The organism is Corynebacterium sp. HMSC074H12 (genome assembly GCF_001813755.1).
Lineage (GTDB): Bacteria > Actinomycetota > Actinomycetes > Mycobacteriales > Mycobacteriaceae > Corynebacterium > Corynebacterium hiratae.
In genome coordinates, this window is the sequence record NZ_KV813882.1 from 56,291 (window position 1) to 112,167 (window position 55,877).

Sequence of the window (55,877 nt, forward strand, 5' to 3'; positions counted from 1 at the left end):
TTCGGTGACCATCCAATTCGCGGAGGTCAACTACTTTGCCCAACTCAACCAGGTGGCCACCGAGGACAGAGTGGGCCGCGTATCCGGCCTGGGCTGGTCGGCAGGCTATTTCGGCGGCATCGTACTGCTGCTCATCTGCTACTTCGGCTTCGTCTCCGGCGAGGGCGGCGGACTGGGGCTGTCCACGGAGGGTGGCTGGAATATTCGGCTCGTGGCACTGCTTTCGGCGGCGTGGTTTGGGCTGTCTGCCATCCCCGTGTTGCTGCGCGTGCCGGAGATTGCGCCGTCGGGTGAATCGACGGGCGGTGTGGCGGAGTCTTACCGCGAGCTGTGGCGCACGGTGCGAACGCTGTGGCGGGAGGACCGCAATGCCTTTGCGTTCCTCTTTGCTTCTGCCATCTTCCGCGATGGCCTGTCCGCGGTGTTTAGCTTCGGGGCCGTGCTGGGCGTATCCGTCTATGGGCTTTCGCCTGGCGACGTCCTCATCTTCGGTGTTGCCGCCAACGTTGCGGCCGCGCTGGGCGCGGTGGTCGGCGGGCTGATCGACGACCACGTGGGCCCCAAAGCCATCATCCTCACCTGCCTGGCCATCTTGACGCTCATGGCCGGGATCATGTTTGTGGCGCAGGGGCCGACGGCCTTCTGGATCTGCGGGCTCATCCTGTGTCTCTGCGTCGGACCGGCCCAGGCCTCCGCCCGCGGCTTCTTGGCGCGTGTGGCCCCGCCGGGGCGCGAAGGCGAGATGTTTGGCCTCTACGCCACGACCGGCCGAGCCGTGGCGTGGTTGACGCCCTTCCTCTTTGGCGTCTTCGTTTCCCTGCTCGGGCAGGGAGATCGGGGAGGCGTGCTCGCCATTGGGCTGGTCCTGCTCGTCGGCGCGCTGGTCCTCATCCCAGTCAAAGACCCCGCGAAGGCATAACGCTTTCGCGGGGTGGAACCGCAGGGTGTGGGTCCCTTTTAATGTGCGGCGCTTAACGCCGACACATTAAAAGTCCTGCGGGCGCGGAATATTGCGCAGGTTGGACTTCGCCATGGAGAGCATCTGGCCCACGCCACCACCGAAGACGGTGCGGGTTGCCGCCTTGGAGAATCCGAGCAGCTGCTCAAAGGTCAGTGTGGGCGGCAGGGAGAGGGCGTTGGGGTCGGTGACGACGTCGATAAGCGCAGGCCCATCGTAGGCCAAGGCCTCCTTGATGAGGCGCGGCGCATCCTTCGGATCCTCGATGCGGAAGTGCTTGATGCCCGCACCCTCCGCAATCTTGGCGTAGTTGACGTGCTCGTGGTCGGTCTCATGCTCCGGCAGGCCCTGGACCAGCATCTCCAACTTGACCATGCCGAGGGAAGAGTTGTTGAACACGAACATCTTCACCGGCAGGTTGTGCAGCTTCACCGTGAGCAGCTCGCCCATGAGCATGGACAGCCCACCGTCGCCGGAGAAGGTGATGACCTGGCGGTCCGGGTGCGCTGCCTGCGCACCGATGGCCATCGGCAGGGCGTTGGCCATGGTGCCGTGGCGGAAGGAACCGATCTGCTCGCGCTTGCCGTTCGCAGTAATGTAGCGCGCGCCCCACACGTTGCACATACCGGTATCGACGGTGAAGATGGCGTCTTCATCGGCCTGCTGGTCAATGAGGTCGGCGATGTACTCCGGGTGGATCGGCGTGTGCTTCTCGACGCCGGAGGTGTAGGCCTCAACGACGTGATGCAGCTTGTCGTAGTGCTTCTTGAGCATCTTGTCGAGGAAGGAGCGGTCCTTCTTTTCATCGACGTGCGGCAGGATGTTCTCGATGGTGGCGGCGACATCGCCCGTCACCGGGTACTTGATGCGGGTGCGGCGGCCAATGTGGGAGCCATCGATGTCGACCTGGGCCACGTTGGCATCCGGCAGGAAGTCGTTATAGGGGAAGTCCGTGCCCAGCAGGATGAGCAGGTCTGCCTCGTGGGTAGCCTCGTGGGCCGCGCCGTAGCCGAGCAGGCCGGACATGCCGACGTCGAAGGGGTTGTCGTACTGGATGTACATCTTGCCGCCCAAGGCGTGGCCGATGGGTGCCTTGATCTTTTCGGCGAGTGCGAGGACCTGCTCGCGGGCATTCTTTACACCGGCGCCAACGAAGAGGGTGACGGTCTTGGCCTCATTGATGGCCTGGGTGAGCGCGGCGGCCTCTGCCGGGTCTGGGAAGACAACCGGGCGGCCGGAGGAAATAACGGAGGAGGTGAAGGTATCTTCTTCTGCTTCCTGCGTGGATACATCGCCCGGGATGACGAGGACGGACACACCCTTGCCCGCCATGGTGCTCTGGATGGCGTGGTGCAGAACCACGGCGCCTTGGTCAGCGGAGTTGACCATCTCGCAGTAGCCGGAGCACTCCTGGAAGATGGCCTCTGGGTGGGTTTCCTGGAAGAACGTCGAGCCGATCTGGCGGGAAGGAATGTGGCTGGCCAGGGCGAGGACCTTGGCGCCGTTGCGGTGGGCGTCGTAAAGCCCCTGAATAAGGTGCGTGTTTCCCGGACCGCAGGAAGCGGCGCACACTGCGAGGTTTCCGGTGGTGAGGGAATCAGCCTCCGCGGCGAAAGCCGCGGCCTCTTCGTTGCGGACGTGCACCCACTCGATGGAGGACTTCCGCACTGCATCCACGATGGGGTTGAGGGAATCACCGACGAGGCCATAAATGCGTTTGACACCCTGGGCCTCCAGAGTTTCCACGAGCTGTGTGGCGTAATTGCGTGCCATGTTTTACCTCTCTAACGTTTGTCGCTAACGATCCCCAGTGTTCCCCTGACCGGGCGCGTTTCGCCACCATAAAGCTACCTTCTCACGTCACGCGGGTTTTGTGACTTTAACAACAAGTCAACATTCAAGCCTTTGAAACTGTAACGACCGTTCGCTATAGTTTCGCAGCATGACAGACGTTCACACGAAAGCCTCCGCAGAGGCCTTAAGCACCTCAGCGACCCGCCGGTGGACCTTCTTCAGTGTCGTCTCCCTGGGTCTGCTCATGATCGGCCTGGACAACTCGATCCTTTACACTGCCCTGCCGGAGCTCTCCGAGCAGTTGCACGCCACCTCGCTGCAGCAGCTGTGGATCATCAACGCCTACGCGCTCATGCTCGCTGGCCTCCTCCTAGGCACCGGCACGTTAGGTGACAAGATCGGTCACCGCCGCATGTTCGTCATCGGCCTGTGGGTCTTCGGCATCGCTTCGCTGGCCGCCGCACTCGCCCCCGGCGCGTGGGAGCTCGTCGCCGCTCGCGCCTTTTTAGGCCTCGGTGCGTCCATCATGATGCCCGCTACCCTGGCGCTGATTCGTCTGACCTTTGAGGATGAGATTGAGCGCAACACCGCCATCGGCATTTGGGGCTCCATCGCCGTCGTCGGCGCGGCGGCGGGCCCCACGGTAGGCGGCTTCTTGCTCGAGCATTTCTGGTGGGGATCGGTCTTTTTGGTCAACGTGCCCATCGTCATCATCGCGCTCATCCTCACCGCCTTCCTCGCCCCGCCTAATGTGGCGAACCCGGCGAAGCAGTGGGATTTCTTGTCTTCCCTTTACGCGCTGATCACGCTGGCTTCGCTGGTGCTCGTCATCAAGTCTGTCGCCAGCTCCCATCTCAACGCCATGCTTATTGGCGGCGCGCTGGCTGCCTGTCTCATCGGTGCCATCCTCTTCACTCGCCGCCAGCACAAACTGAAGGAGCCGCTTCTCACCTTCGATATCTTCCGCTCGCCCATCTTCAGCGGCGGCGTGTTGGCCGCAGCCGGCGCCATGTTTGGCATGGCAGGGCTGGAAATGACCACCACGCAGAAGCTGCAGTTGGTGGACCTCTACTCCCCGCTGCACGCTGGGCTCATCATTTCCCTCATCGCGATTGCGGCGCTGCCGATGTCCGCGCTGGGCGGGGCTAACCTGCACCGCTGGGGTTTCTTGCCCATCATCGCTGGCGGCTTCCTCGCCATGGCAGCGGGCATTGGCGGCGTGGTGTGGGGCGGCACGCACGAGGTCTTCCCCGCATACCTGGCTGGTCTGTTCATCACTGGCCTCGGCGCGGGGTTCGTGATGTCGGTGTCCTCCACTGCCATCATCGGTGCCGCTCCTGCGTCACGCTCCGGCATGGCCGCGGGTGTGGAGGAAGTGTCCTATGAGTTTGGCACACTGCTGTCGATTGCGGTCACTGGATCAGTGCTGCCAATGCTCTACAAGAGCGGACTGCCCGAGGACATCCAGGACTTAGGCATGGAAGCACTCCACAACCCCGCACTCGCGGAGGCCGCCGGCGCCGCGTATAACGACGCCTACCTAGCCACCGCCGCTGGGCTCGGCGTAGTCATGCTCATTTTTGCCGCGGTCACCGGCTGGTGCTTCCGCAGCAATCCAACCTCAGGAGGTGCCGATGCCCCGCGTTAGTAAAAAGGTCGAGGCGCTCGAAAAAGCGCTCGCCATCATCGAAGAGGATGGCGTTCACGCGCTGACCTACGATTCCCTGGCCACCGCCACAGGCATGAGTAAGTCTGGGCTCATCTACCACTTCCCCACCCGCCACGAGCTGCTCATTGACTGCCACAAGCTCTGCGCGGAGCGCTGGGAGGAAGAGCTCGTCGGTCTCTCCGACGGCAAGACGGCAGACCAGCTGAGCCCGCGCCAGCGCTACCGTGCCGCGCTGGAGTCCATGGGAAAGAATGACCCGCTCATTGAATTGCTCATGTCCATCCACTCACAGTCCCATCCGGACTTCCAGAAGGTGTGGAGGGACGTCGACAGGCGCTGGCTCCCCGATCCTGCCTCGGAGGATGAATCCGTCGTGCTGGCTTCAATCATCGCCGACGGCCTGTGGGTCCACGATCACCTCACCGACCGCCCCCTACCGCCGCAAAGGCGCCGCGCGCTTATCGACGTCGCCTTGGGCCACCTCGCCGAATAGGCCCGAAAAGAGAGAAAGGGCCTTGAAAAAGGCCCTTTTGAGCTGGAGACGAGACTTGAACTCGCAACCTACGCATTACAAGTGCGTTGCGCTACCAATTGCGCCACTCCAGCACCGCGGCTCATCCGCTATGGGGAATCGTACCTGAGCCCACCCCATGGACGGAAAGCCAGGGTGGTTGCACTGCGAAAAAGCGGCCGTCAGGGGCCCGAAAAGCACTGGCAGGTGCATAAATCCGCGGCAGTTACTAAAGTGCTGACTTACCGAACCCAGAAGTGTTGTTGAGGTCTTTCTTTTCCGTGTCTGTTCTTTCTTCCTTGCGCCAGCGCCTGCTATACCGGTCGGCTCCGGTCGCCACCATCGACGCCGCTAAGGCCGCACCGCCGCCCTCCCCGCTCGCCCCTGTTGATCTCACCGATCCGGCCCAGGTCACCGGCGTCATGGAGATCGCCGCGCGCGTCGGCGAAATCCTGATTGCAGCGGGCTCAGCCAATACCGACGTGCAGGCACAGATTCACCTCGTCGCATCCTCCTATGGCCTGCACTACTGCCACGTGTCGATCCTGATGAACACCATCACTATCCACACCGCCATCGGCACAGGGCCGGATCGGCACAACCTCCACGTCTTCCGCGTGGCGCCGAGCATCGCCGTGGATTTCACCAAACTATCCGCCGTTGACAGGCTCATCCGCTCCATCCATTCCGGTGCTACGCCACCGGCAATGGCGGAGAAGATCTTGGATGACATCGATGCGATGAAGAACCCCTATTCCAAGACCACCATCGTCAGCGCGTGGGGTGCCATGGGTGGATTCATCGCCGTGATGCTGGGCGGTGACCTTCTCGTCGGTGTTGTCACCTTCCTCATTTCGGCACTCATCATGGGCACGAATATGTTCCTCGCCGGCTACCGGCTGCCGCCGTTCTATCAGAACCTTGTCGGCGGCCTGCTTGCCGTCATTCCCGCGGCCATCCTCTACAACGTTTTCGCGCGATTTGGCATCCAGATGCTACCCTCCCAAATCATCGGTTCCGGCATCGTCGTGCTGGTGGCGGGACTAACGCTCGTACAGTGCCTCGTGGACGGCATCACCCGCGCACCCGTGACCTCGTCCGCGAAGTTCTTTGAGGCTCTCATGTCCACCGGCGCCATCATCGCCGGCGTGGGCCTGGGTATCCAGGTGGCGTCGTGGTTGGGCTTTAGCCTTCCCCCACTAGCCACGCTCGCCCCGCCCGTCTATCACCAAATCCCACTGCTCGTACTGTGCGGCGGCATCGGCTCCGCCGCCTTTGCGCTGGCGCTGGGAGCCTCCTGGTCCGAGGTCACCATCTCCGGTCTCACGGCCGCCGCCGGTATGGTGTTCTACTACTTCCTCGTCGTCTTCTTGGGCGTCGGGGCCGTCATTGCCTCGGGCATTTCTGCCGCAGCGGTGGGCTTGGCCGGCGGCCTACTCTCCCGTCGCTACATGATGCCGCCACTCATCACTATGATCGTGGGCTATACGCCCATGCTTCCAGGCCTGACGTTGTACCGCGGCATGTACGCCATGCTCAACGAGCAGCTCATCACCGGCCTGACCAACCTGGCCAGCGCCCTCGCCATCGCCGGTGCACTTGCCGCCGGCGTCGTCTTCGGCGAGCGAGTCGCCCGCCGCCTGCGCCGCCCGCAGTACTTCCGCCCCTACACCGCCTTCAAGCGCCTGGGCACGTTCTCCTTCGCGCGCGCCACCCGCCTGGCGCAGCGCGCCCGCATTCCCCGCGTACCCCTGTCTCCCTTCGCCCCGCGCCACAATCTGCCGGCCCCGCCGCCGCAATATGGGCCCAAACCACCGACGCCCGCACAGCAGGCGCGCTTCCAGCAGGGCGATGCCATCACGGACATGTGGCCCGTTACCACGCAATTTCCGGCGCAGCGCCCCACCTACACGGTGCCCGGCAAAGATGACCCGAGCGCCCCAACGAAGTCGCAATAGCGTAGAATAGCCGGTCTGAAAGCTTTCATACTTCATCCCAGGAGGACTCCGTGCCACCAAAGGTCACAGATACCCAGCCCGCGGCTGACCAGACTCACGCAGTAGAGGAGGAGACCGCCCGCTCCGCGCGCCGCGTTGTCGCCACCTATGCGGAGGATTTCCTCGACGGCGTGACCCTCATGTCGATGCTGGGCGTCGAGCCAGAAGGCTTGGTCCACCGCAAGGTGCTGGCCGAGCAAGCCGATGCTGCCCCCAAGAAGAGCAGCAAGAAGGCCACGAAGAAGGCTTCTAAGAAATCCACGAAGAAGACGACTAAGAAGGCCACGAAGAAAGCCACCAAGAAGACAACTAAGAAGGCCACGAAGAAGGCAACTAAAAAGGCCGCAAAGAAGGCCTAGCTATGTCCGGGCGCACCAATAGCTTCGTCGTCGTAGCCAATCGCCTGCCAGTGGACCTCGAGACCGCCGCCGATGGCACCCGCGAGTGGAAGGCCTCCCCCGGCGGCCTCGTCACCGCGCTCTCCCCGGTCTTGGAAGAACACCAGGGCTGCTGGGTGGGGTGGCCGGGCGTAGCCGACGAAGCTCCCGAGCCCTTCACCACGGATAACGGTGTCCTCCTTCACCCGGTGCGCCTGACACAGGAGGATTTTGAGGCCTTCTATGAGGGCTTTTCCAACGCCACCCTGTGGCCGCTCTACCACGACCTCATCGTCACCCCCGTCTACAACCGCGACTGGTGGGATGCCTACCGCGAGGTCAACCTGCGTTTTGCCAACGAGGTAGCAGCCGTCGCCGCAGAGAATGCCACGGTGTGGGTGCAGGACTATCAGCTCCAGCTCGTCCCCGGCATCCTGCGCCAGCTACGCCCCGACCTCACCATTGGATTCTTCCTGCACATTCCCTTCCCGTCCCCGGATCTCTTCCGCCAGTTGCCGTGGCGTGAGGAGTTGGTGCGGGGGCTTCTCGACGCCAACCTGATCGGCTTCCACCTCGAATCCAACGCCCGCAATTTCTTGGAGCTGGCCCGCACCCAAGGGCTGGACGTAGAAGGGGAGGTCAGCACCCGCGCGGTCACCGCTCGCATCGTGACCGGTAGCGGGCATTCTGTCGGGGTAGGCGCTTTCCCCATTTCCATTGCGGCGGGTGAATTCGCTGACGGAGGCGATGCGGGGGACGTCGCCCAGCTGCGTGCTGAGTTGGGTAACCCCAAGCACGTCATTTTGGGTGTGGACCGTCTGGATTACACAAAGGGGATCCTGCAGCGCCTCACCGGTCTCGAGGAGCTCCTCGAGACCGGTGCGCTGGACCCACACGAGGTAACCTTCGTCCAGCTGGCTACTCCTTCGCGCGAACGCATCGACCATTACCGCGCCACGCGTTCAAAGGTGGAGGAGGCCGTGGGCCGCATCAATGGCCGCTTTGGGCGCCTCGGCGCGCCGGTGGTGCATTACCAGCACAGTTCCGTACCGAAGGACGTCCTGCGGCGTTATTACCGGCTCGCGGACATCATGCTGGTCACGCCGTTTAAGGACGGTATGAACCTAGTGGCCAAGGAATACGTGGCCTCCCACGGCGATGGGACAGGAGCGCTCGTGCTCTCCGAGTTTGCGGGCGCGGCAGCAGAGCTTACCCAAGCCAACCTGTGCAATCCCTTCGACATCGAATCCATCAAACGTGCGCTGCTCTCCGCGGTCAAGGCACTGGAGGAATCCCCCGAGACCATGCGCGAGCGCATGATTGCTATGAACGAGCAGGTGCGCCGGCACGATATCGCGCTGTGGTCGCAGTCCTTCCTCGGCGCACTGAACCAGGAGGAAGCATGATGCGGCGCCGGCTCACCGCTGTGCTCAGTACTGTGCTGCTTGCGCTTGGCCTAGCTGGATGCAGCTCCGCTGAGGAGGAACCTGCCCCGCGCGGCGATGACCGCATCGTGGGCAAGGATTGGCAGGTCATCAACCTCTACACCTCACCGGACGCTCCTTCCTCCCTCCCTGCCGATACCGCGCAGGTGCCGCACATGAGTTTCGGTGAGCACACTGCGGTGGGCTCAACTGGCTGCGTACCGTTTACCGCTGAGGTGTCCTTCCACAAGGATGACAAAACCTCCACGATCTGGGAGGGCGACGTCATGCGGGTGGAGAAAGCCACCTATGAAAGCCCACCGCGAAGCGGCGACTGCGAGGGCTCGATGCAATGGGCTGATTCGCTGATGCGCAACCTCATCGCCGAAGGCCATGAGTTCGACTTCGCGCTCAACCCCAACAACCAACTCGTGTTGACGCTGCGCACCGACAAGGTGGATTCACCGATTATCCGCATGGCCGCGCTATAGCTCCGAAGTTTCAGCGCTAGGGTGGGGAGCATGATTGATGCTCTCGCCGCCGCCGAACATTTAGCGGTTGTTTCCGACTTCGATGGCACCTTGGCCGGCTTCGCGCGCAACGCCTACGCAGTGCGCCCCGAGCAGCGCTCGCTGGATGCTCTCGCTGCCTTGGCGCAACTACCTAACACCACCGCGGCAGTGCTCTCTGGGCGCCACCTCGATGGCCTGATGCGAGTATGCCCGCTGCGCGAGCCGGTGCTTTTTGGTGGCTCGCATGGGGCCGAATCCTCGTGGGAAGAATCCGCGCTCACCCCGGAGATGGAAGCCTACTTGGCCAAGAAGGAAGCGGAAATCAAGGAGATTATCGCCCGCCACCCCGGCGCGGAGCTGGAGATCAAACCTTTCCAGCGGGTGCTGCACCTGCGGGCGCTGGAGTTGCAAGACCCGGACGCCGCCGCTGCTGCTTATGCGGAAGGCGAGGCCTTAAGCGCCGATGGTTTCCCCAAGACTGCGGGCAAGTGCGTCGTCGAGTTCTCCGCAACGCAGGCCACGAAGGGCACGTGGATTGACAAGCTTCGTCACCGCGTCGGGGCCACAGCGGTGGTCTTTTTAGGGGATGACACCACCGACGAAGACGGCTTCGCCGCGCTCAATCAGCCGCCGGACCTCGGTGTCAAGGTTGGTGAGGGCGCAACGCAGGCGGCGCTGCGCGTGCCCGATATCGCGGCGGTGACAGAGTTCCTCGAAGAACTCGCCGCCGCTCGCGCGCAGCACAGCTCTTAAGCCCCGACCGGCGCCACGGTGCGCCCCGGGCGGAAGGTGGTCTCCAACAACACGCGCGGCACCTCGCCGCGCCCCTCGATGAGGCTGGCCAGCATGCGCCCCGCCGCCGCCCCCTTTTCCTTGTTCGGCTGCACGACGGTGCTCAGGCCCAGCGCCAGGGCCGGCGCGATGCCATCGAAGCCGGTGACGGAGAGCTGCTCGGGAACCGCGATTCCATGATCGCGCGCATAAGCCATAACCCCGAGCGCCATCGAATCCGTCGTGCACAACACCGCGGTGAGATCCGGGTACTTAGTCAGCAGCTCCTCCGCGGCCGCGTAAGCCGTACGCGAATCGTTGATGTGTCGCGTCACCACGGGGATGTCTGCAGGATCGAGTCCCGCGTCTGCAAAAACATCGAGCGCACCCAATACACGTGAGCGCTGCACGTGCATGTCCGCCGCGGCCAGTTGTGCGGCCGTCACTTCGCCGTCGAGGCGTTCGCGGTGTAGTCGGATGGCAAGGATACCGATGCGGGTATGGGAGGCGTCGACAAGTGCCTGCGCCGCCGGGGCAATCGCGGCGCGGTCATCGATGCCCACGAAGGGCAGGCCCGAATCCGTGGGTTGGTCACACACCACCACCGGCAGGCCACGGCGCTGCACGGCGTCGAGGTAAGCATCACCCGCCGCCACGGAATAGACCACGAAACCGTCGACGGCAGCCGAACCTACGAGCTGCGCTGCCTGGGCGTCGTTGGGCGCGCCGGCGGTATCCGGCCCGGCAGGGATGAGAGTCAACGTCGTGCTCGCCCCCGCCGAGGCCTCCGCCATGCCGGCGAGGAAGTCCACAGAAGCCATGTCCTCGAAGGCATAGGAAAGGTGCTCGGTGAGCAGAACACCCAGTGAACCTTGGCGGCGCGTGCGCAAGCTGCGTGCGGTGGGATCCGGGCCTGTGTATCCACGCTCAGCCGCGGCGGCGAGGATGCGCTCGCGGGTGGCAGGCGCCAGCTGGTCCGGCCGGTTGTACGCGTTGGACACCGTGGTGGGCGAAACCCCAAGTTCGGCCGCTAGGGAGGCCAGCGTCGTGCTGCGTTTGGACATGACGGCAACATTACCCTTTTTCAACTCATTATCATTTGACAACAATTTTCACTAAACGTAGAAATAGGGGCATGACCACTTCCCTCTCACGCCGTGCTTTCCGACGTCCCACCGCTCTCCTCTTCGCAGCCACCCTGGGCGCCGCTTCGCTCACCGCCTGTTCTTCCAGCGGCGATAACGCCGATGGCGGCTCGGATGCCGGTTCCGACAAGGAGACCATTCAGGTCGTCGCCTCGACCTCCATCTGGGCTGATGTGGCCCAGGCGGTCGTCAACACCGCGCAGACCGACGTGAACATCGACGTTCACCCCATCGTGAGCGGCAACAGCGTGGATCCACACCACTTCGAGCCCACCGCCGCGGACATCGCCCGCGCCAACGAGGCTGACGTCATCATCGCCGGTGGCGGCGGTTACGACGCCTGGCTTTACCAGGCCGTCAAGAACCAGGACCAGATCATTCACGCGCTCCCGCTTACCGCTCACGATCATGGTGGCCATGACCATGACGAGCATGATCATGAAGAAGGGCACGACCATGCGCACGACCATGACGAGCGTGCGCATGACCATGCGCACGAACACGGGCATGACCATGACCACGCTCACGAAGGCGACACCGTGACCATGGACGAGGCCAAGAAGATCGCCGCCGAGCACCCCGAGCAGGTCACCAACATCGATGGCAACGAGCACGTGTGGTACGACGCCGCAGCCATCGAGAAGGTGGCGACCGAAGTGGCCGAGCTCGTTAACGAGACCAACCCGGAGGCCAAGGCCACCGCCGATCCCCTGGTCGAGCGCGTGGAGGGCCTGAAGTCACGCATCGAGAAGCTCCCGCAGCGCAACTACGCGCAGACCGAGCCCATCGCGGACTACATCTTCAAGTACACCGACAGCACCGACGCCACCCCGGAGGGCTACCGCAAGGCCACCGTCGCTGAGGGCGAGCCCACCGCCGCCGATTTGGCCCGCTTCCTTGAGGACATCAAGCAGGACAAGATCGACCTGCTCATCTTTAACCCACAGACCGAAACCGACATGACCAAGCGCATCCGCGCCGCCGCCGAGGATAAGAACATCCCGGTGGTAGAGATTGGTGAAACCCCGCCGGAGGAGACCAACTTCCTCGACTACTACGAAGAAGTCGTCAACGCACTCGAGGCTGTGTAAGTGCTCATCTCTTTTAAGAACGCCGCAGTAGAACCGCTGTGGTCGGACATGAACCTCGCCGTAGACCGCGGCGAGTTCATCGCCGTTTTAGGCCCCAACGGCGTGGGCAAGTCCACGCTGCTGGGAACAATCTTGGGTACCCGCCAGCTCACCGCTGGCAGCGTGAACGTCAACTGCCGCGTGGGTTTTATCCCACAGCAAAGAATGTTTCCCCAAGACCTGCCCCTGCGCGCCCGGGACCTCGTATCGCTCTCCCTGGCACACGGCACCCTGCGCAATCGACGCCCTGCTCGGGGCCGCGTCGACGATCTCCTCGCCGAAGTTGGCGCCACCGGCATTGCCAACCGCCGCGTGGGCCAGCTCTCCGGCGGGCAGCAACAGCTCATCCGCCAAGCCCAGGCCCTAGCCAACGACCCAGAGCTCATCCTCGCGGACGAGCCACTGTTGTCTTTGGATCCAGCGCGGCAGCAGGCGACCGTCGAGAAGCTCAATGCGTGGCGCCACGAGCGCAGCACCTCTGTGTTTTTTGTTACCCACGGCATCAACCCGGTGCTGGGCGTGGTGGATAAGGTGCTCTACCTCGCGCCCAATGGTCACATGTTCGGCACGGTCGATGAGGTCATGCGCTCCGAAGTGCTCTCGGAGCTCTATGGCTCCTCCGTGACCGTCCTCAACCTCGATGGGAGGCTCATCGTTGTCTAAGTTCATCGAGGACACCCAGTACCTGCTGGGTGTTGATTTCGTCCAGTCCTCGCTCATCGCCTGCGCGCTGCTGGGAATCCTTTCCGGAGTGATGACCTCACTCATTGTCCTACGCCAAATGTCCTTCTCCGTGCACGCTACCTCGGAGCTCGCGCTTATGGGCGCGGCCGCCGCTTTGCTGTTCGGCCTCAACATCGGCTTCGGCGCGATTGCCGGCGCCATCGTCGCGGCCATCATCCTGGCGGTGCTGGGGCTCAAGGGACAACAGGACAGCGCTATTGGCGTGGTCATGAGTTTCGGCCTGGGACTCTCGGTTTTGTTCCTGCACCTCTACCCCGGCAACGCCAAAACCGCGATGACGCTACTGACAGGACAAATTGTCGGTGTCTCCTCCGCGTCGGTGTGGCTGCTCGCCGCGACGACCGCCATCATCGTTGCCGTGGTGGCTCTGTTCTGGCGCCCGCTGCTCTTCGCTTCCGCGGATCCCGTCATGGCTCAAGCCGCCGGCGTGCCGGTGAAGTCTCTGGCGGTGTGTTTCGCCATCCTCGTGGGCCTGACGGCCGCACAGTCCGTACAAATCGTCGGTTCCCTGCTCGTCATGGCGCTGCTCATCACCCCGGGCGCAGCGGCGGTACAGATTACCTCCTCCCCGCTGCGCGCGGTGGTGTGGTCCACCATCTTCGCGGAGGTCTCCGCCGTGGGCGGCCTGGTCCTCTCCCTGGCGCCGGGCCTGCCCGTCTCGGTCTTCGTCACGAGCATCTCTTTTGTTATTTACCTGGTCTGCCGCGGCATCGGCTGGGCTCGCAGCCGCAAGGCCGTCCGCGACGACGTCGCCGCCCGCCGCGCCTCCCAGGAACACTTCCGCGCCGCCACCGATCGCGCCGACGCCGAGACACACCACACCTCGACGCACGATGAGCACTGCGCGCATCAGGATTAGGCTAGATGCGTGACTTTGGAACGCCGTAGCCTCGAATTACAAGACCGCACCCGCACGTACCTCGTATACCGCCCGAATGATGACGTCGATCGCCAGAGAGACCTCCTCCTGTTCTTCCACGGCTCCCTGCAATCCGCGAACGTCATCCGCCGCTTCACTAACGGCACGTTCGATGACCTCGCCACCCGCCACGGCATGCTTGCGGTCTACCCCACCGGCGTGGAACAGCACTTTAACGATGCCCGCGCCACCCTGCCCGTCGCCGCGCGCGAGCTGGGCATCGATGACGTCGCCTTCACGCGCGCCATCCTCGACGAGCTGCGCGCGGAGCAGGAGATTAGCCGCGTGTTCCTCTGCGGCTTCTCCAACGGCGGGCAGATGGTTATCCGCTTGCTCTTCGACGCCCCCGGGCTTGCCGATGCCGCCTGCATCTTCGCCTCCACTCTCGGCGCCGGCGCCAACCATGCGCCCACCAATCCGGACTCGGCGTACCAACCCACCCCGGTCATGTTCGTCCACGGCACGGGCGACCGGCTCGCGCCCTATACGGGCGGAACGGCGGGCATTGACCCGAAGCGCACCCGCGGTGCCGTCACCGGCGCGCAGGAGAACGCCGCACGCTTCGCGGAGCTCAACCATGCCGCCGGCCCAGAGCGCACCCACCTTTTCCCCGACACCGTTGTCGACCGCTGGGAGCCGGCAGACGCCACCGGCGCGCCGGTCGAGCTCGTGAGCGTCGAGGGCATGGGCCACGTCATCCCGTCGGGCAACGAGCTGGACCCACGCCTGGGTAAAAACACGGATTCCTTCATCGCTGCCGAGCTCGTGGAGGAATTCTTCGGGCTCTAGACTGCACGTGCGCCCCATCGTGTCTCACTCCACTCAGCCCCAACCTCGGGTCGAGGCCGTTCGTAGGTGAGCGTCGAGAAGCAATAATTGTGGATTACCGACCAGTGCTTTGGCGATTCCTAGACGCTGTTTCATACCGAGCGAAGCATGCTCGCAGGAAACACTGTGGTGCAATGAAAGGCCTACAAGGGATAAAAGATCCTTCAGTTCATCATTCAGTGAACCTTGTTGTAGTGGTCGGCAATGTCGTTGACGATCGCGTAGAGGTCGCGTTCCATCGCGTAGGTTTTCTTTTCTCGAGTACTGACTAATCACACTTGCGACCCGTTGTTATCTAGAGAATTATTACGTCCCAGCGTGATGTTGCACACGTCTGTGCATGTATCTACTCTCGATGTCACGGTTTGCTGGCGAAGATTCTTCAAGTTACCCGCAGCTGAATCTGTACAAGGTGAAAACGGCAGGCAAAGGACCGAGTTGTCCTCGTCTCTAAACCGTGGAACCCCAATCCTCCAGAACCTTGTATTCGGCACACGCACGCAATCTGAATGTTCAAGATGTGAAGTACTGGCCAGCAACCAAGAAGTAAAGATCGCCATCCAGCTTTCTCGGCCCTGAATCTAGCATCCGGAGGCGTAGAGAAACTCACGCAACGACTGAAACGCCAGCGTCTGTGTCACGTCGCGCAGCTCAAGGAAGAACCCATCTTCTGTAATTTCAACAATCCGCGCACCGGGGATGGCTGCCACAATCGGCGAGTGCGTCACCACGATGAACTGCGCACCCGCCTCCGCGGCGCGATGGATTTCCGCCATGAGCGTCATCTGCCGCACGAGCGAAAGCCCAGATTCCGGCTCGTCGAGGATGTAGAGCCCGCGCCCATCAAAGGAACGCTGCACGACGTCCATGACGGACTCGCCATGCGACATCGCGGTCGAACCAACGTTGTAGTGCGCCTCCGCTCGCAGGAAGTAGCCGTCCTTGGGCGCGGTACCTAGCCGCAGGCTCGCCCACCTCCGGAGGGGATTGATGGGACCGGCGGAGCGCTGCACACCCCATATCCCACCGCGCTCAGGAAAGCCGTACTCGAAGGCAATGCCCTCGGCGAGCGTCGACTTTCCTACCCCGTTGTCCCCGGTCAGCACGGTCACCGGCGCACGCAGGTCCAGTCCTTGGCGTCGCAGCGCCACGAAACCAGGAACGGAGGACACCCACTCAGGTCCGTGGCCGCCGTCCAGCGCGGCATAGGCGTCGACATAGAAGTCTCTCATTCGCCCTCCCCAATAAGAAACGCGGCGGTCCCCAATGGATCGGCAAGGAACTCGCGCGCGGCGTGGACAGCTTCCGTCGCTTCGGGAGCGACGGGCGCAATCCCCTTGTCGCCGAACGCGTAGACGGTCGCGCCTTGCATGCTGAGGAAGACTGGCGAGTGCGTCGCGAGGATGACCTGCGCGCCCTGGGCGGCGAGGCGCTCGAGCTGCGTGACAACCTCGACCTGCCGGGGATAGGACAAGCCGTCTTCCGGCTCGTCGAGAATGATCATTCCGTCAGAATGGAAGCGTCTCTCGACGAGGGCGAGCAGACCCTGGCCGTGGCTGAGAAACGGCAGGTCACTGAGCGGATCGGGATTCTCCGGGCTGTGGATCTGGTGGTGATACTCGCTCAAGTTGAGGAAGGTCTCGCCGCGCAAGAAGTACACGTCGCGCGGGTTGTGCGCCCGCGAGCAGATGAGCCACTCGGGATAGTCCTCGTCGCCGGTGGCAAACCGGGCGTGGCGCGAGCCGCCCTCGGGATTGACGCCAAGCCCCACGGCGATGGCCTCGAGCAGCGTGGATTTTCCGGCGCCGTTATCCCCCACGACGACAGTCACGGGCGTAGGCAAACGCAGGGCGCCGCCCGGCAGCGCTGCGATGAGCACGCCCAGGCGGCGCATGTGTTCCGGCACGCCGGGCAGTCCCTCCCCAATAAGCTCCGGGGCGGGACGCACACTCGTGAGGAACATGGCGACGAAAGCGTGAGCCTACTTCTGGGCCGCGCGACGCTGGCGGGCGAACTCGGAAAGCACCGCACCTGCCGCCACGGAGGCGTTGAGGGATTCAACCCAGTCGGTCATGGGGATGGACATGATAGCATCGCAGTTCTCGCGGACGAGGCGCGAAATGCCTTTGCCCTCAGAGCCGATGACGATGACAACGGGGTCGGTGCCACCGTTGTAAGTATCGAGGGTGTGCTCGCCTCCGGCATCCAGGCCAACAACCTGATAGCCGGCCTTCTGGAAGTCCTGAACCGTGCGGGTCACGTTGGTCACGCGAGCCACCGGCAGGCGCGCAGCAGTGCCGGCAGAGGTACGCCAAGCCACCGCGGTGACGGAGGCGGAGCGGCGCTCTGGGATGATAACGCCGTGGCCGCCGAAGGCCGCGACGGAGCGGATGACTGCGCCGAGATTGCGCGGGTCGGTGATGTTATCGAGGATGACGAACATACCCGGTTCCTGAGCATCGCGGGCCCGATCCATCAGGTCATGAACGTCGGCATACTTGTACGGCGGGATCTGCAGGCCAATGCCCTGGTGCATGCCGTTGCCGGTCATGCGATCCATCTCGTGACGCTGGACCTCAAGAATCGGGATGTTGCGGGTATTGCACATGGCCACTGCCTCCGACAGGCGGGCATCATTACGCGTGCCCTGCACGATGTAGAGGGAGGTAGCAGGCACCTTGGCGTGCAGGCACTCGATGACCGGGTTGCGGCCAACGACCATCTCCGCGGTCTCCTTCTGGTGGCGGCCCGAATTGCGGCGCTCGCGTTCCAGCTTCGCCTTGTGCTTGGCGTGGTAGACGCGGTCCTCCGCCTTGGGCGTAGGGCCCTTGCCGGCCAGGCCCTTGCGACGCTGACCACCAGAGCCCTTCGTAGCCCCCTTCTTATTGGACTTGCGGGCGCCCGCGCCGCCGCGGCCATGGGTACGTGCCATAATTCTTCTCCTTTGTTGTCCTCGACTTCTGTGCTGTCCTTGGCCTTTGCCAAGGACGGTTAATCCGCCAAGGACCAGGTGGGGCCGTCGGCGGTGTCGGTGATGGTAATACCCGCGGCTGCAAGGCGGTCGCGCACGGCGTCCGCAGTAGCCCAATCCTTTTCTGCGCGGGCGGTGGTGCGACGCTCCAACTCAGCTCGGACGAGGACGTCCAGTGCCGCATCAGCGCCGCTTTCTTCGCCACTATCTTTCCACTGTTCATCGAGTGGATCAAAGCCAAGAACCGCGGCCATGGCGCGCACGGCCCCCGCGAGGCGCTCGGCTTCCTCACGGTTGCCTTCACTGAGCGCCTTATTGCCCGCGCGCACCGTGGTGTGGATTTCCGCCAGCGCCTTCGGGACAGCAATGTCATCGTTCATTGCGTCCTCGAAGGCCGCGGTCCACTGGCCCTTCTCGACGCCCTCGAACTTGCCCACAAAGTCCTCAATACGACGGTAGCCCGCCGCGGCCTCGGTCAGCGCTGCCTCAGAGTATTCGAGGACCGAACGGTAGTGCGCGGAACCCAGGTAGTAGCGCAGCTCCACCGGGCGGACGATCTCCAGCATGTTGGCAATGGAGAGTACGTTGCCCAAGGACTTCGACATCTTCTCACCGGCCATGGTGACCCAGTGGTTGTGCATCCAGTAGTTGGCGAACTTATCCCCCGCCGCATGGGACTGTGCGATCTCATTTTCGTGGTGCGGGAACTGCAGGTCCAAGCCACCGCAGTGGATATCGAACTCGCCGCCTAGGTAGTAAGTCGACATGGCCGAGCACTCCAGGTGCCAGCCCGGACGGCCACGACCCCAAGGGGTGGGCCAGGACGGCTCCCCCGGCTTTGCAGCCTTCCACAGCGCGAAGTCCTGCGGGCTGCGCTTGCCAGCGTTGTCTGTTTCGCCCTGTTCCATCTCCTCGACACGGTTGCCGGACAGCGAGCCGTAGTCCGAGCCTTCCGTGGCATTCCACGCCGCGACGTCGAAGTAAACGGAACCGGATTCGTCCTCTCCCCCCGCCGTGCCGCTAGGCACGGCGTAGGCGAAGCCGGCGTCGATAAGCCGCTGCATGTATTCCACCATCTGCGTCACAAAGCCCGTCGCGCGCGGCTCCACCGAAGGGGGCAGAACGCCCAGGGTGTTGTAGGCCTTGGTGAACTCGCGCTCGTAGGTGGAGACCCACTCCCACCAGGGGCGGTTATTCTCAGCAGCCTTGGTGAGGATCTTGTCATCGATATCGGTGACGTTGCGCACGAGTGCCACGTCATAGCCTTGCGCGCTAAGCCAGCGGCGCAGGATGTCGAAGGCAACGCCGGAGCGCAGGTGGCCAATGTGCGGCTGGGACTGCGGGGTGGCGCCACACAAATAAATCGACGCGTGGCCGGGGCGAACCGGATCGAAGTCACGTTGGCTGCGGGTAGCGGTATCAAAAATGCGCAAAGTACTCACCTGGCCTAGTCTAATTGACTCGCGTACGGCGGCTAGCGCGGGACGGCTTAGGCGCGCCAGACTACGGCAGTCGCCACGGCAGCGCGGCCCTCCTTGCGGCCGGTGAAGCCAAGGTGATCCGTCGTCGTCGCAGAGACGGACACAGGGGCGCCGAGGATGTCGCTCAGCACGGATTCCGCTTCCTTACGCCGCGGGCCCATCTTGGGGCTCTGACCAACCAGTTGCGCAGCGGCGTTGCCGATAATGAAGCCTTCCTTTTCCAGCAGCTCGCGGCACTCGCGCAGCAACTGAGCACCGGAGACCCCGTCGTACTCCGGCCGGCCCACGCCAACGAAGGAGCCGAGGTCGCCGAGGTTGGAGGCGGAAAGCAGAGCGTCGACAAGCGCGTGGCTCACCACGTCCCCATCGGAGTGGCCCTCGCAGCCATCCACGTCCTCAAAGAGAAGGCCTGCAATCCAGCAGGGTTTTCCGGGCTCGATCTGATGGGCATCGGTGGCGATTCCCACGCGCGGGATGATGGGGTTAGTCACTAGGCACCTCGAAGATGGTCGGTTCGGCCTCATCCGTCACGGCCTTCGCCAGGACGAGGTCGATGGGAGTGGTGATTTTAAACGCGAAAGTATCTCCCTGCACAGTCTCCACGCGCTCACCGTGCCATTCCATCAGGCTGGCGTCGTCCGTGGCGACAAAGGCAGGGTCCTGCGCCCAATAGTCTAGGTTGGCGCGGCGCAGCGCGGCCAGGCTAAAACCCTGCGGGGTCTGCACGGCGCGCAGGCGGGAGCGATCCGGAGTAGACAGCACCGTGGTCCCCTCGACTTCTTTGATGGTATCCGCCACGGGAAGGACCGGGATAACTGCGGTGGCCCCGTCGAGCACGCGCTTGGCGACGCGCGCGATCATCCCCGGCGGCGTCAACGCCCGGGCGGCGTCGTGGACCAGCACCACGGCATCCTCTTCTGGGATGGCTTGCAGGCCCGCCCAGACGGAATCGGCGCGCTCACCCCCGCCGTGGACGATGCGTACGGGCACATCAGAATCGATGCGGTCGAGGATGCTGGCGGCATAATCCTCCATGGCGGGGCTGACGAGAACGATGACTTCATCGACAAATTCCGAGGTAATCATGGCCTTCACGGAGCGCTCAAGCAGGGTACTTCCGCGCAGCTCCACGTAGGCCTTAGGAATATCAGCGCCAAGGCGCGTTCCCTGACCGGCCGCCGCGACGAGGGCGATCACGCGGCGGGTATTAGTCTTCGTCGTCGAAGGAGAGGTCATCGAGATCGACGTCATTGTCAATGTCGGTGGTGATGGACTTGTCCTCGACCAAGCCGGCGGCGCGGTGGCGCTCGATGGTGGCGTTGATTTCCTCCATCATGGTGTCCGCCTTCTTGTCATCGACCGGCTTAGCCAGGGAAAGCTCACCGACCAGAATCTGGCGGGCCTTGGCAAGCATGCGCTTCTCGCCGGCGGACAGGCCGCGGTCCTGATCGCGGCGCCACAAGTCACGCACGACTTCTGCCACCTTGTTGATATCGCCTGATGCAAGGCGCTCCTGGTTGGCCTTATAACGGCGGGACCAGTTGCCGGCCTCCTCCACGTCTTCTTCGCGCAAGACGGAGAAGACCTTCTCGAGGCCTTCCTTGCCCACAACATCACGCACGCCCACCATCTCAACGTTCTTGGAGGGCACACGAACCACGAGGTCGGATTGGTTGATTTGGAGGACGAGATACTCGAGCTCCTCGCCGCCCATCTCGCGCGTTTCAATCGCCGTAATCTTGGCGGCGCCGTGGTGGGGGTAGACGACGACCTCTCCGACCTTAAATTCCATTGCCACTCCTTATGAAGCCTTTGAGACGGTGCCCATCGTGCGCTCTCGGCGTACTCTCAGTGGGCCGCATATACAGGGTATCTACTCTAGCACGCAGTTTTCCGGCACTGCTCCCCCACCCAAGCCCGTAGAGCAGCTCGCTTTACACCACGATGACGGCCAACATAAAGCGCGGCTACCCCCGGTTTACCCAAGAGGTTTGTCGGAAACTGTGTGCTTTTACTGCGGAGGTACTAGGCTAAAGCGTTGATAAGCTTTGTGATCGCAATTCAATGGAGGACACTCACAGTGCAGTCCCTGAAGTCCGCCGCTCGCTGCGGTGCCATCATGTCAGTTACCGCCCTCTCCGCGCTGGCCTTGGCGTCCTGCTCGGCCGGTCATGTTGCTCAGACCGCGGAAAAGGTCATTGCTGTCGACGGCGCATCCGCAAGCACCGAAGATGGCAAGGTGGCCGTACGTGACGTCACCATTCAGGTTGAGCCGGACACCGGTGAGACCTCCCTGAAGTTCGTGGCCGTCAACCAGGGCTACAAGGTCGACGACGTCGTCCTCGAGTCCGTGAGCGTCGACGGCCAGGACGTACCACTGGAAGGCGCAGAGCCGCTTCCTCGCGATCACGCCCTCTACGCTGATTCCCAGACGAACCTGGACCGTCTCCCGAAGGACGGCAAGGACAAGAACATCACCTACGTGGCCACCACCCTAGAGAACGACGGCTTCGCCTTCGGCGGCGCCCGCCCGGTGACCTTCACTTTTAACACCGGCACCATCGAGGTTGACGCCACCGTGTCCGCCTCCCCGCTGCAGTCCGGTGACTTTGACCGCGACCCGCAGTCCACCGAGGGCTACGCCGAGAACAAGTAAGCCTTTTCTTCATAGAGAACCGCCCCAGCCGCCAAAGTTTTCCCGGATCTTCGAATCACGGGCTTCAACTTTGGCAGTTGGGGCGGTGTGCGTTTAACGCTCCTCAGCGAACGCAGGAAACTCTTAAGCTCGCGAGGATGCCGTAGTCATCACAAGCAGAGAGTTAAGAATGCCCAGAGAGGACAGGGCAGCCGGGATGAGAAGAAGGTTCGGCGCCTGCGGGCCGCCGTACTTCACCATCTCATCCATAACCTGGTTGAGCGGTTCCGGGTAGGTAGCGGCGGAAGCGGCCGGGGCGCCAGCTACAGCCAGGGAGGTAGCAGCGGTCAGAGCAACGAGGGTACGACGAATCTTCATGGGGTCTCCTTGAATAGTGAGGTGTGGGGGTAAGTGAACTGGACTAGGACAGCAGGTTCGACAGGAAGCCCAAGGAGGACAGCGCCGCCGGGACGAGGATGAGGTTCTGAGCCTCATAGCCAGCGACGTTGGTGATCTCGGTCAGAACAGTGGCCAGCGGCTCGGGAGCTTGTGCGGCAGAAGCAGCCGGGGTGCCAGCGAGGGCGACGGCGGCAGCAGCGCCAGCGGCGACGAGGGTACGACGAATCTTCATGGAAATACCTACTTGTTGTGAGAAATCGGACGGGGATAAAGAGGGGGCAGGCACACACAAGATGTAACCTGGCTAACACTGTAGCGCCTCTGTGCATACCGCGCGCGATGAAAAGGGTGCGATCCTGCCCGCGACGTGAATGTCCACACCACTTACTAGAGTGATGGGCATGGCAAAAAAGGTTCGTCCCGTCCACACGTGCTCTGAATGCGGCTTCGTCTCCCCCAAGTGGCTTGGCCGCTGCCCCGAGTGCGGTTCATGGGGAACGTTGCAGGAAACCGCGGCGTCAGAAAGCAGCACCGCGGCCCAGGCCGCTGTGTCTGGACGCCGGCCAACCGGCCTGACACCGACGAGCCCAGCGGTTCCGATTACGAAGGTGGGCGCTGCCGCCACGAAGGCCCTCAACACTGGCATCGGGGAGCTCGATCGCGTTCTTGGCCGCGGCATCGTTCCCGGTTCGGTGGTGCTTATGGCGGGTGAGCCAGGAGTCGGAAAATCCACTTTGTTATTGGAGGTCGCCTCCCGCTGGGCGCAACTGGGCCGCACCGCCCTCTATGCCACGGCCGAGGAATCCGCCGGGCAGGTCCGCGCCCGAGCCGAGCGGACCGGGGCCTTGCACGAGACGCTCTACCTCGCGGCCGAATCGAATTTGGATGTCGTCTTTGGTCACGTCGAACAGCTCAAGCCCAGCCTCCTCATCGTGGACTCCGTCCAAACCATGCACGCGGCCGGGGTGGAGGGCGTAGCCGGTGGCGTGGCACAGTCGCGTGCGGTGACCGCAGCCCTGACCACGCTGGCCAAAACCACCGGCATCCCCATCCTCCTCGTCGGACACGTGACCAAGGACGGCAACGTCGCTGGCCCGCGCGTGCTCGAGCACCTCGTGGACGTCGTGTTGAACTTTGAAGGTGACCGTCAATCCTCCCTGCGCCTGCTCCGGGGACTCAAGAACCGCTTCGGCGCCACCGATGAGATGGGCTGTTTTGAGCAAACCGCCGCTGGCATCCGGGAGGTGGCGGACCCTTCCGGCCTCTTCCTCTCCCACCGCGGCAGCACCCCAGACGGCTCGGCGGTGACCGTCGCCATGGATGGTGTGCGCCCCATCCTGGCCGAGGTGCAAGCGCTGACCGTCGATCCCGTGGCGAAGAACCCGCGGCGCGTGGTCACGGGGCTCGATGCCAACCGTGTCCCAATGGTGCTCGCCGTACTGCAGGCCCGGGCCGGTGAACGCACCAACGACAAAGACGCTTACGTGGCCACGGTGGGCGGCATGAAAATCCAAGAGCCGGCGACGGATCTCGCCGTAGCGCTCGCCACGTGGTCTTCCTTGCACGAGCAGCCGCTACCACCGAAGACGGTGGTCATCGGTGAGGTGGGCCTGGCCGGCGAAGTTCGCCGCGTACCGAACCTGGACCGCCGCTTGGCAGAAGCGTCCCGCTTGGGTTATCGCTACGCCATCGTCCCTCCCGGAAAGGTGGAGGTCGGCGGTGGCATGCAGGTGTGCCAAGCCGCGACGCTGAGCGAGGCGATTGCAGCGCTTAAAGCAAGTTGAACGGCAACGCTGGGGAGTAGTTTTCCCCGATGACGGTATGCAGGAAGTAAGCGCCTGGCTCGGCTTCCTCGCGCTCGGTGCACTTGCCCGGCTCGGAACGCTTGCGGGACCAATCCGCCTGGAAGTAGCGCGTCTCACCGGACTTGAAAGTCTGCTTGCCGGTTTCCACTGAGGCATAGCAATCGGTATCGGACCACACGCGTTCGTTGGAGCCCATCTTGTAAACCTCGAAACGCAGCTGCTCTTCATCGAGATCGATAGAGCAGTCCTCCGTCGTCGGGTTGAATACCTCCAAGTAGAAGGTTGGCATCTTGCCAGCGGGGACGCTGTCCTCGTTGGTCTTGGCCATCACTTTAAGGTCTTGGAGGGAACACGTTGTCTTGGATGGATCAACGGTGAGCTCAGCTGGCTTTTCCTCGGAGGTCGGTTCTTCTTTGTCCGCCTCCCCCGCCTCGGGCTCGGTGGATTCCTCAGACGCGGTGGACTCGGTCGTCTCCACCGCCGAGGTTGCATCCTCCGACGGAGTCAGAGTGCCCGACGCCGCCGCCTGCTGCGACTCGGCTCCCGGGTCCTCCTTCGAACCGCTAAAGAGCGCGGTGGCAGCCCAAATAAGGATAACCACGAGTACCAGAATCGCCACGAGCGCGGCGATTCGGCGACGCAGGTAAATCTCTCGCGGCAGCTGCTTCGGGGTACGGGATGGCTCAGTCACAGCTCTTAGTTTAAGGGGACTCGAGCCCAACCCGGGCCAGCCCGGGGCCGCGTGTCTTGAGCAGCGACTTCTATGCGCTTAGTCCCCGCTCAGTGCCCGGACCAGCCGGCGAGCCTAGTGAACGCCGTGCAGGACGACGGTCTCCACGCTGGAATCCTCTAGGAGGTAGCGCAGGCCGACGATGCCGAGCGTGCCGGCGTCGAGAAGCTGGCGCGCAGCCGGAACGTCAGAAATGATCTGGGAGACTGTCTGCGCGGTATTCTCGCGCTCAAAATCGGCGAGTTCCTCGCGGCCATCACGCTTGGCCACCATCGAGGCAGCGGCCACACGCTCAATGATCGGACGCTGCAGGCCCGTCGGCAGATCGCCGCCCGCCAGGAAGTCCGCGGCTGCGCCCACCGCACCGCAGGACTGATGCCCCATCACCACGAGCAGGTTGGCCTTGAGATTCTCCAGGGCATAGTCCAGCGACGCCATCACCGCGCTGTCCAGGATGTGACCGGCGGTGCGGATGACGAAGGCATCGCCGAAACCAATGTTGAACACGTGCTCAATGGGCGCGCGGGAATCGGAGCAGGCCAGCACGATCACGCGCGGGTCCTGGCCTTGGGTCAGGCCAGCGCGCAGCTTCGCGTCTTGATTTACGTCGATGAGGTTACCCGTCACCAGGCGGTGGTTACCTTCCTGGAGGGCTTCCCACACCTTCTGCGGGTTTTGAGGGACATCTACTAAAGGCATGAGCCTTACTCTAGTCCCCACCGCCTACACTGAGGTGCCTATGGATACCCAAGCTGTCGTGGAATGGTTCGATGCCCATGAGCGCCCCCTACCGTGGCGCGAGCCAGGGACCTCCGCGTGGGGCGTGCTCTTAAGCGAGGTCATGAGCCAGCAAACACCCGTCGCGCGCGTCGCCCCGCAGTGGGAGGAGTGGATGCGCCGCTGGCCCACCCCACAGGACCTCGCGGCAGCATCCAAAGCAGATGTGCTGCGCGCCTGGGGAAAGCTGGGCTACCCGCGCCGCGCGTTGCGCTTGTGGGAATGCGCGAAGGAGATTGGTGAGGGGCCGGTCCCGGGGGACGTCGACAAACTCTTGGCGTTGCCCGGAATCGGTGAGTACACCGCGCGTGCGGTGGCTTGCTTCCATTTTGGGCACAACGTTCCGGTGGTAGATACCAACGTCCGCCGCGTCCATGCCCGCGCCGAGGAGGGCCGCTTCCTGGCGCCACCTCCCGCAAAACGCGAGTTGGCGCAGGTAGAAGCCCTGCTTCCAAAAGAGAACGGTCCGCGCTTTTCAGCCGCGCTCATGGAGCTCGGCGCGCTGGTGTGCACGGCGAAGAATCCCGATTGTGCCGCCTGCCCCATCAAGTCCACGTGCGCTTGGCAGCTCGCGGGCTGTCCGGAGCCCAGCGAAGAAGAGACCGCGCGGGCCAAGAAGCGAGTGCAAAAGTTCACCGGTACGGACCGGCAGGTGCGAGGGCTGCTTCTCGACGTCCTCCGCGCCACCCCTCATCCCGTCGAGCAATCCGCGCTCGACGCGGTATGGCCGGACGCGGCACAGCGCTCGCGCGCACAAGCCTCACTGCTCGAGGATGGGTTGATGGATGTCAACGACGAGGGTTTGTTCCACCTTCCGCACTAGGCACGTGTGAGAAGTCGATGAGGTGGCCGAAGGTCCAGTCACGGTCGGTCAACAGGCGCGCGAGGATAAGCCCACAGCCGATGGCTGCCACGGCCATCGAGGCGGTAGCGAAGTTGCTCAACGCCTGGTCCATGTTACCCACGTTGAGGTGATAGACAGTGCGGAACATGGAGGTGCCCGGGATCATGATGACGGACGCGGGCACCGTCGTGGTGATGCGCGGTAGGTGTGCGCGTGTGGAGGCCACCGCACCCAAGAGCCCGACGATGAGACCACCTACGAAGGCGCCGACGTAGGCCGTGGCCCCGACGCCGATGAGGAGCAGGCGCACAAGGTTGGCCACCGTTCCCACCGCGGCCGCCACGAGCACCATCCGGCGCGAGGAGTTAAAGAGGAACGCGAATCCGGAAATGCCTAGGAAGCTGGCCGCCGCGGCGGCGAGGTACCACACGGGCGCATAGTCCGGAATTCCCGGTTCCGGGGTGAGTTCCGTGGTCCAGCTGACTAAGGCCACGGTAAAGGTCGCAGCTGTGATCACCGTCAGCGCGTAGGTCAGGCGGGATAGTCCGGCCTCGAAGTCGAAGCGCGCGAGATCAATGAGCGCGGAGAATAGCGGGAAGCCGGGAATGAGGAAAAGTACGGCGGCCACATAGCCCGAGGAAAACTCCGACGGGTCCGCCACCCCGGCGGCGGCCACAGCCTCGGTGGTGAAGAAGTACACGAGGCTAGCCACAGTTCCGGCCGCCACGATGCAGCCCAGCTGGTGAACGTGCTTGCCGTGCAAGACCGCGCGGGTGAGCTGGCCGCAGAAAGCGGCGAGAGCCACTAGGAGAATCGCCAGCGGCGTGAAGAAGTTCAGGACCGCGAAAGAGGCGCACGCAATAGCTGCCGCTGCAGCCAAGAGCCAGCGGTTCCATCGCTTGACCACCGTGGACTCGATGGAATCAAGCATCTCCGTGAGCTCTTCGGCCGTAATGCCCGCGTACAGCCTGTGGTGGGTGAGATCCTCCAGCGCCTCGATGCGGGAGGCGTCGACGGCGGGTGAATGCTGCTGGGCCACCACGGTGCGAAACTCGCGGCCGCGGTGAAACGTGCATGTTATCTGGGTGACGCCAACGTTGGCGTCGAGCCGATCAAAGCCGAGCGCACGGGCGGCACGTTTCATGCCGCGCAGGACGCGGTAGCCGGACGTTCCCGCCCCCATGAGCATCATGCCTAGGCGCAAGACGACGTCGGCCTCGTACCCCATACGGACATAGTCGCTGTTGGGGTGAGATGTCATTAGCGCCAGCGTCCCCGGAAATTCAGGCCACCGGGCAGGTTGACCCACATGCCGCCGCGGGAGTTAAACGTCACGGGGCCGACCTTCGTCGACATCGAGGCACCGGAGCCGGAGAGGTTGATCCAGCTGTTCTTTCCGGTCTTCTTGCGCTTGCGATAATAAATTCCCATGCGTGCCAGCTTAGCGCGGATGCGCACCACGACGCCGCAGGCTACTCTGAGCTTTGTGCGAATAAAATCCCTGTTAACAGTGCTGACGACCACCGCTGCTCTTATTCTGGCGTCACCCGCCGCCCACGCGGTGGAGCCGGGCAGCGTCCAGTCGGCGTCACCGATAGAACAACCCGGTGTTAAGGCCACTGTTATCTCTTATTCCTCCACCCTCATGAATGGCACGCCCACCACGGTGACCGGCATGGTCTACGAGCCCTCAGCACCATGGAACGGGCCGGGCGAGCGCCCAACTATCGTCTACGCGCCGGGAACGCGTGGGGCGGGTGACCAGTGTGCGCCGTCCCGAGCCCGTTTCGCCGCCGACGGCAACCGCGTTGACCAGCGCTATGAAGCTGCGGCCACGCGCGTGTATAACTACGCGGCCTCCCAAGGTGTGCGCGTCGTAGTCACGGACTACATCGGGCTCGGAACCCCGGGGCACCATTCTTATGTCAACAACGTCGAGGAGGCCCACGCGGTTCTTGACGCCGCCCGCGCCGCGCTCCGGCTCGCCGGTGCTCCCGCCGATTCCCCCGTGGGATTTGTCGGCTACTCCCAAGGCGGTGGCGCAGCTGCCGCTGCAGGCGAATACGCCGCTAGCTACGCCCCCGAGCTCAACGTCAAGGGAACCTTCGCCGGTGCACCTCCAGCGGACCTCTTCGAGGTGATGCAGGCGGTCGACGGCTCAGCGCTCGTTCACGTGTTGGGCTACGCCATCAATGGTTTTGCGGAGCGCAGCCCAGAGTTCTCCCGGGAAATCATCGGTGAGATGAATCCACGCGGCCACACATTCCTCGCCGACGCTGCCACCTTTTGCTTGCGCGAATCGATGTCTACCTGGGGAAATGTTCGAACCAGTGAGCTGACCACGAGCGGTGAATCCTTCGCCGAGCTCCTGCGCCGCAAGCCGGTGGCCTCCCGCATGCTGCACGAGCAGCGCCTCGGCCAGCGGGCTCTCAACGCCCCGATGATGGTGGTCAACTCCCCGACCGATGACATCATCCCCTACCAGCAAGCACGCCGCATGGCTCACGACTTCTGTGCTGCCGGTGGGACCGTCTACTTTGAGGACGCCTGGGCGGTGAACGTGAGCCCGGGCTCGGGCACCAACCATGCCGCGCCCACGGTCCGCGCGGTTCTGCAGGGCACGAACTACCTCATCGACCGCTTCCGCGACGTCCCCGCACCGTCAAACTGCCAACCTGCCGAATCCTAGAATCGCCCCCTGGCGCCGCCATCTATTTTCATTTACTTGTCAATAAGCGCCGGCGGGGATAGGCTGAGTGCATGGCACACGAGCACCACGACCACGATCACTCCAGCACGCCCCTGCGCGCGCTCTTGATTGCGCTCAGCATTACCGGCACCGTTTTCTTCGCGGAGCTGATCGGCGGCTGGTTGGCGGGTTCAATGGCGCTGATGGCGGATGCGATGCACATGCTTTCCGACGCCGCTGGGCTCATCATCGCGGTACTCGCGGTGTTGGTTGGGCGTCGACAAGCATCGGCCCAGGCCACGTACGGCTACCGGCGAGTAGAGGTGCTTGCTGCGCTAGCGAACGCGGTGATGGTGCTGGCAATCTCGGTGTGGATTGTCGTCGAGGCGGTGCGCCGCCTGCAGAGCCCGGCTGAGGTACAAGGAACAACGATGCTGATCATCGCGGTGATTGGCCTTGTGGCGAATGCGCTATCGGCGTGGGTGTTGCACCGGCACCGCGAATCCTCAATCAACGTGGAGGGCGCGTTCTTGCACGTGCTGGTGGATATGCTCGGCTCGATCGCAGTGATCGTGGCGGGCGTCGTGGTACTGACCACGGGGTTTGTGGCGGCGGACGTGATCGCCTCCCTGGTGATCGCGGCGATGGTGCTCCCGCGCGCCTGGCAGCTCATGCGGCTCTCGGCGAGCGTGCTGCTCGAGCAGGTCCCGGCGGACTTCGACGCCAGCGTCATCGAGCCCGCGCTGCGACAGATCGAGGGTGTTGCCGACATCCACGACCTACACCTGTGGAGCCTGGACGGCGTGAACGTGCTGACGACCGTGCACATCGTGCGCGACGGTACCGTCGAGACCGGCCCTCTGTTGGATGCCGCCCAGCAAGCCCTGCGCGAGCACGGCATCGAGCACTCCACCATCCAGATCGAGCACCCGGAGCACGAATCCCACGAGACGGTGTGCTGATTCCCTTCTAGCCCGGCTTAGGTCATGAGCGGGCGAGCAACGTCACTCCTAACACTGCTACCTGGTACTTTTCGGCGGTGGGGTGGGATTGTTCCGCACGAAACTGAACCAAGTCAAAAGGGCGTCCCGCAAAAGGCATCTGGCAAACGGCATCTTTGGGTCTAAAAACGCCATCTACAAGGCGTAAAAGGCGTTTTCAGCCGTGAAAACGCCTTATGACAGATGCCTTTTGTCAGACGCCTTTTACCAAACGCCTCCATCATCCAGGTCGAGCACCCGGAGCACGAATCTCACGAGACGGTGTGCTGATTCCCTTCTAGTGGTGGGCGGGCCTTCCCGCCCACTGGGCCTTCCCGCCCACTGGGGCGTGCCTCCCATCGCGGCTGGAGGACACACAAAGAAAGCCCCGAACCGCACGCGGTGTCACACGCATGCGGTTCGGGGCTTATTCCTTATGGGTCCAGCACGGGGCCCAAGTCAGCGCTTAGAGCGGCTGGCCAGCACCGGCACCTGCCGGCGGCGGGTTGCCGTCATCGCCATCGTCGTTGTGGGATTCCTCAGCGGAATCGCTACCAGACTCGTCGAGGACGTCCGGGGTCACCGTGTCCGGACCATTGGAGTCGGGGCCGTGAGTTTCGGCGTCGATCTCGGTGGCCAGTTCCTCATCGGCCTCACGCACGGCGGTCTCCTCGAGCTCCTTGTCGAAGGTGTCCTCCGGCAGCGGGCGTGGACGCGGCGTGAAGGTGAAGGTGGCAGAAGAGTTGTCCTTGGACTCGCCGTCCCAGCCTTCAACGTCCACGGTGATGATCTCACCCGCGCCGATTTCGCCGAAGAGGATCTTCTCGGAGAGCTGGTCCTCAATCTCGCGCTGGATGGTGCGGCGCAGCGGACGTGCACCCAAGACCGGGTCGAAGCCGCGCTGAGCCAGCAGGTCCTTGGCCTTCTGAGTGAGCTCGATGCCCATGTCACGCTCGGAGAGCTGCTTCTCTACGCGGGCGATGAGCAGCTCCACCATCTCGACGATCTGCTCCTGGGTGAGCTGGTGGAAGACCACAATCTCATCAATACGGTTGAGGAACTCGGGGCGGAAGTGCTTCTTCAGCTCGTCATTGACCTTGTTCTTCATGCGCTCGTACTGCGCATCGGCGTCATTCTCCGAAGAGCCGGTGAAGCCCAGTCCCACAGCCTTGGAGATATCCTGAGTACCCAAGTTCGAGGTGAAGATAAGCACGGTGTTCTTGAAGTCCACCACGCGGCCCTGACCATCGGTCAGACGGCCATCCTCCAACACCTGCAGAAGGGTGTTGTAAATCTCCTTGTGGGCCTTTTCGATCTCATCGAAGAGCACCACGGAGAAAGGCTTGCGGCGAACCTTCTCGGTCAGCTGGCCGCCCTCTTCGTAGCCAACGTATCCCGGAGGAGCACCAAAGAGGCGGGACGCGGTGAAGCGATCGTGGAACTCACCCATATCGATCTGGATGAGGTCATCATCCGAACCGAAGAGGAAGTTGGCCAGGGACTTCGACAGCTCCGTCTTACCCACACCGGAGGGGCCTGCGAAGATGAAGGAACCGGAAGGACGGCGCGGGTCCTTCAGGCCGGCACGGGTGCGGCGAATGGCGCGGGACACGGCCTTGACGGCATCGTCCTGGCCGATGATGCGCTTGTGCAGCTCCTCTTCCATGTTGAGGAGGCGGTTGGATTCCTTCTCCGTGAGCTTGAGCACCGGAATGCCGGTCCAGTGCGCGAGGACCTCAGCGATCTGCTCCTCGCCGACCTCGGCGATTTCCTCCAAGTCACCGGAGCGCCACTGCTTTTCCTTTTCCGCGCGCTCTTCACCCAGCTTGCGCTCCTTATCGCGCAGTCCAGCGGCCTTCTCGAAGTCCTGGGCGTCAATCGCAGCTTCCTTTTCCTTGCGGACCTCTGCGATGCGATCATCCACTTCGCGCAGGCCCTCCGGGGCGGTCATGCGCTTGATGCGCATACGGGCACCGGCCTCATCGAGGAGGTCAACAGCCTTATCCGGCAAGAAGCGGTCATTGATGTAGCGGTCCGACAGGGAGGCCGCAGCCTTCAACGCTTCATCGGTGTAGGAGACGCGGTGGTGTGCCTCGTACTTATCGCGCAGCCCCTTGAGGATCAGGATGGTGTCATCGAGGGAGGGCTCCTCCACCTTGACAGGCTGGAAGCGGCGCTCCAAGGCGGCATCCTTCTCAATGTGCTTGCGGTACTCATCCAGGGTGGTGGCACCGATGGTCTGCAGCTCGCCGCGGGCCAGTTTCGGCTTCAGCAAGGAAGCAGCATCGATAGCGCCCTCGGCGGCACCGGCGCCGACCAGGGTGTGGATCTCATCGATAAAGAGGATGATGTCACCGCGCTGGTTAATCTCCTTGAGCACCTTCTTCAGGCGCTCCTCGAAGTCACCGCGGTAGCGCGAGCCAGCCACCAGGGAGCCGAGGTCCAGCGAATAGAGCTGCTTATCCTTGAGGGTCTCCGGGACCTTGCCGTTAACGATATCGAGGGCCAGGCCCTCGACCACGGCGGTCTTACCCACGCCGGGCTCACCGATGAGCACCGGGTTGTTCTTGGTCCGGCGAGACAGAACCTGCATGATGCGTTCAATCTCGGAATCGCGACCCACGACTGGGTCCAGCTTGCCGTCGCGCGCAGCCTGGGTGAGGTTGCGGCCAAACTGGTCCAGCACCAGGGAGTTGGAGCGCTCGCCGGAGCCACCCGGGCCAACACGGCCTCCCTGGCCAGCGCCGGCACCGGCGCCTACCGGGCCGGGGCCACCCTGGGACTGGCCGCCTTCGCCTTCATTCCCTTCGTAGCCGGAGAGCAGCTGGATAACCTGCTGGCGCACGCGCGGCAAGTCGGCGCCCAGCTTGGTCAGCACCTGAGCCGCCACGCCGTCACCCTCACGGATGAGGCCGAGCAGCAGGAACTCAGTGCCAATGTATTTGTGGCCCATCTGGAGCCCCTCACGCAGGGAGAGCTCGAGAACCTTCTTCGCGCGCGGGGTAAATGGGATGTGGCCGGTGTGCGGCTGAGAACCTTGACCAATAATCTCTTCCACCTCACGGCGGACGTCCTCCAGCGAGATCCCCATGGATTCCAAAGCCTTGGCCGCTACGCCTTCGCCTTCGTGAATAAGCCCCAGGAGGATGTGCTCGGTGCCGATGTAATTGTGGTTGAGCATGCGTGCTTCCTCCTGCGCCAAAACGATGACGCGGCGAGCACGGTCAGTAAACCTCTCGAACATTACCTCTTACCTTTCGCTGTAAATGTGTCATCCACTCTAACGCGCGGGGCGGACACTCCATTCGCGAATTCCGCACCCCCCCTACTCAAAAACCTCATTTCCCCAGGTAGAGCCACTGTACGCCGGTAGCGAACAGGTGGCGGGAGGCGTCGCCAAGCGCCTGCGCGCAAGCCTTAAAGTAAAGTAACTCTTCAGTCAACACTGGTTACATCCCCGCGGGAAGGAGCCTCCCCCGATGCAACAGGCACAGCACGGCACTCTGCTTATCGACGATCTGATTGGGCACTCCCGCCTCCTCGAGGTCTCCGAAAGCGTCACCCTTGGCCGCCAGGGGGACTTCCTACTGGCCTCCGATGATCCCGCCATGCACCGCACGTTCCTGCAGGTGTGGTCCAATGGCTCACAGTGGTTCATCAAGAACATCGGCAGTTTCATCGCCGCTACGATCCAGCCGCCCGCCGCCTGCGGCTTCGGCCGCACCCTCATCAGCCCCGGCAGCATTGAGGTCCTGCACCCGGGAACCTCCACGCTCTATTTCTCCACTGCCACCATGAGCTACGAGTGCGAGCTCACCGTCATGCAGTCGCTGCGCAGCCCACAGCCCAGCCTTCCACCGGATGGGCCGTTTACCACCCACGTCTTCGAGCCGAATGAGGAGCAGTGCCTGCTGCTCAAGACCCTCGCTCAGCCACTCCTCGACAACCCCGCTGCGGAGCCACGGGTGGTCGTGAGTAGTCAGCGCGAGCTAGCAGAGGCCCTAGACTGGACCGAAAAGAAAGTAGAGCGCAAGATTCAGACGCTGGCGGAGACCTTGCAAAAGCTCGGCGTTCCGCAGTTCCAGCCGGGCCAGAAAATCTCGTGGCGCATTGTGCTCGCCCAGTTCGCGGCCGCACACCCGCACTACTATGCGCACCTTTCATAACAATTCAGCATTATTGTTTTAAGCCGCTCACCGGTGCTGTTATTCTTTGTCTGATTCTGGCCCCTTTCTATTTTTATCCCCTTCTATCCCTCATCTGTCCCTCTGCAAGGATCTGACAACCAATGTTCGCCTCCGTCTCTCCGCGCGCGCTAGCTGGACTCGGCGTAGCGCTCCTCGCGCTGTCTGCGTGCGCGACGAACAAGGACACCGCGGAGGATGCGCCCAAATTCACGGTCACGGGCCAGACCACCCTGTCCCAGTACGAAGACGTTCCTGTCGAGGGGGCCGACTCCGAGAGCCCAGAACCCAGCGAACCTTCGCACCTGCGCCAGGAGGACGGCACCTACCTGCTCACGAAGAAGGAAGCGGGCCCCGGTGTGGTCAACGAAATCGTGGCCACCTATTCAGGCGTGGAGCCCTATGGTTTTCAAACCCTACGCGTTGAGCTGGACAACCGGCGCTACGACGGAGCCATCGGCGGCTCTGCCCCAACCGGCGTGCTGCAGTGGGCCACCGGGGGTGCCCTTGTCCTCAGCGTGCAGGCCACGAACTTGAGTGGGGACGAGGCGGATCTGGACAACAATGCCGAATGGCAGGTGGCGCTTCTCGACGACACCCAGTCACACCACCTCAAGGAGGGCGAGGATTTCGTCGTGGACTGTGAGTCCGGCGAGTGCACGCTGGTTGCTCGGCTCACCGACCCCGGCGACTTCGTCGCAGAGATCAGCATCCGGCAGGCCGGTTATGAGCCTTTTGTCATTCACCAGCCCATCATCGTCGCCGCATAGCCATGAACAGCCAGCCCACCGCTTCCGGTCTGCCTTTGGATCTTGAGCCCGAGCTCAGCGCCAAGGGCTACTCGCAGTTCCACCAGATCGGTGCGGGTGGCATGGGCACCATCGTCTTTGCCCGCAAGGAAAGCTTGGACCGCGAGGTCGCCATCAAGGTCATCGCGCAGCATGCGGCCGAGGATGATGAGGAGGTCCGCCGCTTCATGGCGGAGATGCGCACCGTCGCGGCACTCGAGCATCCGGCCATCGTGCCTATCTACGATGGCGACATCACCCCGGGCGGCGTGCCTTATTTCATTATGAAATTTCTGCGCGGCCCTAGCTTGGAGGCGCACATTAACCAGCGGATCTTGGACAATTCCAAGTTCACGGTGGAGGAAACCGTGCAGCTGCTCGCGCCCATCGCACAGGCCCTGGACTACCTGGCGGCCCTTCCATCGCCGGTCATTCACCGCGACGTCAAGCCCGCGAACATCATCGCCGATAGCACGCCTTCCCCCACGGCCCACAGTGATAACGAGGGCTGTACCGTCATGCTGGCGGACTTTGGCATCGCCATCAATGAGGACACGACGCGCTTGACCCGCGAAGGCCTGCGCGTGGGCACGGATGCCTACATGGCGCCGGAGCTCTACCCCACGCAGTTGGTCAAGCAGCCACCGCAGCCGACCGCCGCCAGTGACCGCTACTCGCTCGCGCTCATCGCGCTGGAGATGCTCACTCTGGTTAATCTGCGCCGCGCCACCAGTCCCCAGCAGTGGGCGCACAGCCGTGTGATACCGCAGTTGACCGCTCATAATCTGGCGCCTGGCGACGCTCCCCTCGCCCCCGCCCTCAACACTTTCTTCGCCTCCGCGTTGAACCCGGATCCTCAGCAGCGCTTCGCCACTGCATCGATTATGCTCGCGGAGCTGAGTGAGCTGGCGTCCGCGCCGCGCCCCGCAGCCCCGGATGCTGCCGCCGGCCCTGCTACGCCACCGGCCAGCCCCCACCACGAGCGCGCCCAGCAGCCGCGGCGCCGCCATCTGAGCATCCTCGGGGGCGTGCTTGCGGCGGTGTTGCTGTGTCTGGCAGTCGCCGGCGGACTAGCGCTGTACGGCGCGGGGTGGGACGAGCACGACGAGGTTCTGGCCCAACAATTTCCACAGCTATTGCCGGAGCACCCTGGCCGCGCCCCGTGGCGCAACCTCGACTGCCGCCCCGCGCTGCCGGAAGCGGGGCAGCAAGCTCGAATCGTGTGCAGGAGCGACGACCTCACGCTCGTCGCAGCTGATTTCGGCACGGAGGACAACCGTAACTCCATCATGCCGCGCCGCCTCGACGTCTTAGTCCAGGATGCGTGCAGCATCACCTCGGCGGAAATCCCTCACCAGCCGGGAACGTGGGGAGTGTACCCCTCGGGAGTCTCTGCGCGTTTTGCCCTCGTTCTTGCTGGTCCGCACGCTCGCGAGGACCGTTTGAGCTTACCCATCTGTTAGCCCACCGTGGCGGGGGCGCTGTGTCACGCCCATGGACACGGTGTCGCCTTTAGAATGAGGAAGATTCTTATACCTCACCGTCTACCTCCTCCACGAAGGATTTCTCTCACCGTGACTAAGCTTCCAGATTTTTTCACTACCCAGCACCGGCTGCGCGAGAAGGCTGTCTTGGACCAAGGGGCGGGTTCCTCGCTGTTTCTCGTGGAGGATCCCTCACGCGACGAGCTCCTCGTAGAGATTTATGGTCCGGAGCACCGCGGCGTGCTCCGCCAGTCCGGAATCGTTGGCCAGCTGCAGCACAGCGCTATTGCCCCCGTCGTGGGCACGGGCACGATGAACAATGGTCAGGAGTTTTTTGTGCGCCGCAGCCTGCCGGGCGAGCAGCTGTCGAAGTACACGTCGTCTGGCATCGGCGCCCACCACCTTTCCCAGGAGGAGGCTCTCGCCGTCTTTGCTCCCTTGGCCGACGCCACGGACTTCCTTATCCAGCAGGGCCGCGCTGGCTTTGCTCTCCGTGCGCTCAACCCGCGACGCATCATCCTCACCGATAACCGCTCGAACGCCTTCTTCGCCTCAGTCGGCCCAGCCACCGCTACCGACGCCCCCACTGCCTCCGCGAAGGAGGTCATCGACCGCCTGGCCCAGCTCGTCTCCGCGGCCTACCCAGGCTTCCGCGCTGCGGCCGCCTACCCCTCAGCCGCCGCCGTTATCGACGCCGTGCGCAGCACAAACACAGATAGTCCGGGCGCGGCCTCGTGGCAGTCAGCTCCGCAGCCCACCGCCGCCCCACAGGCGGACTGGGCCGGGCCGCAGCAACCCCAGCAACCCCAGCAACCGCAACCTGGCTATGCTGCCGACCCCGCGGAGGAATCATCCACCACGCGCACCTCGAAGTCGAAAGGCAAGGTCTTTGCGGGCTTGGGCGTGGGTCTTCTTCTCCTGCTCCTGGTTGGTGGACTGCTGTGGTTCTTCCTGGGGCGGTCGGCGTGGTCCGACTCAGAACAGGCGCTTGCCGATGCCCACCCCGGGCTCATCAGCTCCCGCCCCGGCGACGAAGGCTTCAACGGCGCCACCTGCGAATCCCGTGATCCGGAGGACGGCCAGGAGGCGAAGATTACGTGCGTTGGTGACGGCGTGAGCTACTCCGTGGCGCGGTACGGGGACGCCGCCCAGCGCGAGGCAGCTGGCCCGACGCAGGGCGGGCAGGAACTGTCCAACGGGCGCTGCACCGTGTACAGCTACGACATTTCCGACTCCGAGCCGCTGTTCTACATGAGCGCCGAGGACTCCACTGACGCCGTCCTCGTCTGGGGCGAGGACGCAGAGGACATCCGCCTGAACCTGCCGCTGTGTTAAACCGCGCACTTAATCCGCGCGCTTAAGCAGCGGTGCTATCACCGCAATGGCGATACCGGCCACACCGGCAAACAGGAAAGCCCAGTGAGTTCCCTGCGCCGTCGCCGCAGCCGGGCTTAACCCAGCGGCAGCGCCAGCCAAGGTGCCGCGGGCGAGGAAGACAACGAGCAAAGCCGTTCCCGTCGCACCCGCCAACTGCTGGAAAGTGTTCATGATTGCCGAGCCGTGCGAGTAGAGCTTCTTCGGAAGCGAGGACAGCGCCGTAGTCATCAGCGGCGTCATCATCAAGCACATGCCGAGGGAGAAGATCACGTGCATACCCACGACCACCCACACAGCTGAGTTCTCACCCAAGGTGGCCATGAGCCACAGCCCGGCCACCATGAGCAGTGATCCAGGAATCATAAGCGGGCGCGGGCCATAGGAATCGAAGAGCCGGCCCACAATCGGGGAAAGGAAGGCTTGGAGGATGCCGCCCGGCATCACCACCAACCCCGTGGCAAAGGCCGTAGCCCCCAGGGTGGTTTGCAGATAGATGGGCAAGACCGTGACCATTCCCAGCATGAGCCCAAAGGACAGGAGGAGGATGATCACCGCGAGGGTGAAATTGCGGACACGGAAGGGACGCAGATCCATCAGGGCGCGATCCTCCAGCGCCAAACGCCGCTGCCGACGGATGAATACGACGAGCGCGATAACGCCCACCACGGTAACGGCGATATCCACCCATCCGTCACCCTGCAGCATCTTTTCTATCGAGGATAAACCGTAGATCAAACCGCCAAACGCGAAGGCGGAAAGGACGACGGAGAGGCCGTCGAGCGGGGTATCACGGTTCTCCCCCACATTGTCCAAACGCCACAGCCCGGCGACGAGAATGAGGGCGATGAGCGGGACCATGGCCCAGAAGATGGCGTGCCAGGTGAAGTGGTTGAGAATCGCTCCGCCGACGGTGGGCCCCAATGCCGGGGCCACAGAGATCACCACGGAAATGATGCCCATCACCGTGCCACGACGCTGCGCTGGGACCAGCGTCATGGCCACGGTCATAAGGGTAGGGATCATCAAAGCGGTTCCGCCAGCTTGAAGGACGCGGCCCACCAGCAGGATGAAGAAGCTCGGCGCGAGGGCCGCCACCACGGTTCCGGCCAGGAAGAGCCCCGCGGACGCAACGAAGATCTGGCGCGTCGTAAGTCTTTCCAGAAGGAAGCCGGTGGTGGGGATAACCACAGCCATGGTGAGCATGAATCCCGTCAACAACCACTGGGCGCTCGTGGCAGGAATGGAGTAGTCCGCCATAATGGCTGGTAGCGCAACGGAGAGCGAGGTCTCGTTGAGAATCATGACCATCGCTCCCAGCACCAGGATGCTGAGGGTAGTTATTACCTTCGAAGGGATTTCAGCGGACATGCGGCCGGCTACACCTTTCAACTTTTCTATTTTGGGTCTTCAGCGCTGCTACTCACATCGTCAGCACCCAAGAGACAACACGTGAGCGATTTAGTGTATTCCTCTGGTGGCCGGGGGTGCCACACGAGCCGGATGTGAGCCCTCGTTGGGTGGCACTCCCCGGAATCTCAGCGGGTGCGTTAGGCCACACGGCAGTGTGAAGGTGACAGCGCCCTCCGTGCTACTCAAAGCTCTAAACGCTACTGCCTAAAGCTACAGAAAGGCCTCTGGATGCAGCGCGACCTCCTTGTCACTAACTCCGCTGGGGAACGCGCCGTCGTGCGCCCAGGTCAGCAGCTAGTGGCAGGCCGCGCGGGGGACTTCCCACTGGCTCCTGATGACGCCTCCATGCACCGCCACTTCCTCCACTTCTGGCAGCAGGAGGACAACTGGATGGTGAGTAACGTGGGCAGCTTCCTCGCGGCGGAGTTATCCTCCCCACGCATCCGCACGCACGGCCCCATCAGGCTGCTGCCGAGCGCTACCGCAGCCATCCCCGAGGGCACCTCGCTGCTGTGCTTCACGACGCCCAGCGGTTCCTACGAACTCACGCTGACGCGCGCCCCGCATTGATCTAGCGCTGCCCACCTTTCTCGGACACGAGTGCACGCGCGGCCGAGTCCAGGACGACGACAGCGCCACCGTCTTCAATGCTGCAGCCAAGCCACCGATAGTCGGGCTCATCTGGCCAGCCGGGATCGGCGTTATAGGAGCAGCTGAAATCATCTTCCATGAGGTACCCGCGGTTGCCTCCCTCCATCGGAGCGAAGTCATAGTTTTTGTAATAGTCAAGAACTTCCATTGCCCGCGCGCAATTCGTCCCGTTTTCTTTGGCATAGACATACTCGCCATTGCCGAGGTCCCCACAGATGGTTCCGGTCATAGCTTTCCCTTCCCCATCTGGCTGCGGTGGGAAGGTATCGGAGTAGTACTCACCATCGTCTTTCACTGTGAAGTGGTGGCCATCGATCTTGACCGTGAACTCATCCTCATTCACGGATTCAAACGTCACACCGTTCATCGTGACGGTGTTCCCTGCTTCTAGCGTGGTGGGTGCCGCGGCGTCTCCGCCCATTTTCACATTGGGATAAAAGCCCGCGTTCGCATCGAAGTTGACGGAATTGGAGAGCCAAAGCGGCTGCCCGGTCGCCGGGTACAGGGGCGGATCAGCGAACATTACGCTGCACCCGATCAAACCTTGATCTTCAGTGACCGTGCAGGCCACACGGTCATTCGGGCTGCTCACTCCATACACCGTGGAGGTCGCGTGCCCCAAGTTGGTGGCGATGAAGTCTCCCTTATCTAATTCCTTAAGGCTCGAGTCACCTTCCTTGTCCTTCGCGGACGTCGGAGCCGGGCTGGCTTCCGTAGATTCAGTGTTATCGGCAGAAGTCTCGGCGGTGGAGGTGTTGTGGAATTGCGGTTCACCGCTGGTGGAATCCTCAGCAGCAGAACACGCTGCCGCTGTACAGGCGATCAGTGCGAGGGGCAGGGCATTCAGAAGCTTTGTCACACCTGCATCTTCCCACGGATTGGTCAATCCTGCGGCCTGCCGCAGCAGTTTTCCCTCATTGGGGGCTGAAGGCGCAGCAATGAGAAAACCCGAAAACCCGCGCAGCCACCACAGTGGCGGGCGCGGGCAGGTGGAGGCTAGGAGAAACTAGTGCTCCGGCTTCACGATCGGGAAGAGCACGGTCTCGCGGATGCCCAGGCCGGTCAGCGCCATGAGCAGGCGGTCCATGCCCATGCCAGCACCGGCTGTCGGCGGCATGCCCTGCTCCATGGCGGCGAGGAAGTCCTCATCCAGCACCATGGCTTCCTCATCACCGCCGGCGGCAAGGCGGGCTTGGTCCTCGAAGCGCTCGCGCTGGATTACGGGATCCACCAGCTCCGAGTAGCCCGTGGCCAGCTCGAAGCCGCGCACGTACAGGTCCCACTTCTCCGTCACGCCCGGCTGGGAGCGGTGCTGGCGGGTCAGCGGGGAGGTCTCAACCGGGAAGTTCTTCACAAAGATCGGGCCCTCGAGCTGGTCCTCGCAGAGCACCTCCCAGATCTCCTCCACCAGCTTGCCGTGGCCCCAGCCGCCGTTCTTCGGGACGTCGAGCCCGATGACGTCGGCAATCGCCTTGAGCTCCTCGACGGTGGAGTCGATGGTCACTTCCGGCTGGCCGGGGAACTTGCGCTGCAGAGCCTCGTTGAGGGAGGGGTACATTTCAATCTCCGGCCACTCTTCGCCGCCGAGGTCATACTCCGTGCCATCCGCCAGGGTGACGGTGGTGGAACCGAAGACTGCGCGGGCCACCGACTGGATGGACTCGCGAATGGTGCGAGCACAGTCGCTGTAGTCGCCCCATGCCTCGTAGGTCTCCAGCATGGCGAACTCCGGGGAGTGGGAGCGGTCAACGCCCTCGTTGCGGAAGTTGCGGTTGATTTCAAAGACGCGGTCAATGCCGCCGACGACAGCGCGCTTCAGGAAGAGCTCCGGAGCGATGCGCAGGTAGAGGTCGATGTCCAGGGCATTGGAGTGGGTTACGAACGGGCGGGCCGCCGCACCACCGTGGATGGTCTGCAGCATCGGGGTTTCGATCTCCACGAAGCCCTGATCCTCCAGGTAGTTGCGCAACGCACGCATGACCTTCACGCGGGTCATGGCATTCTTGCGGGCCTCCTCGCGCACGATGAGATCGTTGTAGCGCTGGCGCACGCGAGTTTCCTCGTTCATGTCAGCGAAGGAAACCGGAAGCGGGCGCAAGGACTTCGCCGCCATGGTCCACTCGGAAGCCATGACGGAGAGCTCGCCGCGGCGCGAAGCAATGACGCGGCCGCGTACGGAAATGAAATCACCCAGGTCAACGTCAGACTTCCACGCGGCGAGGCGCTCCTCCCCTACCTCCGCCAGCGACAGCATGGCCTGTACCTGGGTGCCATCACCATCCTGCAAGGTGGCAAAGCAGAGCTTGCCGGTATTACGCATGAAGATAAGGCGGCCGGCGATGGCTACCTCGACGTCAGTCTCCTCACCCGCGCTGAGGTAGGTGACGCCCTCTTCCGCGGCCGGCTCTTCGCCCTCTGCAACGACCTGGAACTGCTGGCGGAGATCCCGCAGGGAGATCGTGCGGTCCACGGTCACCGGATAAGGCTCGGTGCCGGACTCCAACAGTCGGGCGCGCTTCTCGCGGCGGATGCGCAGCTGCTCGGGGACGTCAGTAACTTCAGTATTCTTCTTCTCGCTCACGGTTGTCTAGGGTAGTCGATCCCCATACGCTGGCGCGATCCCGGTTCACAGAGTGTTCATCTAGCCGTTAGACAGCATCAACCGCGCGGCCATCTCAACCGTATTAACTCAGTGCGTCCGTTGCGACATCCCCGCGCAACCAACGAGTTCGATTTTTGGAGCATATTTTCATGACACTCAACGGCCGCAATCTCTTGGCTAACATGTTTACCTCTTCTCGTTCTTCTCTTACCTGCACCTACAAGTGCGGTAATGCCTGCTTCGGCGAGTGCGAGAACACCTCCGATAACCCTTACTTTGGTGACCAGTTCTCCCGCCGCACTGCTCTGCGCGCCGGTGGTCTGGCCGTCGTCGCCGTCGGTGGCTCCTCTGCGCTGGCTGCGTGTGCCGCGCCGGATGACAACGGGTCTGCGGCTGGCAGCTCCTCCAACAAGACCAGCGAGGTCAAGGGCTCTGACATCGAGCTCACCTCCGCCGAGGGCATGCACTTTGAAGCCGTGGAGGCCAACACCAAGGATGAGGTCGTCATCCCCAAGGGTTATGAGCAGTCCGTCCTGATTGCCTGGGGTGACCCGGTCATCGAGGGCGCGCCGGAATTCGACGTCAACAACCAGACTGCCGCGGATGCGGAGAAGCAGTTCGGCTTCAACAATGACTTCGCCGGCCTCATCGAGCACCCGGATGACAAGAACCGCATGATCTACATGTGCTCGCACGAGTACACCACCGAGCCGATGATGTTCCCGGACTACGACCCGGAGAACCCTACCGAGGAGCAGGTAAAGATCGGTTGGGCTGGCCACGGCCACACCATCCTCGAGGTCTCCAAGGTGAAGGGCTCCGGCGAACTCAAGCGCGAGTTCGGCCCGCTCAACCGCCGCATTACCGCTACCACCCCGTTCACCCTGGTGGGCCCCGCTAAGGGCACCGACCTGGTGAAGACCTCCGCCGACCCGAAGGGTGAGAAGGTCCTGGGCACCCTCAACAACTGCTCCGGTGGCGTGACCCCGTGGAACACCATGCTCTCTGGCGAAGAGAACTTCGACCAGTATTTCGCCGGTGGCGATGTCAAGGATGAGAAGGCCGCTGAATCCCTCAAGCGCTTCGGCATCGAGGAGGGCCCGTCCGAGCGTAAGTGGGAAAAGTACGATGACCGCTTCGACGTGACCAAGGAGCCGAACGAGCCGAACCGCTTTGGCTGGCTCGTGGAGATCAACCCGCTGGACCCGAAGTCCACCCCGATTAAGCACACCGCCGTGGGCCGCTTCAAGCACGAGGCCGGCAACATCCACATCACCAAGGATGGCACCGTGGTCTGTTACTCCGGCGATGACTCCCGCTTCGAGTACGTCTACAAGTTCGTCTCCTCCAAGAAGTACAAGGAAGGCGACCTTGAGCACAACATGACCATCCTGGACCACGGCACCCTATACGTGGCCAAGATGGAGGGCAACTCCCCGGAGAAGGAAATCGACGGCTCCGGCGTCCTGCCGGAGGACGGTGCTTTCGACGGCACCGGTGAGTGGGTCAAGCTGCTGACCTCCGATACGGAGAACAACAAGTTCGAGTCCCACGTGGACGGCATGTCCGCCGAAGAGGTCGCTGTCTTTACCCGTGAGGCCGCCGACAAGGTGGGCGCCACCAAGATGGACCGCCCGGAGGACGTTGAGGTTCACCCGGAGACCGAGAAGGTCTACATCGCGCTGACCAACAACAAGTACCGCGGCGCCACCGGTGAGAACGCCAAGAAGAACAAGGAAGATGCCAAGGAATGGGCTCCGGTCAAGGAGAACAAGAACGGCCTGGTCATGGAGCTCGAGGATGACCACGCCGGCGAGAAGTTCACCTGGAACCTCTTCCTGGTCTGTGGTGACCCGCGTGAGGCCAGCACCTACTTCGGTGGCTTCGATAAGGAGAAGGTCTCCCCGATTTCCTGCCCGGATAACCTGGCCTTCGACAACCACGGCAACCTGTGGATCTCCACCGACGGCAACGCGCTGGACTCCAACGATGGCCTCTACGCTGTGACCACCGAGGGCGAGACCCGCGGTGAGCTCAAGTGCTTCCTCACCGTCCCGGCGGGCGCGGAGACCTGTGGCCCGATCGTCGACGATGACCGCGTCATGGTCAACGTCCAGCACCCGGGCGAGGCTGACGACGCCACCTTTGAGAACGCCACCTCCCACTGGCCCGACGGCGGTAAGTCCACCCCGCGCCCGGCCGTGGTCGTGGTGTGGAAGAAGGACGGCAAGATCGGTACCGAATAAGGCACCGACGTTGCGCAGTGCGCACTCTTAGGCGGTGCGCAGCTGCGCCTCCAGCACCTCCTGCGCGAAGTCCCACAACGGGGTTGCAACCCCAGCCTTGACGCCCATGCGTCGGATCGCTCCGACCTGGGCGTCCAATTCATTCGGCAGTCCTTCCTTGATATCGCGCTGCATCGAAGACGTACTGTCCGGGTGCTGCTGGCGGGCAAATTCCATGGTCTGCTCCACCACGTTCTCTGGCAGCTCCACGCCGAGTGCGCGCCCGACGGCCTCGACTTCCCGCATGAATGCCTCGAGCTGGCCGGGGATTTCCTGGCAGAGGTAACCGATAGGTTTATCCACCAAGGCGCCCAAAGTGCCTGTCGGGGTGACGAACATGGCTTTCGACCAGACGTCGACAAGCGCGGCGTCGTGGAACTTGCTGGAAGCCCCCGCCTCTTTCAGCGCTGCCGACAGCTCCTCGCCCGTGCGGCGCAGTGACTCCGGCGCATCAGCACTCAGCGGACCAAAGGCCAAAGCCAAGGGCCCCGGGTTGCGCTTGATCTGCGCCGGCCCCAGACGCGTGGCGTAAACGCGAGCGACACCAGCGAGGATGTTTTCCTCCCCGAATTCCTCGGCCGCCAGGTACGGAATCTCTACTGAATTGTGCGTGGTCACCACCGGGATTCCCTGCAGGGCCTCGCGGTCCTCCGCGCTTCCAAAGGTCTCGTTGCCCGGCAGCGCCTTCGACGCGATAATCGCCACGTCCAATCCGCCCAAGAGTTCTTTGACCTCAGCAAAGGTGTGGGCAGCCGGGACCTTTATGACCTCGGTGGTGGTGGGTTCCGCGTGGGCGTCGATCAGCGTCACGCCCGTCTCCCCCAGCACCCGCAAGGTCTCACCGCGAGCGACGAAGGCGACGTCGTGGCCCGCTGCTTTCAGTTTTCCGCCAAAGTATCCGCCGATGGCGCCGGCTCCCAGAATTCCAATCTTCATGTCTCCAACCTAGCTGGTGGAGACCTGCGCCACAGACTTTTATCCGCGCTGTTCTAAGTTACGGAAGCCAATGCCCAACGGCACGCCCGCGTTATCGATGAGCCGCACGCCGCCAATGGTGGCGGCGATAAAGAGGCGGGCATCGCCCTCTGCTGGGGCTTCACCCAGGTCGCGTCCGCGCAGCTCCACGTACTCCGGCTCGACGCCCGCGGCGGCCAACACTTCACGTGCCACACGGACAACTTCCTCGGCTCCGGATTCCGCCGCGTACGCACCGGCGGTGAGTGCCGCTGACAAGGCGCTGGCTTCCTCGCGGGCCTCTGGCGCGACGTCGGCATTGCGCAGGCTCATCACCACGCCATCGGGCATGCGCACCGAAGGAACGCCCTGCACACGCGCTGCGATGTGGAGGTCCGTAAAGGCCTGCTGGGTGGCCACGAGCAGCTCGTAGTCCTTCTCCCCCATGAACACATCGCTGGGACCCAGCGCGCAGGTCAGCGCCACAATGCGGGTCAGCTCCGCGCTCACGTCCTCCATGCCGTGGTCGGGTGCAAGGACCCGCGTGCGCTGACTCTGCTGGTCGTAGCGCCACACCACATCAACCCCATCGAGGGAAGAGATGTCCGTCTCCGGGTCCACTGCCACGACCACGATGCCACCGCGCACGCGTTGTGCTGCCTGCACGAGTGCCAGGTGCCCGGCGTGAATATCGCGGCCGAGTGGCACCAGCACTACGCGCTTGCCGGTCTTGCGGTAGGCGCTGCCGACCATGCGGATGCGCTCGTTGTCCTCCACTAGGAGTTGCTCTGCCACGGCGCTTCCTTTCTTACTGCCCACAGTTCCAGTTCTTCCATGTTCTTCTTCTCACCCACCATGCGGGCGACGTCGCGGTAGTTGCGCGCCATGCCCAGCTCCACGGCGGCGGGGTAAGCATCGATGATGTCGCCAGCGTCAAGGTCGAAGGAACTGCCCATAAAATCTTCGATAATCCCCGCCTTAAGCGCCGCCCACGCGCTGAGTTCACCGAGCATCTCCGCGTAGTACAACCGCGCGGCTCGCTCGGCACGTTGTGCCGCCGGCACCGTTTCTGCAGTTTGGTGAATCTCCGAGAGCAGCAACCCAATGACGGTCTCCGCCACCTCATCGAGGGTGCCCACCGCGTAGGAGTCGCCCAGGGGAGCTGCGGCAATCGTCAGGCACCCGCGCGTTTCCAGCTCATCAAGGGCTTCCACCCCAGCCAGCAATGAGGTGTGGATGACGATTTGCTTGGGGCGCACGTGCTTTTCGACGTCCCCCACTGCCCCCTCCAGCTCCCTCGCCGTCGCGGCGAGAATCAGCGCATCGAAGCGGTCCAGCTGGGCGGGGTCCTCAAGCTTCTCAATGGTGTGGCCAGCCATCTCCAGACGGAGGGCGAAGTTAATGCCGGCTCGGGAATTACCCCAGACCGCCACTCGCATGCGCGGAGCAGACATCTACTTCTTCACGTCCTTGTTCTGCTGTTCTTTCCGGCGCTTGCTACGCGCCATGAGTTCAGCCACGGAGACCGCGCCCTCGCGGTGTTCATCGCTACGACGGCGGCCACGGGTGTCGGGCTGTGCGGTATCTGCTTCCGGCTTGCGGTGGCGGTGGTGCGGCTGCTGCGCGGGGCTAGCATCCTCCTTGACGTGCTGCGCACCCGCAGCACCCTGGTTCCACTGCACGGCCTGGAAGCTATCGGTCTTGAACTCCGGCGCCTTCTGCTGCGACCGAGTCTGGGGCTTCGACTGCTGCGGCTTCTGCTCGGTGCGCGCCTGCGGCTTCTCTGCCTTTGCCTGTGGCTTGTCATCCTTGGGCTGGGGCTTGTCGGCCTTTGGCTGAGGCTGAGGCTGCGGTGCTCCCATAGGGCGAAACGCCGGAGGACGGCCCTGCGACGGCTGCGGTGCGCCGAACGGGGATGGTGCCGGGCGGGTGCCCTGCTGATCCGCGGGCTGCTCCGCGGGTTTCGCGGCAGACTGCTCGGCTGGCTTCGGAGTGGGTTGCTGAGCAGGCTTCGCGGCTGGCTTCGCCGCCGGCTGCTGGGCGTTGGCACGGGCGTTATCCGCCAGCAGATTGTCCAGCGGGTTGCTCACCGGGTGGGTCGGCTGCGAGCCGAGGCGGCCTGCGACGGCGTCGGCAGACGGCGCGCCGCCGGACTTCTGGGTGAAGTTCACGTTGGGGGCATCGCCGCGCTCATCCACGCCAGCGCCGCCAGCCTTGCGCTCCAGCTCCTGGATGCGGCGAGCCTCCGCATACAGGGCGGCCGGCTCGTAGACCCACTCGCGCCCGGAGATCTCCTCGATCTGGGTGCGGATGGCTTCCAGCTCCGATCGGATCTCCGCCAGGACCTTGCTGTTATCCGCGCTCGAAGCACCGGAAGCGGTCAAGGTGGATGCGGCATGGGCGCGCTCCACCGCCAGAAGCTCCTTGGCCTCATGGGCCTGACGGCGATAGCGCACCACCAAGAAGAAGCCCAACACCGCGGCCCACAGGGCAGCCAGCAGGGCAATCTTCAGTGCGTTCGCCGAACCCGAAATCAACATGACCAGGCTGGCGATGACCGCGAGGATGACGAGGATGATAAGCCCAATAGAACCAGCATCCGTCTTCGAACCGTCCTGGGAAGACTCCGCCGTTGTCGGTGGCTGAGAGTCCGGCTGCGCAGAAAACTGGGTGGTCGGGCGATCATCCGGGGCCGACTCGTACTGGGGATCAGGGGCGTGGTGCGGGCTCGTCATGCCCACTAACTTACCGCTTGTGCCCCATCAGTTGGAGGTGGCACCTCGCAGTGTCGCTCCAACACCACTCCGGCAACACACATCGCGGCACCGCCCAGCGCCGAAGACACCACCCCGGCCAGGTCACCAGCCGCAGCGACGAGCTCACCGGCGCGCGGCACCACGTAGACCGCCATGCCAGCATAGGCCCCGCCCACGATGGCCCCGGTCCACGCCGAGGCTTTGCCGACAAGCAGGAATTGCGCGATGGTCATGGGATTGAGCTGCGAGTTATCCAGGCCGATACCGTGCTCGTCCTCCTTGGCACCGCGCACCTTGAGCGTCAACAGCACGCACACCAGCGCCATAGCCCACAGAGAAATCGATACGGTTGCCGGAATGGCCAGCATGGAGCCATAAAAGCGGGTGGTGAGGGTGGCAGCCGCCGCAGCCACGAAGAGGGCGGTGCCGACAAGCGCGCCAATCGACGTCCTCGTCATTACTCCCCCAGTTCCTTCACCGCAGCGACCTCGTCCTCATCGAGGTCGGCGATGAGCTCGCGCACCGGGGTGCCGTTGAGCTCCGCGTGCTCATCCGCGGCCAACCACGGCACGAGCACGAAGGCCCGCTCGTGAGCATAAGGATGCGGCAGAATAAGTTCCGGATCTTCGGAGGTCACGCCGTCTATCTGCACGACGTCCACGTCCAGGGTGCGAGGACCCCAGTGCCGCACCCGCACACGCTCAGCGGCCTCCTCCAGCTTCTGGCCACGGCGTAGCAGCTCCAGCGGGGTGCAGTCCACGTCCACGATGAGCACCGCGTTGAGGAATTCATCTTGGTCGGTCACGCCCCACGGCGGGGTGGCAAAGACTGGAGAGGCAGCGACGGTCTCCTCAGCAAACTCGTCAAAGACGGTCTGCAGCAGCGCGCAGCGGTCTTCCATGTTGGAGCCGATAGACAGCACGGCGCGCATTAGCCTGCCATCCTCTTTCGGGAGCGGCGGGCCACGACTGCCACGTCCGCGAAGGTGCGCGGGATGGGCGCCTTCGGCTTGTGGATGGTCACCTCGATGGCATGGAGAATCCCGAAGCGCTGCATCGCGGTCTCGGCGACCTCCTCAGCCACCGTCTCGATAAGGTCCCGGGAGGGGCCCTCGACGATGTCCGCGGCGACGTCGGCAAGCTCGGCGTAATTCACCGTGCGGGACAGGTCATCCCCGATTCCCGCGGTGTCCAACCAACAGGTGATATCCACGATGAAGGGCTGCCCCGTCTTCTTCTCTTCCTCGAAGACGCCGTGGTAGCCAAAGCACTCCAGGCCGGTGAGTTCAATGCGATCCGCCATGTTTTATGCCTTTCCCAAAGAAGTGGACACCACTGTTCCGCCGTCCGCGCCGTTGGCGTAGCTGCCGGAGGCATGCGCGCCGCCGGTGTAGGCCGCGCCCGCGTTCCAGGCCGCGGCGACATCCACGGCATCGCGCGAGACTTCCACCTCGTGCACGCGCACGCCCCACGCACCCATCTGCGCAGAGATGGCGGTGACGGCCGCGGTGGCCGGGTCCGCGAGCAGCGGGCTGGACTCGGCGCCGCGATCTTCCCGGATGGCGGCGAGGAAGCGCTTGCGGGACGCGCCCACCAACAGCGGGAACTCGCCCTGGAGGAACTCCGGCAGAGCCTTGAGCAAAGCCCAGTTATCCTGCGGGGACTTGGCAAAACCCAGGCCCGGATCCACGACGATATTGTCGTGGCTAACACCGGCCTGCAGGGCGTTATCAGCGAGCTTCGCCAGGGACTCGTGGACATCGCGCACCACATCCCCGCCATGGTCGGCCACACCGGCGGCCGAGCCGAACTGGACGGTGCGCCAGTGCATGAGGCAGACCGGCAGGCCGGTTTCGGCCATGGTGCGGTACATGTCCGGGTCGGCCGCACCACCGGAGACGTCATTGATCATGTCCACGCCGGCCTCCGCAGCGGCTTGAGCAACCGAGGCCCGCATCGTGTCCACCGAGGTCTTAATCCCCTCCTCGCGCAGCGCCTTGATGACGGGCACGACGCGGCGTTCTTCCTCCTCGGCAGCCACGCGCACCGCACCCGGGCGGGTGGACTCACCGCCGACATCGATCATGTCCGCGCCGCAGGCGACAAGGTGGCGGGCGTGGGTAAGTGCATCGTCGATGTTGATCCAGCGCCCGCCGTCGGAGAAGGAGTCCTCGGTGACATTGACGATGCCCATGACCAGCGTGCGGCCGGGAACGGTGAGATCACTGACTGCCATTGCTGCTAGCTCCTAATCAGGCTCATGACCTCCGCGCGGGAGGCCGCATTCTTCTTGAATCCGCCGCGCACCGCGGATGTCGTCGTGGTCGCCCCCGGCTTGCGGATACCGCGCATGGCCATGCACAGGTGCTCGCACTCGATGACGACGATGACGGACTGCGCGTGGAGGACCTCCACCAGCGCATCGGCGATCTGGCTGGTGAGGCGCTCCTGGACCTGCGGGCGCTTTGCGTACATGTCCGCCAGGCGAGCCAGCTTGGACAGGCCGGTGACGTGGCCGTCGGAGCCAGGGATATAGCCGATGTGCGCCGTGCCGTAGAAGGGCACGAGGTGGTGCTCGCAGGTGGAATAGATGGGGATATCGCGCACGAGGACGAGCTCTTGGTGCTCCTCGGCAAAGGTCTTGTGCAGGACCTCAGTCGGGTCCTGGTGGAGACCTGCGAAGACCTCGGCATAGGCGCGGGCCACGCGGGCCGGGGTCTCGCGCAGGCCCTCGCGGTCGGGGTCCTCGCCCACTGCGATGAGCAGCTCGCGGATGGCTGCTTCGGCGCGCTCGTGGTCGAAGTCGCGCTGCGCCGGGATGTTATCGCTCATTGGTGTCGCCATCCTTGTACGGGTTGTTGCGGTGTTCATGTTCTCCCCAGCCGGGAGCGCCCCAGGCGTGCTCCTCCGGCTTGGCGTGGCGGCCGCGGCGTTCCGGTTCGCGTGGCTGCGGCTGGTGTTCTGGTTGGGGCTGGGATTCTGGCTGCGATGCGGCGGCATCCGGCACACGCGGAATCTCTTGGGTGTCCTCGTGGCTGGGGCCAGCCTGTTCTGGGGCAACAGTTTCTTCCTGCGCCCCATCGCTGACCGCTTCGTCTGCGCTGAGCTCGCGACCGGTGGGCTCGGTGATATCGGACTCGCCGAAGAAGGTATTGCCCTTCTCCGGATCCACGTAGTCACCCGCGTGCTGGCCGAAGCTGAAGCCAATCTCCTCGACCGATGCCTCCGATGTCGCGGCGGCGGCCTCGTCACCGTTTTCCTTCGCGCGTTCGAGCTCCGCGTGGCGGCGCTCGCGGGCGGCACGGGAGGCGTCGAGAAGCGTCATGCGCTTCGGCAGCTCCTCGCCGCGCTCCTGGGCAAGCTCGACCGGGGTCTTTACCGGCTCGCGGCCGGCCTGGCGCGGGAAGCGAGCGTCCTCGTTCGGGAAAACGTCGAAAGCCTCGCGCGGCTCGATGCCCTCGAAGATGCCCTCGAGGTCCGGGCGGCGCAGGGTTTCCTTCTCCAGGAGCATCTCGGCGAGCTTATCCAGGTAGTCGCGGTGCTCGGACAGGATGTCATAGGCCTGCTGGTGCGCGCGGTCCAAGAGGTAAGCCATCTGCTCATCAATCTTGGCGGCAATGGCATCGGAGTAGTCGATGGTCCCGCCGCCACCCATCTGGCTGAAGGGATCGCCCTGCTCCTTGCCGTACTTGACGGTGCCTAGATCCGGCGAGAAGCCGTACTCAGTAAGCATGGACCGCGCAATCTTGGTGGCGTGCTCGATATCGGAGGAAGCACCGGTGGTCGGTGCGCCGAAGACCAGCTCCTCAGCGGCACGGCCACCCATGGCGAAGACGAGGCGCGCGAAGAGCTCATCGCGGGTATACATGCCCTTGTCATCTTCCTGCGCGGTCATGGCGTGGCCGCCGGTGCGGCCGCGGGCCAGGATGGTGACCTTGTAGACGCGCTCAATGTCCTTGAGCGCCCAGGCGGCCAAGGTATGACCGCCCTCGTGGTAGGCGGTGACCTTCTTTTCATGCTCGGAAATGATCTTGCCCTGGCGGCGCGGGCCGCCGACGACGCGGTCGGTAGCCTCTTCCAGCGCATCATAGGTAATGACGTTGCCGCCGATGCGGGCGGTGAGCAGGGCGGCCTCGTTGAGCACGTTGGCCAGGTCCGCGCCGGACATGCCGGCGGTGCGCTTGGCCAACTGAGCCACGTCGACTTCCTTGGCCAGCGGCTTGTCCTTGGCATGCACGCGCAGAATCTGCTCGCGGCCGGCCAGGTCCGGGTTGGTGACCGGGATTTGGCGGTCGAAGCGGCCCGGGCGCAGCAGCGCCGGGTCCAGGATGTCGGGACGGTTGGTGGCCGCGATGAGGATAACACCCTCGCGGTCACCGAAGCCGTCCATCTCCACGAGCAGCTGGTTGAGGGTCTGCTCGCGCTCATCGTGTCCACCGCCGGTACCGGAGCCGCGCTGGCGGCCCACGGCATCAATCTCATCAACGAAGATGATGCACGGGCTATTTTCCTTCGCCTGCTTGAACAGGTCGCGCACGCGGGAGGCACCGACGCCGACGAACATCTCCACGAAGTCGGAGCCAGAAATGGAGTAGAAGGGCACACCGGCCTCGCCCGCCACGGCACGGGCCAGCAAGGTCTTACCGGTGCCCGGCGGGCCGTAGAGAAGTACGCCGCGCGGGATCTTCGCGCCGAGGGCGTGGTAGCGCTCCGGATCATCGAGGAAGTCCTTGATTTCCTGCAGCTCATCCACGGCCTCGTCCGCACCGGCCACATCCGCGAAGGTGTTGGTCGGCATATCCTTGGTCAGCTCCTTGGCCTTGGAGCCGCCAATGCCAAACATGCCGCCAGCGCCCTGCTGCATGCGCGACATCATCCAGAACAACAGCGCGAAGAGCAGCAGCATCGGCAACAGGAAGCTAATCATCGAGCCGATGAAGGAATCCTGCGTGACCTTCGTTTGGTACTTCTCAGCACCGGAGTCCTTGACCGCGTTAAAGACCTGCTCGGAGGCGCGTGCCGGGTACTTGGCAATGACCTCCTCGATGCCCTCCTGCTCTTCCACCGTCACCGGCTTCTTGAGCTTGAGGCGCAGTTGCTGCTCGCGGTCGTCGATCTGCGCTTCCTCGACGTTCTTGGAGGTCAGCTGCTCCATGGCCACCGAAGTGTCCACCTGCTTGAAGCTGCGGGCATCGTTGGTAAAGAACGTGAATGCGTACAGCAGGATGAGAACCAGGCCCGCGATGGAGCCGTAGCGGATGATGTTCTTGTTTTTCATTAACTACCTTGCACAATTGCGGCTTAAAGCGCCGGACAAGAATAAAGATTAATCGTTGCTGTAGACCGCCGGATGCAGCGTACCTACATAGGGCAGGTCACGGTAGCGCTCGGCAAAATCCAGGCCATACCCCACGACAAACTCGTTGGGGATATCGAAGCCTACATCGAACAGGTCAAGCTCTGCCTTAACCACCTCTGGCTTGCGCAACAGGGTGACCACTTCAAGGGATCGTGGCTGGCGGCCCTGCAGGTTACGGATAAGCCAGGACAAGGTCAGGCCGGAATCGATGATGTCCTCCACGATGACCACATCGCGGCCCTCGATATCGCGGTCCAAGTCCTTCAAAATGCGCACCACACCCGAGGAAGAGGCCGAGTTACCGTAGGAGGACACCGCCATGAACTCCAGCTGGGACGGGATAGCAAGCTTGCGGGCGAAATCCGTCAGGAAGAAAACCGCGCCCTTGAGCACGCAGACCAAGATGAGGTCCTCGTCGGTGTTGCGGTATTTCTCCGCCACGCGATCCGCCATTTCCTGGATGCGCGCCTGAAGATCGTCTTCGGTGATGAGAACGTTTTTGATGTCCTCTCCATAAGGATGGGCGGGGACGGCTAAATCATGGTTATCGTGCACGTGAGCGCTCCTTTGCTGACCGAGGCAATAGTGACAGTTTGCCACCAACGCGTGCGACTTCCAACCTTGTGCCTTTCTTTTCGCTGCGGACGGCGACGGGGCCTTGCCCATGCCAGCGCGTGCACAGGGCATCGATGCCGCGCACCGCCTCGCGCGTAACCTCTATTCCCTCCTCGCGCAGCCACGCAGCGATCGCCCGGCGGCGTTTTGGTTCGGGGAGAACGGCCAGCTCGGCGCAGTCGGCGGTGGGGTGGGTGCTGAGGAAGGCGTCGTCAAGCGCGGCGTCGTGGGCTGCCTGGGCTAAGGCCGGAACGGGGTCTCCGCCCACGATCTCCTGCAGGCGCGGGAGAATCTCGCGGCGCAGTGCTACGCGGCGGAAAGACGCATCCTGGTTCTGGGGGTCCTGCCAGACCTCCAGCCCCAGCTCCGCACAGGCGGCCTCGGTCTGGGCGCGGCGCACGCTCAGCAGGGGGCGCACAACGCGCACGCCCTCCACCTCGGAGCGCTCGCGCATGCCCGCGACCTTCCCCCGCAGGGCACCCAGCAGCAGGGTTTCGGCCTGGTCATCAGCGGTATGCGCCACCGCCACCTCACCCCAGGGCGCGAAGGCACGGTACCGGGCGGCGCGGGCTTCGGCCTCCACGGAGCCTTGCTTGCCGACGTCCACCCGCAACACCTCCGCCCCCGCCCCCAAGGCGCGGGCCTGCTCGGCAGCCCGGCGCGCCTGCGCGGCCGAGCCTTCCTGTAAGCCGTGGTCGACGCAGAGCGCTGTCACCTCGTGTCCTTCGGCCACGAGAGCGGCGGTCAGCGCCAAGGAATCGGCCCCGCCGGACAAGCCCACGGCGATGGCGCGTGGCTGCTCACCGACCACGGCGCGGGCGGCGACGCGGCACGCCAAAAAGTTGGGGCTTCTGCGCGGCCAAAAAGGTTTCTTAGAAGTCATGGAGGGCAGCGGCGAGAGCATCTTGGGCTTGGCGGGCGGGGGTGACTTCGCCGTCGTTGACTAAGAAGGCGAAGGCGTACACGCGACCCGACTGGCCCTGGGCGGTGCCGGTCAGCGCGGAGGTTCCCGTGAGGGTGCCGGTTTTGGCGCGAACGTACCCGCGGGCCGGCGAATCGGGGTAGCGCTGGTAGAGCGTGCCCTCACCGCCGGCGAGGGGCAGGTAGCCCAACAGCGGGCGCAGCTCCTCGGTGGCTACGGCCTGGTCCATGATGTGGGCGAGTACGTCGGCGGGGATGCGGTTATCGCGGGACAGGCCGGAACCGTCTTTGAGGGTGATGTCGCTGATGTCGATGCCGTGGCCTTTAAGCACGTCGAGCATGGTTTTCGTGGCGCCCTCGAAACTTGCTTCCGCGCCCTGGCTGACGGCCAGCTCGCGGGCG

General features: G+C 63.5%; 56 protein-coding genes and 1 tRNA gene (2 of these 57 running past the window's edge). 23 read left to right on the forward strand and 34 right to left on the reverse strand.

Annotated features, from left to right (window positions below):
* Positions 1-919, forward strand: the 3' portion of a protein-coding gene (locus HMPREF2932_RS01990) for an MFS transporter (RefSeq protein ID WP_071409478.1). 371 nt of this gene lie to the left of the window's left edge; the window shows 919 of its 1,290 coding nt (coding positions 372-1,290); its start codon lies beyond the left edge, outside the window; it ends in the stop codon at positions 917-919.
* 66 nt (positions 920-985) lie between these two features.
* On the opposite strand, the gene HMPREF2932_RS01995 is transcribed toward HMPREF2932_RS01990, so the two are convergent.
* Positions 986-2,731 carry a pyruvate dehydrogenase gene (locus HMPREF2932_RS01995; RefSeq protein ID WP_071409479.1) on the reverse strand — a complete coding sequence of 582 codons (1,746 nt, stop codon included), beginning with the start codon at positions 2,729-2,731 and terminating at the stop codon, positions 986-988.
* A gap of 169 nt (positions 2,732-2,900) precedes the next feature.
* Between HMPREF2932_RS01995 and HMPREF2932_RS02000 the strand changes: the two genes are divergently transcribed.
* Both HMPREF2932_RS02000 and HMPREF2932_RS02005 read left to right on the forward strand, forming a co-directional pair.
* Complete coding sequence (locus HMPREF2932_RS02000; protein WP_071409480.1) at positions 2,901-4,400, forward strand: MFS transporter; 1,500 nt, start codon at positions 2,901-2,903, stop codon at positions 4,398-4,400.
* Positions 4,387-4,914, forward strand: a complete 528-nt coding sequence (locus HMPREF2932_RS02005) for a TetR/AcrR family transcriptional regulator (protein ID WP_070511059.1) — start codon at positions 4,387-4,389, stop codon at positions 4,912-4,914. Before HMPREF2932_RS02000 ends, HMPREF2932_RS02005 begins: the two co-directional genes overlap by 14 nt.
* Positions 4,915-4,954: 40 nt before the next feature.
* Here HMPREF2932_RS02005 and HMPREF2932_RS02010 read toward each other — a convergent pair.
* Positions 4,955-5,027, reverse strand: a tRNA-Thr gene (locus HMPREF2932_RS02010).
* Between the two features lie 186 nt (positions 5,028-5,213).
* On the opposite strand from HMPREF2932_RS02010, the gene HMPREF2932_RS02015 reads away from it, so the two are divergent.
* Genes HMPREF2932_RS02015 through otsB form a run of 5 tightly spaced genes read left to right on the forward strand, consistent with a single transcriptional unit; the run spans position 5,214 to position 9,995 of the window.
* Complete coding sequence (locus HMPREF2932_RS02015) at positions 5,214-6,890, forward strand: threonine/serine exporter ThrE (protein WP_046649278.1); 1,677 nt, start codon at positions 5,214-5,216, stop codon at positions 6,888-6,890.
* 50 nt (positions 6,891-6,940) lie between these two features.
* Positions 6,941-7,288 carry a hypothetical protein gene (locus tag HMPREF2932_RS02020; RefSeq protein ID WP_046649277.1) on the forward strand — a complete coding sequence of 116 codons (348 nt, stop codon included), beginning with the start codon at positions 6,941-6,943 and terminating at the stop codon, positions 7,286-7,288.
* 2 nt (positions 7,289-7,290) lie between these two features.
* Entirely contained in the window at positions 7,291-8,712 is a 1,422-nt protein-coding gene (locus HMPREF2932_RS02025) for an alpha,alpha-trehalose-phosphate synthase (UDP-forming) (protein ID WP_071409481.1), read from the forward strand.
* Positions 8,709-9,221: a hypothetical protein gene (locus HMPREF2932_RS02030; protein WP_070511065.1), complete on the forward strand. Its 513-nt coding sequence runs from the start codon at positions 8,709-8,711 to the stop codon at positions 9,219-9,221. The genes HMPREF2932_RS02025 and HMPREF2932_RS02030 overlap by 4 nt, the downstream gene beginning before the upstream one ends.
* A 30-nt stretch (positions 9,222-9,251) precedes the next feature.
* Positions 9,252-9,995 carry a trehalose-phosphatase gene (gene otsB, locus HMPREF2932_RS02035; RefSeq protein WP_070511068.1) on the forward strand — a complete coding sequence of 248 codons (744 nt, stop codon included), beginning with the start codon at positions 9,252-9,254 and terminating at the stop codon, positions 9,993-9,995.
* Here the strand turns inward: otsB and HMPREF2932_RS02040 are convergent.
* Entirely contained in the window at positions 9,992-11,077 is a 1,086-nt protein-coding gene (locus tag HMPREF2932_RS02040) for a LacI family DNA-binding transcriptional regulator (RefSeq protein ID WP_070511070.1), read from the reverse strand. The genes otsB and HMPREF2932_RS02040 overlap by 4 nt on opposite strands.
* A 71-nt stretch (positions 11,078-11,148) precedes the next feature.
* On the opposite strand from HMPREF2932_RS02040, the gene HMPREF2932_RS02045 reads away from it, so the two are divergent.
* The 4 genes from HMPREF2932_RS02045 to HMPREF2932_RS02060 are packed head-to-tail and all read left to right on the forward strand — an operon-like array spanning position 11,149 to position 14,740.
* Complete coding sequence (locus HMPREF2932_RS02045; protein WP_071409482.1) at positions 11,149-12,249, forward strand: metal ABC transporter solute-binding protein, Zn/Mn family; 1,101 nt, start codon at positions 11,149-11,151, stop codon at positions 12,247-12,249.
* Positions 12,250-12,951, forward strand: coding sequence for a metal ABC transporter ATP-binding protein (locus HMPREF2932_RS02050; RefSeq protein WP_071409483.1), 702 nt, complete (start codon positions 12,250-12,252; stop codon positions 12,949-12,951).
* On the forward strand, positions 12,929-13,891 hold the full coding sequence (locus tag HMPREF2932_RS02055) for a metal ABC transporter permease (protein ID WP_175973284.1): 963 nt from the start codon (positions 12,929-12,931) through the stop codon (positions 13,889-13,891). Before HMPREF2932_RS02050 ends, HMPREF2932_RS02055 begins: the two co-directional genes overlap by 23 nt.
* Before the next feature lie 9 nt (positions 13,892-13,900).
* Positions 13,901-14,740 (forward strand): CE1 family esterase, encoded by an 840-nt coding sequence (locus tag HMPREF2932_RS02060; protein ID WP_049154736.1) that lies wholly within the window; start codon positions 13,901-13,903, stop codon positions 14,738-14,740.
* Positions 14,741-14,773: 33 nt separating this feature from the next.
* Here the strand turns inward: HMPREF2932_RS02060 and HMPREF2932_RS12970 are convergent, their stop codons facing one another.
* The 8 genes from HMPREF2932_RS12970 to HMPREF2932_RS02095 form a co-directional block, all read right to left on the reverse strand.
* Entirely contained in the window at positions 14,774-15,055 is a 282-nt protein-coding gene (locus HMPREF2932_RS12970; protein WP_080975062.1) for an ATP-binding cassette domain-containing protein, read from the reverse strand.
* Between the two features lie 305 nt (positions 15,056-15,360).
* Positions 15,361-16,011 carry an AAA family ATPase gene (locus tag HMPREF2932_RS02065; protein ID WP_010188886.1) on the reverse strand — a complete coding sequence of 217 codons (651 nt, stop codon included), beginning with the start codon at positions 16,009-16,011 and terminating at the stop codon, positions 15,361-15,363.
* Entirely contained in the window at positions 16,008-16,742 is a 735-nt protein-coding gene (locus HMPREF2932_RS02070) for an AAA family ATPase (protein ID WP_010188884.1), read from the reverse strand. The genes HMPREF2932_RS02065 and HMPREF2932_RS02070 overlap by 4 nt, the downstream gene beginning before the upstream one ends.
* 18 nt (positions 16,743-16,760) lie before the next feature.
* Positions 16,761-17,711, reverse strand: coding sequence for a 23S rRNA (guanosine(2251)-2'-O)-methyltransferase RlmB (rlmB, locus tag HMPREF2932_RS02075; protein ID WP_070445974.1), 951 nt, complete (start codon positions 17,709-17,711; stop codon positions 16,761-16,763).
* Between the two features lie 59 nt (positions 17,712-17,770).
* The gene (gene cysS, locus HMPREF2932_RS02080) at positions 17,771-19,192 is read right to left on the reverse strand and encodes a cysteine--tRNA ligase (protein ID WP_071409484.1); all 1,422 of its coding nucleotides are present in this window, start codon (positions 19,190-19,192) and stop codon (positions 17,771-17,773) included.
* 47 nt (positions 19,193-19,239) lie between these two features.
* On the reverse strand, positions 19,240-19,722 hold the full coding sequence (gene ispF, locus HMPREF2932_RS02085; RefSeq protein ID WP_071409485.1) for a 2-C-methyl-D-erythritol 2,4-cyclodiphosphate synthase: 483 nt from the start codon (positions 19,720-19,722) through the stop codon (positions 19,240-19,242).
* Complete coding sequence (gene ispD / locus HMPREF2932_RS02090; RefSeq protein WP_071409486.1) at positions 19,715-20,467, reverse strand: 2-C-methyl-D-erythritol 4-phosphate cytidylyltransferase; 753 nt, start codon at positions 20,465-20,467, stop codon at positions 19,715-19,717. The genes ispF and ispD overlap by 8 nt, the downstream gene beginning before the upstream one ends.
* Positions 20,439-21,023: a CarD family transcriptional regulator gene (locus tag HMPREF2932_RS02095; protein ID WP_046649265.1), complete on the reverse strand. Its 585-nt coding sequence runs from the start codon at positions 21,021-21,023 to the stop codon at positions 20,439-20,441. Before HMPREF2932_RS02095 ends, ispD begins: the two co-directional genes overlap by 29 nt.
* Before the next feature lie 288 nt (positions 21,024-21,311).
* Between HMPREF2932_RS02095 and HMPREF2932_RS02100 the strand changes: the two genes are divergently transcribed.
* A complete protein-coding gene (locus HMPREF2932_RS02100) occupies positions 21,312-21,887 on the forward strand; it encodes a hypothetical protein (protein WP_070511090.1) in 576 nt (191 codons plus the stop codon).
* 123 nt (positions 21,888-22,010) lie between these two features.
* Here HMPREF2932_RS02100 and HMPREF2932_RS02105 read toward each other — a convergent pair whose 3' ends face one another.
* Positions 22,011-22,244 carry a hypothetical protein gene (locus tag HMPREF2932_RS02105; protein ID WP_046647225.1) on the reverse strand — a complete coding sequence of 78 codons (234 nt, stop codon included), beginning with the start codon at positions 22,242-22,244 and terminating at the stop codon, positions 22,011-22,013.
* Between the two features lie 43 nt (positions 22,245-22,287).
* The gene (locus tag HMPREF2932_RS02110) at positions 22,288-22,497 is read right to left on the reverse strand and encodes a hypothetical protein (RefSeq protein ID WP_049154730.1); all 210 of its coding nucleotides are present in this window, start codon (positions 22,495-22,497) and stop codon (positions 22,288-22,290) included.
* A 169-nt stretch (positions 22,498-22,666) separates the two neighbouring features.
* Between HMPREF2932_RS02110 and radA the strand changes: the two genes are divergently transcribed.
* Positions 22,667-24,049 carry a DNA repair protein RadA gene (radA, locus tag HMPREF2932_RS02115; protein ID WP_071409517.1) on the forward strand — a complete coding sequence of 461 codons (1,383 nt, stop codon included), beginning with the start codon at positions 22,667-22,669 and terminating at the stop codon, positions 24,047-24,049.
* Here radA and HMPREF2932_RS02120 read toward each other — a convergent pair.
* Positions 24,036-24,761 carry a hypothetical protein gene (locus HMPREF2932_RS02120; RefSeq protein ID WP_071409487.1) on the reverse strand — a complete coding sequence of 242 codons (726 nt, stop codon included), beginning with the start codon at positions 24,759-24,761 and terminating at the stop codon, positions 24,036-24,038. The two genes, radA and HMPREF2932_RS02120, sit on opposite strands and share 14 nt — an antisense overlap.
* A gap of 114 nt (positions 24,762-24,875) precedes the next feature.
* On the reverse strand, positions 24,876-25,499 hold the full coding sequence (locus HMPREF2932_RS02125; protein ID WP_049154728.1) for a carbonic anhydrase: 624 nt from the start codon (positions 25,497-25,499) through the stop codon (positions 24,876-24,878).
* Positions 25,500-25,539: 40 nt separating this feature from the next.
* On the opposite strand from HMPREF2932_RS02125, the gene HMPREF2932_RS02130 reads away from it, so the two are divergent.
* On the forward strand, positions 25,540-26,400 hold the full coding sequence (locus HMPREF2932_RS02130; protein WP_071409488.1) for an HhH-GPD family protein: 861 nt from the start codon (positions 25,540-25,542) through the stop codon (positions 26,398-26,400).
* Here the strand turns inward: HMPREF2932_RS02130 and HMPREF2932_RS02135 are convergent.
* The gene (locus tag HMPREF2932_RS02135) at positions 26,366-27,682 is read right to left on the reverse strand and encodes a threonine/serine exporter family protein (protein WP_049154726.1); all 1,317 of its coding nucleotides are present in this window, start codon (positions 27,680-27,682) and stop codon (positions 26,366-26,368) included. The genes HMPREF2932_RS02130 and HMPREF2932_RS02135 overlap by 35 nt on opposite strands.
* The gene (locus HMPREF2932_RS12975; RefSeq protein WP_080975064.1) at positions 27,682-27,852 is read right to left on the reverse strand and encodes a DUF4236 domain-containing protein; all 171 of its coding nucleotides are present in this window, start codon (positions 27,850-27,852) and stop codon (positions 27,682-27,684) included. The genes HMPREF2932_RS02135 and HMPREF2932_RS12975 overlap by 1 nt, the downstream gene beginning before the upstream one ends.
* Positions 27,853-27,931: 79 nt before the next feature.
* Between HMPREF2932_RS12975 and HMPREF2932_RS02140 the strand changes: the two genes are divergently transcribed.
* Positions 27,932-29,110, forward strand: a complete 1,179-nt coding sequence (locus tag HMPREF2932_RS02140; protein ID WP_232745223.1) for a lipase family protein — start codon at positions 27,932-27,934, stop codon at positions 29,108-29,110.
* Positions 29,111-29,181: 71 nt separating this feature from the next.
* Positions 29,182-30,072, forward strand: coding sequence for a cation diffusion facilitator family transporter (locus HMPREF2932_RS02145; protein WP_046647215.1), 891 nt, complete (start codon positions 29,182-29,184; stop codon positions 30,070-30,072).
* Between the two features lie 484 nt (positions 30,073-30,556).
* Here HMPREF2932_RS02145 and HMPREF2932_RS02150 read toward each other — a convergent pair whose 3' ends face one another.
* A complete protein-coding gene (locus HMPREF2932_RS02150; RefSeq protein ID WP_070515872.1) occupies positions 30,557-33,334 on the reverse strand; it encodes an ATP-dependent Clp protease ATP-binding subunit in 2,778 nt (925 codons plus the stop codon).
* Positions 33,335-33,569: 235 nt separating this feature from the next.
* On the opposite strand from HMPREF2932_RS02150, the gene HMPREF2932_RS02155 reads away from it, so the two are divergent.
* The 4 genes from HMPREF2932_RS02155 to HMPREF2932_RS02170 all read left to right on the forward strand — a co-directional run bounded on the left by HMPREF2932_RS02155 (position 33,570) and on the right by HMPREF2932_RS02170 (position 37,881).
* The gene (locus HMPREF2932_RS02155) at positions 33,570-34,256 is read left to right on the forward strand and encodes a hypothetical protein (RefSeq protein ID WP_070511101.1); all 687 of its coding nucleotides are present in this window, start codon (positions 33,570-33,572) and stop codon (positions 34,254-34,256) included.
* Positions 34,257-34,378: 122 nt separating this feature from the next.
* Entirely contained in the window at positions 34,379-35,044 is a 666-nt protein-coding gene (locus HMPREF2932_RS02160) for a hypothetical protein (RefSeq protein WP_071409489.1), read from the forward strand.
* Between the two features lie 2 nt (positions 35,045-35,046).
* On the forward strand, positions 35,047-36,525 hold the full coding sequence (locus HMPREF2932_RS02165) for a serine/threonine-protein kinase (protein WP_071409490.1): 1,479 nt from the start codon (positions 35,047-35,049) through the stop codon (positions 36,523-36,525).
* Between the two features lie 111 nt (positions 36,526-36,636).
* Positions 36,637-37,881 (forward strand): serine/threonine-protein kinase, encoded by a 1,245-nt coding sequence (locus tag HMPREF2932_RS02170; protein WP_071409491.1) that lies wholly within the window; start codon positions 36,637-36,639, stop codon positions 37,879-37,881.
* A 9-nt stretch (positions 37,882-37,890) separates the two neighbouring features.
* Here HMPREF2932_RS02170 and HMPREF2932_RS02175 read toward each other — a convergent pair whose 3' ends face one another.
* A complete protein-coding gene (locus HMPREF2932_RS02175; RefSeq protein ID WP_071409492.1) occupies positions 37,891-39,291 on the reverse strand; it encodes an MDR family MFS transporter in 1,401 nt (466 codons plus the stop codon).
* A 270-nt stretch (positions 39,292-39,561) separates the two neighbouring features.
* Between HMPREF2932_RS02175 and HMPREF2932_RS02180 the strand changes: the two genes are divergently transcribed.
* Entirely contained in the window at positions 39,562-39,903 is a 342-nt protein-coding gene (locus HMPREF2932_RS02180; RefSeq protein ID WP_071409493.1) for a hypothetical protein, read from the forward strand.
* Between the two features lies 1 nt (position 39,904).
* Here HMPREF2932_RS02180 and HMPREF2932_RS02185 read toward each other — a convergent pair whose 3' ends face one another.
* Together HMPREF2932_RS02185 and lysS are read right to left on the reverse strand one after the other, a co-directional pair.
* Complete coding sequence (locus HMPREF2932_RS02185; RefSeq protein WP_071409494.1) at positions 39,905-40,843, reverse strand: hypothetical protein; 939 nt, start codon at positions 40,841-40,843, stop codon at positions 39,905-39,907.
* A gap of 147 nt (positions 40,844-40,990) precedes the next feature.
* Positions 40,991-42,565, reverse strand: coding sequence for a lysine--tRNA ligase (gene lysS / locus HMPREF2932_RS02190; RefSeq protein WP_046647207.1), 1,575 nt, complete (start codon positions 42,563-42,565; stop codon positions 40,991-40,993).
* 170 nt (positions 42,566-42,735) lie between these two features.
* Between lysS and HMPREF2932_RS02195 the strand changes: the two genes are divergently transcribed.
* On the forward strand, positions 42,736-44,832 hold the full coding sequence (locus HMPREF2932_RS02195) for a PhoX family protein (protein WP_071409495.1): 2,097 nt from the start codon (positions 42,736-42,738) through the stop codon (positions 44,830-44,832).
* Positions 44,833-44,859: 27 nt separating this feature from the next.
* Here HMPREF2932_RS02195 and HMPREF2932_RS02200 read toward each other — a convergent pair whose 3' ends face one another.
* The 13 genes in view from HMPREF2932_RS02200 to dacB are tightly spaced (at most 48 nt apart) and all read right to left on the reverse strand, a layout consistent with a single transcriptional unit that may run on beyond the window.
* Positions 44,860-45,807: a 2-dehydropantoate 2-reductase gene (locus HMPREF2932_RS02200; protein WP_070546270.1), complete on the reverse strand. Its 948-nt coding sequence runs from the start codon at positions 45,805-45,807 to the stop codon at positions 44,860-44,862.
* A 39-nt stretch (positions 45,808-45,846) separates the two neighbouring features.
* Complete coding sequence (locus HMPREF2932_RS02205) at positions 45,847-46,578, reverse strand: pantoate--beta-alanine ligase (RefSeq protein WP_071409518.1); 732 nt, start codon at positions 46,576-46,578, stop codon at positions 45,847-45,849.
* Between the two features lie 23 nt (positions 46,579-46,601).
* The gene (locus HMPREF2932_RS02210) at positions 46,602-47,279 is read right to left on the reverse strand and encodes a Rossmann-fold NAD(P)-binding domain-containing protein (protein WP_052750503.1); all 678 of its coding nucleotides are present in this window, start codon (positions 47,277-47,279) and stop codon (positions 46,602-46,604) included.
* On the reverse strand, positions 47,280-48,560 hold the full coding sequence (locus tag HMPREF2932_RS02215) for a DUF6779 domain-containing protein (RefSeq protein ID WP_070546311.1): 1,281 nt from the start codon (positions 48,558-48,560) through the stop codon (positions 47,280-47,282).
* Positions 48,561-48,565: 5 nt separating this feature from the next.
* On the reverse strand, positions 48,566-49,039 hold the full coding sequence (locus HMPREF2932_RS02220; RefSeq protein WP_070511118.1) for a DUF3180 domain-containing protein: 474 nt from the start codon (positions 49,037-49,039) through the stop codon (positions 48,566-48,568).
* Positions 49,039-49,512, reverse strand: a complete 474-nt coding sequence (folK, locus tag HMPREF2932_RS02225) for a 2-amino-4-hydroxy-6-hydroxymethyldihydropteridine diphosphokinase (RefSeq protein WP_046647202.1) — start codon at positions 49,510-49,512, stop codon at positions 49,039-49,041. The genes HMPREF2932_RS02220 and folK overlap by 1 nt, the downstream gene beginning before the upstream one ends.
* On the reverse strand, positions 49,512-49,883 hold the full coding sequence (gene folB / locus HMPREF2932_RS02230; RefSeq protein ID WP_046647201.1) for a dihydroneopterin aldolase: 372 nt from the start codon (positions 49,881-49,883) through the stop codon (positions 49,512-49,514). Before folB ends, folK begins: the two co-directional genes overlap by 1 nt.
* Before the next feature lie 3 nt (positions 49,884-49,886).
* Positions 49,887-50,816, reverse strand: coding sequence for a dihydropteroate synthase (folP, locus tag HMPREF2932_RS02235; RefSeq protein WP_046647200.1), 930 nt, complete (start codon positions 50,814-50,816; stop codon positions 49,887-49,889).
* 5 nt (positions 50,817-50,821) lie between these two features.
* Positions 50,822-51,412 carry a GTP cyclohydrolase I FolE gene (gene folE / locus HMPREF2932_RS02240; RefSeq protein ID WP_046647199.1) on the reverse strand — a complete coding sequence of 197 codons (591 nt, stop codon included), beginning with the start codon at positions 51,410-51,412 and terminating at the stop codon, positions 50,822-50,824.
* On the reverse strand, positions 51,402-53,858 hold the full coding sequence (gene ftsH / locus HMPREF2932_RS02245) for an ATP-dependent zinc metalloprotease FtsH (protein WP_070511120.1): 2,457 nt from the start codon (positions 53,856-53,858) through the stop codon (positions 51,402-51,404). The genes folE and ftsH overlap by 11 nt, the downstream gene beginning before the upstream one ends.
* Positions 53,859-53,906: 48 nt before the next feature.
* On the reverse strand, positions 53,907-54,494 hold the full coding sequence (hpt, locus tag HMPREF2932_RS02250; RefSeq protein ID WP_046647197.1) for a hypoxanthine phosphoribosyltransferase: 588 nt from the start codon (positions 54,492-54,494) through the stop codon (positions 53,907-53,909).
* Positions 54,484-55,437, reverse strand: a complete 954-nt coding sequence (tilS, locus tag HMPREF2932_RS02255; protein WP_084738941.1) for a tRNA lysidine(34) synthetase TilS — start codon at positions 55,435-55,437, stop codon at positions 54,484-54,486. Before tilS ends, hpt begins: the two co-directional genes overlap by 11 nt.
* Positions 55,427-55,877 carry the 3' end of a D-alanyl-D-alanine carboxypeptidase/D-alanyl-D-alanine endopeptidase gene (gene dacB, locus HMPREF2932_RS02260; RefSeq protein WP_071409497.1) on the reverse strand. It continues 836 nt past the right edge of the window, so the window shows 451 of its 1,287 coding nt (coding positions 837-1,287); its start codon lies off the right edge, out of view; its stop codon occupies positions 55,427-55,429. The genes tilS and dacB overlap by 11 nt, the downstream gene beginning before the upstream one ends.

Bases quoted from the DNA above. Each gene is read 5' to 3' on its own strand.
- rlmB (WP_070445974.1), bottom strand. From the start codon at position 17,711: ATGGCACGTACCCATGGCCGCGGCGGCGCGGGCGCCCGCAAGTCCAAT.
- HMPREF2932_RS02135 (WP_049154726.1), bottom strand. From the start codon at position 27,682: ATGACATCTCACCCCAACAGCGACTATGTCCGTATGGGGTACGAGGCC.
- HMPREF2932_RS02045 (WP_071409482.1), top strand. From the start codon at position 11,149: ATGACCACTTCCCTCTCACGCCGTGCTTTCCGACGTCCCACCGCTCTC.
- HMPREF2932_RS02175 (WP_071409492.1), bottom strand. From the start codon at position 39,291: ATGTCCGCTGAAATCCCTTCGAAGGTAATAACTACCCTCAGCATCCTG.
- HMPREF2932_RS02040 (WP_070511070.1), bottom strand. From the start codon at position 11,077: ATGTCCAAACGCAGCACGACGCTGGCCTCCCTAGCGGCCGAACTTGGG.
- HMPREF2932_RS02205 (WP_071409518.1), bottom strand. From the start codon at position 46,578: ATGGTCGGCAGCGCCTACCGCAAGACCGGCAAGCGCGTAGTGCTGGTG.
- HMPREF2932_RS02200 (WP_070546270.1), bottom strand. From the start codon at position 45,807: ATGAAGATTGGAATTCTGGGAGCCGGCGCCATCGGCGGATACTTTGGC.
- HMPREF2932_RS02125 (WP_049154728.1), bottom strand. From the start codon at position 25,499: ATGCCTTTAGTAGATGTCCCTCAAAACCCGCAGAAGGTGTGGGAAGCC.
- folK (WP_046647202.1), bottom strand. From the start codon at position 49,512: ATGCGCGCCGTGCTGTCTATCGGCTCCAACATGGAAGACCGCTGCGCG.
- HMPREF2932_RS02210 (WP_052750503.1), bottom strand. From the start codon at position 47,279: ATGTCTGCTCCGCGCATGCGAGTGGCGGTCTGGGGTAATTCCCGAGCC.
- folE (WP_046647199.1), bottom strand. From the start codon at position 51,412: ATGAGCGATAACATCCCGGCGCAGCGCGACTTCGACCACGAGCGCGCC.
- HMPREF2932_RS02030 (WP_070511065.1), top strand. From the start codon at position 8,709: ATGATGCGGCGCCGGCTCACCGCTGTGCTCAGTACTGTGCTGCTTGCG.
- folB (WP_046647201.1), bottom strand. From the start codon at position 49,883: ATGGCGGATCGCATTGAACTCACCGGCCTGGAGTGCTTTGGCTACCAC.
- HMPREF2932_RS02180 (WP_071409493.1), top strand. From the start codon at position 39,562: ATGCAGCGCGACCTCCTTGTCACTAACTCCGCTGGGGAACGCGCCGTC.
- ispD (WP_071409486.1), bottom strand. From the start codon at position 20,467: ATGACCTCTCCTTCGACGACGAAGACTAATACCCGCCGCGTGATCGCC.
- HMPREF2932_RS02215 (WP_070546311.1), bottom strand. From the start codon at position 48,560: ATGACGAGCCCGCACCACGCCCCTGATCCCCAGTACGAGTCGGCCCCG.
- HMPREF2932_RS02160 (WP_071409489.1), top strand. From the start codon at position 34,379: ATGTTCGCCTCCGTCTCTCCGCGCGCGCTAGCTGGACTCGGCGTAGCG.
- HMPREF2932_RS01995 (WP_071409479.1), bottom strand. From the start codon at position 2,731: ATGGCACGCAATTACGCCACACAGCTCGTGGAAACTCTGGAGGCCCAG.
- HMPREF2932_RS02005 (WP_070511059.1), top strand. From the start codon at position 4,387: ATGCCCCGCGTTAGTAAAAAGGTCGAGGCGCTCGAAAAAGCGCTCGCC.
- otsB (WP_070511068.1), top strand. From the start codon at position 9,252: ATGATTGATGCTCTCGCCGCCGCCGAACATTTAGCGGTTGTTTCCGAC.
- HMPREF2932_RS02155 (WP_070511101.1), top strand. From the start codon at position 33,570: ATGCAACAGGCACAGCACGGCACTCTGCTTATCGACGATCTGATTGGG.
- HMPREF2932_RS02105 (WP_046647225.1), bottom strand. From the start codon at position 22,244: ATGAAGATTCGTCGTACCCTCGTTGCTCTGACCGCTGCTACCTCCCTG.
- radA (WP_071409517.1), top strand. From the start codon at position 22,667: ATGGCAAAAAAGGTTCGTCCCGTCCACACGTGCTCTGAATGCGGCTTC.
- HMPREF2932_RS02220 (WP_070511118.1), bottom strand. From the start codon at position 49,039: ATGACGAGGACGTCGATTGGCGCGCTTGTCGGCACCGCCCTCTTCGTG.
- HMPREF2932_RS02065 (WP_010188886.1), bottom strand. From the start codon at position 16,011: ATGAGAGACTTCTATGTCGACGCCTATGCCGCGCTGGACGGCGGCCAC.
- HMPREF2932_RS02070 (WP_010188884.1), bottom strand. From the start codon at position 16,742: ATGTTCCTCACGAGTGTGCGTCCCGCCCCGGAGCTTATTGGGGAGGGA.
- tilS (WP_084738941.1), bottom strand. From the start codon at position 55,437: ATGACTTCTAAGAAACCTTTTTGGCCGCGCAGAAGCCCCAACTTTTTG.
- HMPREF2932_RS02025 (WP_071409481.1), top strand. From the start codon at position 7,291: ATGTCCGGGCGCACCAATAGCTTCGTCGTCGTAGCCAATCGCCTGCCA.
- HMPREF2932_RS12975 (WP_080975064.1), bottom strand. From the start codon at position 27,852: ATGGGAATTTATTATCGCAAGCGCAAGAAGACCGGAAAGAACAGCTGG.
- folP (WP_046647200.1), bottom strand. From the start codon at position 50,816: ATGGCAGTCAGTGATCTCACCGTTCCCGGCCGCACGCTGGTCATGGGC.
- HMPREF2932_RS02145 (WP_046647215.1), top strand. From the start codon at position 29,182: ATGGCACACGAGCACCACGACCACGATCACTCCAGCACGCCCCTGCGC.
- HMPREF2932_RS02150 (WP_070515872.1), bottom strand. From the start codon at position 33,334: ATGTTCGAGAGGTTTACTGACCGTGCTCGCCGCGTCATCGTTTTGGCG.
- HMPREF2932_RS02095 (WP_046649265.1), bottom strand. From the start codon at position 21,023: ATGGAATTTAAGGTCGGAGAGGTCGTCGTCTACCCCCACCACGGCGCC.
- HMPREF2932_RS02055 (WP_175973284.1), top strand. From the start codon at position 12,929: ATGGGAGGCTCATCGTTGTCTAAGTTCATCGAGGACACCCAGTACCTG.
- HMPREF2932_RS02110 (WP_049154730.1), bottom strand. From the start codon at position 22,497: ATGAAGATTCGTCGTACCCTCGTCGCCGCTGGCGCTGCTGCCGCCGTC.
- HMPREF2932_RS02130 (WP_071409488.1), top strand. From the start codon at position 25,540: ATGGATACCCAAGCTGTCGTGGAATGGTTCGATGCCCATGAGCGCCCC.
- ftsH (WP_070511120.1), bottom strand. From the start codon at position 53,858: ATGAAAAACAAGAACATCATCCGCTACGGCTCCATCGCGGGCCTGGTT.
- HMPREF2932_RS02165 (WP_071409490.1), top strand. From the start codon at position 35,047: ATGAACAGCCAGCCCACCGCTTCCGGTCTGCCTTTGGATCTTGAGCCC.
- HMPREF2932_RS02195 (WP_071409495.1), top strand. From the start codon at position 42,736: ATGACACTCAACGGCCGCAATCTCTTGGCTAACATGTTTACCTCTTCT.
- HMPREF2932_RS02000 (WP_071409480.1), top strand. From the start codon at position 2,901: ATGACAGACGTTCACACGAAAGCCTCCGCAGAGGCCTTAAGCACCTCA.